At 71.2% G+C, this 57,671-nt stretch carries 47 protein-coding genes (2 of these 47 only partly in view); 29 read left to right on the top strand and 18 right to left on the bottom strand.

Annotated elements, in window-relative coordinates; all coding sequences use genetic code 11:
* From HHX35_RS42625 to HHX35_RS16315, 3 genes are all read left to right on the top strand, one after another.
* Positions 1-1,111, top strand: partial view of a serine/threonine-protein kinase gene (locus tag HHX35_RS42625; protein WP_220505474.1) — the 3' portion only. Its footprint begins 1,172 nt before the window's first position; only the last 1,111 of its 2,283 coding nucleotides appear in the window; its start codon lies beyond the left edge, outside the window; its stop codon occupies positions 1,109-1,111.
* 11 nt (positions 1,112-1,122) lie between these two features.
* The gene (locus tag HHX35_RS16320; protein WP_182899637.1) at positions 1,123-3,048 is read left to right on the top strand and encodes a serine/threonine-protein kinase; all 1,926 of its coding nucleotides are present in this window, start codon (positions 1,123-1,125) and stop codon (positions 3,046-3,048) included.
* A gap of 64 nt (positions 3,049-3,112) precedes the next feature.
* Entirely contained in the window at positions 3,113-4,348 is a 1,236-nt protein-coding gene (locus tag HHX35_RS16315) for a serine/threonine-protein kinase (protein WP_182899636.1), read from the top strand.
* Positions 4,349-4,366: 18 nt separating this feature from the next.
* On the opposite strand, the gene HHX35_RS16310 is transcribed toward HHX35_RS16315, so the two are convergent.
* Positions 4,367-5,203, bottom strand: coding sequence for a hypothetical protein (locus HHX35_RS16310; RefSeq protein WP_182899635.1), 837 nt, complete (start codon positions 5,201-5,203; stop codon positions 4,367-4,369).
* A gap of 498 nt (positions 5,204-5,701) precedes the next feature.
* Here HHX35_RS16310 and HHX35_RS16305 point away from each other — a divergent pair, with 498 nt between their 5' ends.
* A complete protein-coding gene (locus tag HHX35_RS16305; protein ID WP_182899634.1) occupies positions 5,702-6,481 on the top strand; it encodes an electron transfer flavoprotein subunit beta/FixA family protein in 780 nt (259 codons plus the stop codon).
* A 10-nt stretch (positions 6,482-6,491) separates the two neighbouring features.
* Entirely contained in the window at positions 6,492-7,445 is a 954-nt protein-coding gene (locus tag HHX35_RS16300) for an electron transfer flavoprotein subunit alpha/FixB family protein (RefSeq protein WP_182899633.1), read from the top strand.
* A gap of 72 nt (positions 7,446-7,517) precedes the next feature.
* On the opposite strand, the gene HHX35_RS16295 is transcribed toward HHX35_RS16300, so the two are convergent.
* Both HHX35_RS16295 and HHX35_RS16290 read right to left on the bottom strand, forming a co-directional pair.
* Positions 7,518-8,732: an MFS transporter gene (locus tag HHX35_RS16295; RefSeq protein ID WP_182899632.1), complete on the bottom strand. Its 1,215-nt coding sequence runs from the start codon at positions 8,730-8,732 to the stop codon at positions 7,518-7,520.
* A 127-nt stretch (positions 8,733-8,859) separates the two neighbouring features.
* The gene (locus HHX35_RS16290; RefSeq protein WP_139578345.1) at positions 8,860-9,351 is read right to left on the bottom strand and encodes a TetR/AcrR family transcriptional regulator; all 492 of its coding nucleotides are present in this window, start codon (positions 9,349-9,351) and stop codon (positions 8,860-8,862) included.
* A gap of 102 nt (positions 9,352-9,453) precedes the next feature.
* Between HHX35_RS16290 and HHX35_RS16285 the strand changes: the two genes are divergently transcribed.
* Positions 9,454-10,608, top strand: a complete 1,155-nt coding sequence (locus HHX35_RS16285) for a cysteine desulfurase family protein (RefSeq protein ID WP_182899631.1) — start codon at positions 9,454-9,456, stop codon at positions 10,606-10,608.
* On the opposite strand, the gene HHX35_RS16280 is transcribed toward HHX35_RS16285, so the two are convergent.
* Together HHX35_RS16280 and HHX35_RS16275 are read right to left on the bottom strand one after the other, a co-directional pair.
* Positions 10,603-11,736 carry a mandelate racemase/muconate lactonizing enzyme family protein gene (locus HHX35_RS16280; protein WP_182899630.1) on the bottom strand — a complete coding sequence of 378 codons (1,134 nt, stop codon included), beginning with the start codon at positions 11,734-11,736 and terminating at the stop codon, positions 10,603-10,605. The genes HHX35_RS16285 and HHX35_RS16280 overlap by 6 nt on opposite strands.
* Positions 11,737-11,872: 136 nt before the next feature.
* The gene (locus HHX35_RS16275; RefSeq protein ID WP_205826168.1) at positions 11,873-12,073 is read right to left on the bottom strand and encodes a hypothetical protein; all 201 of its coding nucleotides are present in this window, start codon (positions 12,071-12,073) and stop codon (positions 11,873-11,875) included.
* Positions 12,074-12,145: 72 nt separating this feature from the next.
* Between HHX35_RS16275 and HHX35_RS16270 the strand changes: the two genes are divergently transcribed.
* The gene (locus HHX35_RS16270; protein WP_182899629.1) at positions 12,146-13,093 is read left to right on the top strand and encodes a LysR family transcriptional regulator; all 948 of its coding nucleotides are present in this window, start codon (positions 12,146-12,148) and stop codon (positions 13,091-13,093) included.
* On the opposite strand, the gene HHX35_RS16265 is transcribed toward HHX35_RS16270, so the two are convergent.
* The 3 genes from HHX35_RS16265 to HHX35_RS16255 all read right to left on the bottom strand — a co-directional run bounded on the left by HHX35_RS16265 (position 13,090) and on the right by HHX35_RS16255 (position 15,736).
* A complete protein-coding gene (locus HHX35_RS16265; protein WP_182899628.1) occupies positions 13,090-13,644 on the bottom strand; it encodes a hemerythrin domain-containing protein in 555 nt (184 codons plus the stop codon). The genes HHX35_RS16270 and HHX35_RS16265 overlap by 4 nt on opposite strands.
* Positions 13,641-14,561 (bottom strand): Rieske 2Fe-2S domain-containing protein, encoded by a 921-nt coding sequence (locus HHX35_RS16260; RefSeq protein ID WP_182899627.1) that lies wholly within the window; start codon positions 14,559-14,561, stop codon positions 13,641-13,643. The genes HHX35_RS16265 and HHX35_RS16260 overlap by 4 nt, the downstream gene beginning before the upstream one ends.
* Positions 14,562-14,695: 134 nt before the next feature.
* Complete coding sequence (locus HHX35_RS16255) at positions 14,696-15,736, bottom strand: DUF695 domain-containing protein (RefSeq protein WP_182899626.1); 1,041 nt, start codon at positions 15,734-15,736, stop codon at positions 14,696-14,698.
* A 76-nt stretch (positions 15,737-15,812) separates the two neighbouring features.
* On the opposite strand from HHX35_RS16255, the gene mnmA reads away from it, so the two are divergent.
* Entirely contained in the window at positions 15,813-16,898 is a 1,086-nt protein-coding gene (gene mnmA, locus HHX35_RS16250) for a tRNA 2-thiouridine(34) synthase MnmA (RefSeq protein WP_259405095.1), read from the top strand.
* A 2-nt stretch (positions 16,899-16,900) separates the two neighbouring features.
* On the opposite strand, the gene HHX35_RS16245 is transcribed toward mnmA, so the two are convergent.
* Complete coding sequence (locus tag HHX35_RS16245) at positions 16,901-17,530, bottom strand: MBL fold metallo-hydrolase (RefSeq protein WP_182899625.1); 630 nt, start codon at positions 17,528-17,530, stop codon at positions 16,901-16,903.
* Between the two features lie 19 nt (positions 17,531-17,549).
* On the opposite strand from HHX35_RS16245, the gene HHX35_RS16240 reads away from it, so the two are divergent.
* From HHX35_RS16240 to ligA, 3 genes are all read left to right on the top strand, one after another.
* Entirely contained in the window at positions 17,550-18,554 is a 1,005-nt protein-coding gene (locus tag HHX35_RS16240; protein ID WP_310739132.1) for a methionine synthase, read from the top strand.
* 121 nt (positions 18,555-18,675) lie between these two features.
* Positions 18,676-19,161, top strand: coding sequence for a hypothetical protein (locus tag HHX35_RS16235; protein ID WP_182899623.1), 486 nt, complete (start codon positions 18,676-18,678; stop codon positions 19,159-19,161).
* Positions 19,162-19,551: 390 nt separating this feature from the next.
* Positions 19,552-21,774 carry an NAD-dependent DNA ligase LigA gene (ligA, locus tag HHX35_RS16230; RefSeq protein WP_182899751.1) on the top strand — a complete coding sequence of 741 codons (2,223 nt, stop codon included), beginning with the start codon at positions 19,552-19,554 and terminating at the stop codon, positions 21,772-21,774.
* Between the two features lie 27 nt (positions 21,775-21,801).
* Here the strand turns inward: ligA and HHX35_RS16225 are convergent, their stop codons facing one another.
* The gene (locus HHX35_RS16225) at positions 21,802-23,139 is read right to left on the bottom strand and encodes a DUF234 domain-containing protein (protein ID WP_220505473.1); all 1,338 of its coding nucleotides are present in this window, start codon (positions 23,137-23,139) and stop codon (positions 21,802-21,804) included.
* A 261-nt stretch (positions 23,140-23,400) separates the two neighbouring features.
* On the opposite strand from HHX35_RS16225, the gene HHX35_RS16220 reads away from it, so the two are divergent.
* Complete coding sequence (locus HHX35_RS16220) at positions 23,401-24,288, top strand: PhzF family phenazine biosynthesis isomerase (protein ID WP_310739130.1); 888 nt, start codon at positions 23,401-23,403, stop codon at positions 24,286-24,288.
* Between the two features lie 177 nt (positions 24,289-24,465).
* Here HHX35_RS16220 and HHX35_RS16215 read toward each other — a convergent pair whose 3' ends face one another.
* A complete protein-coding gene (locus HHX35_RS16215; RefSeq protein WP_182899620.1) occupies positions 24,466-25,872 on the bottom strand; it encodes a glycoside hydrolase family 6 protein in 1,407 nt (468 codons plus the stop codon).
* A 361-nt stretch (positions 25,873-26,233) separates the two neighbouring features.
* Between HHX35_RS16215 and HHX35_RS16210 the strand changes: the two genes are divergently transcribed.
* The 7 genes from HHX35_RS16210 (at position 26,234) to HHX35_RS16180 (ending at position 35,801) form a co-directional block, all read left to right on the top strand.
* The gene (locus HHX35_RS16210; protein WP_182899750.1) at positions 26,234-28,303 is read left to right on the top strand and encodes a bifunctional diguanylate cyclase/phosphodiesterase; all 2,070 of its coding nucleotides are present in this window, start codon (positions 26,234-26,236) and stop codon (positions 28,301-28,303) included.
* 124 nt (positions 28,304-28,427) lie between these two features.
* Positions 28,428-28,727 (top strand): Asp-tRNA(Asn)/Glu-tRNA(Gln) amidotransferase subunit GatC, encoded by a 300-nt coding sequence (gene gatC / locus HHX35_RS16205; RefSeq protein WP_030506108.1) that lies wholly within the window; start codon positions 28,428-28,430, stop codon positions 28,725-28,727.
* The gene (gatA, locus tag HHX35_RS16200) at positions 28,724-30,214 is read left to right on the top strand and encodes an Asp-tRNA(Asn)/Glu-tRNA(Gln) amidotransferase subunit GatA (RefSeq protein ID WP_182899619.1); all 1,491 of its coding nucleotides are present in this window, start codon (positions 28,724-28,726) and stop codon (positions 30,212-30,214) included. Before gatC ends, gatA begins: the two co-directional genes overlap by 4 nt.
* Before the next feature lie 25 nt (positions 30,215-30,239).
* Positions 30,240-31,460: an AAA family ATPase gene (locus HHX35_RS16195; RefSeq protein WP_182899618.1), complete on the top strand. Its 1,221-nt coding sequence runs from the start codon at positions 30,240-30,242 to the stop codon at positions 31,458-31,460.
* On the top strand, positions 31,460-32,098 hold the full coding sequence (locus tag HHX35_RS16190) for a DUF4276 family protein (RefSeq protein WP_182899617.1): 639 nt from the start codon (positions 31,460-31,462) through the stop codon (positions 32,096-32,098). The genes HHX35_RS16195 and HHX35_RS16190 overlap by 1 nt, the downstream gene beginning before the upstream one ends.
* Complete coding sequence (gatB, locus tag HHX35_RS16185; protein WP_182899616.1) at positions 32,091-33,599, top strand: Asp-tRNA(Asn)/Glu-tRNA(Gln) amidotransferase subunit GatB; 1,509 nt, start codon at positions 32,091-32,093, stop codon at positions 33,597-33,599. The genes HHX35_RS16190 and gatB overlap by 8 nt, the downstream gene beginning before the upstream one ends.
* 237 nt (positions 33,600-33,836) lie before the next feature.
* A complete protein-coding gene (locus HHX35_RS16180; protein WP_182899615.1) occupies positions 33,837-35,801 on the top strand; it encodes a VanW family protein in 1,965 nt (654 codons plus the stop codon).
* 28 nt (positions 35,802-35,829) lie between these two features.
* Here the strand turns inward: HHX35_RS16180 and HHX35_RS16175 are convergent, their stop codons facing one another.
* The gene (locus tag HHX35_RS16175) at positions 35,830-37,017 is read right to left on the bottom strand and encodes a sorbosone dehydrogenase family protein (RefSeq protein WP_182899614.1); all 1,188 of its coding nucleotides are present in this window, start codon (positions 37,015-37,017) and stop codon (positions 35,830-35,832) included.
* Between the two features lie 65 nt (positions 37,018-37,082).
* Between HHX35_RS16175 and HHX35_RS16170 the strand changes: the two genes are divergently transcribed.
* From HHX35_RS16170 to ilvC, 5 genes are all read left to right on the top strand, one after another.
* Positions 37,083-38,003, top strand: coding sequence for a 2-hydroxyacid dehydrogenase (locus HHX35_RS16170; RefSeq protein ID WP_310739129.1), 921 nt, complete (start codon positions 37,083-37,085; stop codon positions 38,001-38,003).
* Positions 38,004-38,303: 300 nt separating this feature from the next.
* Positions 38,304-40,943: an EAL domain-containing protein gene (locus tag HHX35_RS16165; RefSeq protein ID WP_310739128.1), complete on the top strand. Its 2,640-nt coding sequence runs from the start codon at positions 38,304-38,306 to the stop codon at positions 40,941-40,943.
* A 217-nt stretch (positions 40,944-41,160) separates the two neighbouring features.
* The gene (locus tag HHX35_RS16160) at positions 41,161-42,981 is read left to right on the top strand and encodes an acetolactate synthase large subunit (protein WP_139578364.1); all 1,821 of its coding nucleotides are present in this window, start codon (positions 41,161-41,163) and stop codon (positions 42,979-42,981) included.
* 55 nt (positions 42,982-43,036) lie between these two features.
* The gene (gene ilvN / locus HHX35_RS16155) at positions 43,037-43,561 is read left to right on the top strand and encodes an acetolactate synthase small subunit (RefSeq protein WP_030506098.1); all 525 of its coding nucleotides are present in this window, start codon (positions 43,037-43,039) and stop codon (positions 43,559-43,561) included.
* Positions 43,562-43,618: 57 nt separating this feature from the next.
* Positions 43,619-44,611: a ketol-acid reductoisomerase gene (gene ilvC, locus HHX35_RS16150; protein ID WP_182899749.1), complete on the top strand. Its 993-nt coding sequence runs from the start codon at positions 43,619-43,621 to the stop codon at positions 44,609-44,611.
* Positions 44,612-44,728: 117 nt separating this feature from the next.
* Here ilvC and dacB read toward each other — a convergent pair whose 3' ends face one another.
* From dacB to HHX35_RS16130, 4 genes are all read right to left on the bottom strand, one after another.
* Positions 44,729-46,318, bottom strand: coding sequence for a D-alanyl-D-alanine carboxypeptidase/D-alanyl-D-alanine-endopeptidase (gene dacB, locus HHX35_RS16145; RefSeq protein WP_310739127.1), 1,590 nt, complete (start codon positions 46,316-46,318; stop codon positions 44,729-44,731).
* Positions 46,319-46,399: 81 nt separating this feature from the next.
* A complete protein-coding gene (locus tag HHX35_RS16140; protein ID WP_142562188.1) occupies positions 46,400-46,933 on the bottom strand; it encodes a DUF1707 and FHA domain-containing protein in 534 nt (177 codons plus the stop codon).
* Between the two features lie 127 nt (positions 46,934-47,060).
* The gene (locus HHX35_RS16135; RefSeq protein ID WP_310739126.1) at positions 47,061-47,978 is read right to left on the bottom strand and encodes a CAP domain-containing protein; all 918 of its coding nucleotides are present in this window, start codon (positions 47,976-47,978) and stop codon (positions 47,061-47,063) included.
* A gap of 171 nt (positions 47,979-48,149) precedes the next feature.
* Positions 48,150-48,788: a DinB family protein gene (locus HHX35_RS16130; protein ID WP_182899611.1), complete on the bottom strand. Its 639-nt coding sequence runs from the start codon at positions 48,786-48,788 to the stop codon at positions 48,150-48,152.
* Positions 48,789-48,876: 88 nt separating this feature from the next.
* Here HHX35_RS16130 and HHX35_RS16125 point away from each other — a divergent pair, with 88 nt between their 5' ends.
* Positions 48,877-49,926: a sigma-70 family RNA polymerase sigma factor gene (locus tag HHX35_RS16125; protein ID WP_220505472.1), complete on the top strand. Its 1,050-nt coding sequence runs from the start codon at positions 48,877-48,879 to the stop codon at positions 49,924-49,926.
* On the opposite strand, the gene HHX35_RS16120 is transcribed toward HHX35_RS16125, so the two are convergent.
* On the bottom strand, positions 49,846-51,285 hold the full coding sequence (locus HHX35_RS16120; RefSeq protein WP_182899609.1) for an MFS transporter: 1,440 nt from the start codon (positions 51,283-51,285) through the stop codon (positions 49,846-49,848). The genes HHX35_RS16125 and HHX35_RS16120 overlap by 81 nt on opposite strands.
* Before the next feature lie 139 nt (positions 51,286-51,424).
* Positions 51,425-52,342 carry a hypothetical protein gene (locus HHX35_RS16115; RefSeq protein ID WP_182899608.1) on the bottom strand — a complete coding sequence of 306 codons (918 nt, stop codon included), beginning with the start codon at positions 52,340-52,342 and terminating at the stop codon, positions 51,425-51,427.
* Positions 52,343-52,703: 361 nt separating this feature from the next.
* Between HHX35_RS16115 and serA the strand changes: the two genes are divergently transcribed.
* From serA to HHX35_RS16095, 4 genes are all read left to right on the top strand, one after another.
* The gene (serA, locus tag HHX35_RS16110) at positions 52,704-54,293 is read left to right on the top strand and encodes a phosphoglycerate dehydrogenase (RefSeq protein ID WP_182899607.1); all 1,590 of its coding nucleotides are present in this window, start codon (positions 52,704-52,706) and stop codon (positions 54,291-54,293) included.
* A gap of 517 nt (positions 54,294-54,810) precedes the next feature.
* Entirely contained in the window at positions 54,811-56,019 is a 1,209-nt protein-coding gene (locus tag HHX35_RS16105) for an ROK family transcriptional regulator (protein ID WP_220505471.1), read from the top strand.
* Between the two features lie 76 nt (positions 56,020-56,095).
* Positions 56,096-57,142, top strand: coding sequence for a 3-isopropylmalate dehydrogenase (locus HHX35_RS16100; protein WP_139578371.1), 1,047 nt, complete (start codon positions 56,096-56,098; stop codon positions 57,140-57,142).
* 143 nt (positions 57,143-57,285) lie between these two features.
* On the top strand, positions 57,286-57,671 hold the 5' end (the start) of the coding sequence (locus tag HHX35_RS16095) for a branched-chain amino acid aminotransferase (RefSeq protein ID WP_182899606.1). The gene runs 706 nt beyond the window's last position; the window shows 386 of its 1,092 coding nt (coding positions 1-386); it begins with the start codon at positions 57,286-57,288; the stop codon falls past the right edge of the window.

Here is a 57,671-nt window from a genome sequence, read left to right as displayed (position 1 = left end):
GGAGGGCGACATCCCCACCCGGATGGCTCCGCCCCGCACCCCGCCGACCGGTCCGACCGGCCCGTCCGGTCCGACCAGCCCGTCCGGTCCGTCCGCGTTCCCGGGCTCGCCCGTGTCGGGCCCGGCTCCCGCGACCGGTGCGCCGTCCGCCCCGCCGCGAGGCGGGGCGGACGAGTGGCCCACGCCGATGCTGCGCCCGGAGGGCGACATCCCCACCCGGCGGGTGACCTCCGAGGAGGTGCGCCAGGCCGTCAGCGGCGATCCCACGGGACCACGCGCGGCGTCCCCCGGGTTCACGCAACCCGGGTCCTCGCAGCACGGGTCCTACGAGCAGGGAGACGTGGCGGCGCGCGACCACGCGCTCTTCGGGCACGCGCCCGATATCTACGAGCGGACTCCGCACATCCACCAGCCGAACCCCACGCCGTTCATGCCGACGGTGCGGGTGCCGCCGCCGACCGCGCCGCCCATGCCGTTCCCGTCCGGGGGGCTGTTCCAGCGCTCCAAGGCGTACGGCGTGGCGAGCGCGCTGCTGCTCGTCGTGATGACGTCGCTCGCGGTCATGGCGCCGCTGCTGGTGTGCCTGGTGGCCGTGCCGGCCGCGGTGCTGCTGCGGGCCGCGGACCTGGCCCAGCCGCACCTCAACTCCCGGCGTCCCGCGGGCGCCGCGGCGGCCGACGTGCTGCGGGTGCTGAGCCGTCCGGCGGAGCTCGTGAAGTCGATCGGCGTCACGATCGCGCTCGTGCCGTACGCGCTGATCCTGGGGCTGCCGGTGACGCTGCTGCTCACCGTCCTCCTCGGCGGCACGTCCGCGCTCCGGCTCGCGGCGCTGAGCTGGGGGATCGCGACGGCGTTGTGGACGATCTGCGCGGGGCCCGGAGTCGTGGGCCCGGGCAGGCAGATGCGGCGGACGCTGGCCTCGCTGGTGCCCGGCGAGGGAGCGGCGAAGGGGCTCGCCTGGGGGATCGGCGCCTTCGCGGTGCTGACGGCGGCGCTCGCGCTCTCCAGTCTCCTGGGTAAACAGACAGCAGGGCACTTCTGGGGCCCAATCGACGTTGTGTCATTACTGGAACGACTGGAAGACCTGCGTAACCAGGCGGGGAACGGGTGACGGGGGACGACATGTCGGCTACTGAGGCTCCGGAGAGGATCGGGCCCTACCGGCTGCTGCGGCAGCTCGGCGAGGGCGGCATGGGGGTGGTCCACCTCGGCTTGGACGCGGAGGGGCGCGAGGTCGCGGTCAAGGTCCTGCACCCGCACGTCGCCACCGACCTCAAGGCACGCGACCGGCTCACCCGCGAGGTCGAGACCATGCGGCGGGTGCGCAGCAGGCGCGTCGCCGAGGTCGTCGACGCCGACCTGACCGGCGCCGCGCCCTACATCGTGACGCGGTACGCCCCCGGGCGGACCTTAGAGCAGACGGTGCTGGAGGACGGGCCGCTCACCGACGACGGGGTGATCCGGCTCGCGGTGGGCATGTGCGAGGCCCTGGTCGCCATCCACGCGGCCGACGTCATCCACCGCGACCTCAAGCCGGCCAACGTGATGCTCGTGGGCGGCGAGCCGCTCGTGATCGACTTCGGCATCGCCCACCTGGTCAACGCCACCCGGCTGACCCAGACGGGGATGTTCGTCGGCACCCCCGGCTACCTCGCCCCGGAGATCATCCGGGACACCGAGATCACCCAGGCCGCCGACGTGCACGCGCTGGCGGCCACGGTCTTCTTCGCGGCCACCGGGAAGGCGCCGTTCGGCTCGGGCACGTTCGAGTCGGTCTGTTACAACATCCTCGAAGGCAAGGCGCAGGTGGACCTCGCGCCGGGCTGGCTGCGGGGCTGGCTCCGCGCCGCCCTGGCGCCCGAGGCCACGTCGCGTCCCACGGCCGCGTCGCTGCTCCGGCTCACCCGCTCGCTCGATCCCTCGGTCACCGTGCTCCAGGAGACCGCTCACGAGCCGCCGCGCGACGGCGGGACGCGGATCCTGGACGGCACGCGCGTGCTCGACGAGCCGGCACGGGGGAACACGGGCGGCCCGGTGAACGGGGGCGGCCCGGCGAACGGCGCCAACGGGAGCCGGACCAGCATGCTGCCGGCCGGCGACGACAGCTACTCCGACCTGCTGCCGCCGGTGAACTACGTGGAGCCGGAGCGTCCCCGCCGCGAGCCCCGGGCGCCCAGGCAGCGCCGCCCCGTGTCCGCGCCGCCTCCGGCGCATCCGCAGGCCCCGCCCTACGGGCAGGCGGGCCCGCCTCCGCCGCCGTACCAGACGCCGCCGTACCAGCCGTACACCGACCAGCGGGTGGCGGGCTACCCGGAGCCCCGGGTCGCGCCGCCTCCTGCTCCCGCCGCGCCGTACGAGCCCGAGCCGAGGCGGGCCCCCTACCGGGCCCCGCATCCGGTGCTCGCGGCCCTGCTGCTGGCCACGCTCGTGGCGCTGGCCTGCCTGCTGCCGGTCGTGGTGAGCCTGTTCGCCGTCGTGGCGGCGCTGTGCCTGCGGGTGGGGCAGTACCTGCTCGGCGACCTCGCCGACCGCCGGGCCGCGCGGGGCAGCAGCGGGGCCGACCCGCTCCTCGCGGTTCTCGGCACGCCGTGGGCGCTGATCAAGGCCGGGCTGGCGACGGTGGTGCACGTGCCGCTGGCCGTGATGTTCGCGATGTGCGTGTGGGGCGGGTTCCGCTACCTCGGCGGGGTCAGGCCCGATCCGGCCGCGGCGTACGCCGCGGGCGCCTTCGTGGCCGGGCTGTTCCTCCTCCCCGGTGGGAAGGCCCCCCGCAAGGCGGTGTCCCGGACGCTGAGCACGGTGATCCGGAGCCCCGGAGCGGGAATGATCGTGACGATCGCGGTCGGCACGGTCGCGCTGTTCGCGATCATGACGGCGCTGTCCGCGGACGCCTCGTGGATCCCCTGGCGGCCGCCGTCGGTGGCGGTGGACCACATCGTCGCGGATCTCAAACAGAAGGGTCAGGACACGGTCGTCAACCTGATCGGCGGCGTGATCGGGGACATCATGGACAGGATCGGCCTGGGCTTCCTGACCTTCTGGACCTGACGCCCCGGTCCCTCGGTGAACCGGGAGGCCCCGAGCAGGCCCCGAGCGAAGCGGGAGACACAGTTTGGGAACGCCGGAACAGCTTGGTCCCTACCGTCTGGTCTCCGCTCTCGGCTCCGGAGGGTTCGGTGAGGTCCACCTCGCGCTCGATCCCGACGGGCGCACGGTGGCGGTGAAGGTCCTGCATCCCCACGTCGCCTCCGACGGGTTCGCCATCACCCGCCTCGCCCGTGAGGTGGAGACCATGCGCCGGGTTCGCGGGGCCCACGTCGCCGAGGTGCTGGACGCCTCCCTGTCGGGGGAGCGGCCCTACATCGTCACGCGGTACGTCCAGGGCAGACCGCTCAGCACGGTCGTGGCCAACGACGGGCCGGTCACGGGGGCCGACCTGCTGCGGCTCGCCCTGGGGCTGGCGGCGGCGCTGGAGTCCGTCCACGCGGCCGAGGTGGTCCACCGCGACCTCAAGCCGGCCAACGTGATCGTCTCCGAGCGCGAGCCGTACGTGATCGACTTCGGCATCGCCTGCGCGCTGGAGTCGGCCTCGGTCACCGCCTCGGGCGCGGTCGTCGGCACGCCCGGCTACCTGGCTCCCGAGGTGCTGGAAGGCCGGGAGGCCGGGCCGGAGGCCGACGTGTTCGCCTGGGGGGCGACGCTGGCCTTCGCCGCGTCGGGGCGGCAGCCGTACGGGACCGGGCCGGCCGCGGCGATCGCCTACCGGGTCGTCCACCGCGAGCCCGACCTGTCGGGCGTGCCGTCCTGGCTCGCCCCGATCGTGGAGCGGTGCCTGAGCGCGGATCCGGCGGACCGCCCGGCGACGGCCGAGCTGGCCGGGCTCCTCAAGGAGGCCGCGCCGGTGCTGGACGGGATCGAGCCGTCGCGGCCCGCGCTGTCGGAGGCGCCCACCCAGCAGTGGCGGCCCGGCGATCGGCGGCGGAGCCGGCCCTCGCGCGGGATGCGGCGGGGAGAGGTGGACGACCCGCGCGCCGCGCACCGGGAGAAGCTGCACCGCCGCTGGGTGATCGGCTCCGCGGTGGTCGTCGGCCTGTTCGCCGCCGCGGCGCGCGCCGACCTGCCCGAGGTGTCGCTTCTCCTGCTGGTGCTCTACGGCATCGCCCTGCTCGTGGACGCGGGGTTCGGGCTGCTGGGAAAGTCGAGGCGGCGGCTCGTGGTGGACCTCGCGGGCGGCGTCGGGGCCGTCGCGGTGTGGGCGCTGCTCAGCACGCTGTTCAGCACGGTGACGCTCCTCATGGCCGTCGGAACCGTCCTGTTCCTGCTCGTCATGCTCGTGTTCGCGAGCTGAATCCCGCCGGGAGGCGATTCAGGAGAACCAGTCGGCGCCGAGTTCCTGAATGGTCCTGCTGCCCTGGGGCACCAGCAGCGCCTCGCTCAGCACCTGGTTGACGTGCTTGGGGTTGTTGACCATGCCGAACAGGAAGAACGAGCCGCCGTCCGCGGTGCGGAAGCCGAAGATCGAGCCGTGGCCGTCGAACGCGACGTACGCCCCCTTGTTCACGGCGGGGAACGCCTTGCGGCTGTAGCTGTCCTTGGCCAGGCGGTAGCCGGAGGCGCCCTCCTTCTTCTCGTTGTTCCAGAAGTTCTGGTACTCGTGGGCCACGGCGCCCGCCGCGAGGGCGTCCATGTCGGTGACGTAGCCGTCGGCGTCGAGCCGCGGCTTCGGCATCCGCCGGCCCCAGTGGATCGGAGTCGCGACGGCCAGCCTGAACGGCTGCCCGTGGGGGCGGACGAACGCGAGCACGTGCGGGCGGGCATGGCCCTCGGTGTCCTTGTAGGTCGCCTGCGCGATGAACCACTCGCCGATCGGCCGCTGCCGTTCCGGCCGGGGCAGGTAGATCGTCGGGGTGCCGGTCATCTTGATCGGCTTGTGCCCCGGCTTCGACCCGAAGATCTCATGGTTGCGTTCGATCACGCCCTCGTGCAGCGCCGCCTCGACGAACAGCGCGTCGAGCCGGTCGTTCTGATTCCACCACTTGCGCTTTCGCAGCGTCGCGTTGTATTTGCCCACCCACTCCCGCATGGCCTGCCTCGCCTGGGGGATGGTCGGCCCCATCTCGGCGGCGGAGGGAGTGGGAGCGGCGCTCACGGCCGGCCGTGGTGACGTGACCGGGCTCGGCGCGTCGCCGCGGCGGGCGGCCATATCCGTGACAACACCACAGCCGGACAGGCTCATGACAAGAGCCACGATCAGCCACGTCCCACGCACCGGTGAAGTCCCCCAAGATCCGCCGTAAAAATGCCAACATATCGGGACATCGGGGCACGGTGAGCGCCGTGCGGCCCGGCCTGATTACGATCATGGAGTGGTCGCCGTGGGCGACGGCCATGGTTCCGAGTCCCGGCCACAGGGACCTCCCCGACGCTTCCGGAACATAGTTCGGTAGGGTGGCGGTGGGCGTGACCGGGTTCTGGGTAATTCCTCAACCGAAGGACGCGGCCGTAAAAACCTGGAGGTTTGCACCTAAGCTACCGATGGGTAACATACGCCTGGGGGGACCAGGGTCAGTTCGACACCCGGGCCACCTGCACAGGCGCGCCCGCGAGCACCTGGCAGTCTTGCATCACGTGCGCGTACCCCGCGCCACGTACCGAGAACCGCGGCGTCAGCCGTACGGAAAGGGGAGGTCGGCCACCGGCCATGAACATCGTCGTCTGCGTGAAGCAGGTCCCCGACACGGCGACCGAGCGCAAGCTGAGGTCCGATGACAAGACGCTCGACCGTGACGCCGCCGACGGCGTCGTGAACGAGCTCGACGAGTACGCGGTCGAGGAGGCGCTGCGGCTCAAGGAGGCCCATGGAGGCGAGGTCACCGTCCTCAGCATGGGCCCCGCCAAGGCGACCGAGACCATCCGCAAGGCCCTGGCGATGGGCGCCGACAAGGCGGTGCACCTGCACGACGACGCGCTGCACGGCTCGGACGCGCTCGGCACCTCCTACGCCGTCTCCCAGGCCCTGAAGAAGATCGGTTTCGACCTGGTGATCCTGGGTTCGGAGTCGACCGACGCCCGCACGGGCATGCTCGCCGCGATGCTGGCCGAGCGGCTCGGCGCCCCGCAGCTCACGCTCGCCGGCAAGGTCGAGGTCGAGGGCACGGCCATCCGGGTCGAGCGGATCACCGACTACGGCTACGACAAGGTCGAGGCGTCGCTGCCCGCCGTCGTGTCGGTGGTCGAGAAGATCAACGAGCCGCGCTACCCGTCGTTCAAGGGCATCATGGCCGCCAAGAAGAAGCCGGTCGAGACGCTCGGCGTCGCCGACGCGGAGATCGCGGCCGACCAGGTGGGCCTGGCGAACGCCTGGAGCGAGGTCGTGGACTTCGCCGCCGCCCCGCCCCGTGCCGCGGGCACCGTGATCAAGGACGAGGGCGACGGCGGCGCCAAGGCCGCCGAGTTCCTCGCGTCGAAGAAGTTCGTCTGAGGGGCTTGGGATGAGTGAGATTCTGGTTCTCGTCGAGCACGTCGACGGTGACGTCAAGAAGGTCACCCTCGAACTGCTGACCCTGGCCCGGTCGCTGGGCACGCCGGCCGCCGTATGGGCCGGCCCCGGCTACTCCGACGCCGCGAAGGCCAGGCTCGCCGAGTACGGCGCCGAGAAGATCTACGTGGCGGCGGCCGACGAGATCGGTGACTACGTGGTGGCGCCCAAGGCCGAGGTGCTGGCGCATCTGGTGGCCGAGCGGTCTCCGGCCGCGGTCTTCGTCGCCGCGACCGGCGAGGGCAAGGAGATCGCCGGCCGTCTCGCGATCAAGACGGACTCCGGTGTGATCTCGGACGCGGTGGGCGTCGGCGAGGGCTTCGTCGCCGAGCAGTCCATCTTCGGCGGCGGCGTCAACGTCCACAGCCGCGTGACCAAGGGCACGCCGATCATCACGGTCCGCCCGAACAGCACTGCCCCCGTCGCCGCCGCCGCGGCCGGCGCCGAGGAGAAGGTGGAGGTCGCGCTGTCGGACGCCGCCCGTGCGGCCAAGATCGTCGAGCGGGTCGTCCAGGAGAAGGGCGCGCGTCCGGAGCTGACCGAGGCCGCGATCGTGGTCTCCGGCGGCCGGGGCGTGGGCTCGGGCGAGAACTTCTCGATCATCGAGAAGCTCGCCGACACGCTCGGCGCGGCCGTGGGCGCCTCGCGGGCCGCGACCGACGCCGGCTGGTATCCGCACCAGTTCCAGGTCGGGCAGACGGGCAAGACCGTGTCCCCGCAGCTCTACATCGCGGCCGGCATCTCCGGCGCCATCCAGCACCGGGCCGGCATGCAGACCTCCAAGACCATCGTCGTGATCAACAAGGACGCCGAGGCGCCCCTGTTCGAGATCGCCGACTTCGGCGTCGTGGGCGACCTGTTCCAGGTCGTCCCGCAGCTCACCGAGGAGATCGAGAAGCGCAAGTGACGCGCTCGGCCCGTGTCGCGTGTTCACGCGGCACGGGCCGAGAGCTTTTCTCGACAGGCTGGCGGGCGGGCGTCAGGCCGCCGTGCGGAGGGGGGCCTCCTCGTCCCCCGACCGGACCGGCAGCGGGATGATCTCCGTACGGGACGCGGGCAGCAGCCGGGCGGCCACGGCGATGACGACGCCGAGCACGACCGCCACGCCCATCGCGACCCGCAGCGAGGCCGCGGCGGACAGGAAACCGATGACCACGGGCCCGAGCAGCAGGCCCGCGTAGCCCATCGCGCTCGCCTGTGCGATCGCCGGGCCGGGCTCGCGTGTCGCGGTCCCCGCCAGCGACAGCGCCATCGGGGAGATCGTCGCCACCGACAGCCCGATGAAGAACAGCCCGGCGACGGCGGCAACGGTCACCGGCGCGGCGATGACCACGAGGAACGCGAGCGCGGTGGCACCGCCGGAGAACATGATCAGCCCGCGGGCGCCGTAGCGGCCGCGCAGCCGGTCGCCGGCCAGCCGGGCGAGCAGCATGCCCGCCTCGAACACCGGGTAGCCGAGCGCGGCGACCGCCTCGGAGGCGTGCAGCGTGCCGATCAGGTACAGGCCGTTCCAGTCGGCGACGACGCCCTCCACCATGAACGCGGCGAAGGTGACCGCGCCGAGCAGGTAGACGACCCCAGGCAGCCTGCGCCGGGCACGAGCGGACGCCTGGCCCGCCTCGTCCGCCTCGGGCGTGGGGTCGGGCAGGTGCAGACGGCTGAGGGCCAGCGCCGCGGGCACCGACACCAGGGCGACGACCAGGATGTGGGCGGTGAGGGACAGGCCCAGGGCGATGGCCCCGGTGCCGAGCAGGCCCGCCGAGATCGCGCCGACGCACCATCCCGCGTGCATGCCGCTCATGATCGGCCGGCCGTACGCGCGCTCGACGGCCGAGCCCTGGGCGTTCATGCCGACGTCGACCGCGCCGAACGCCATGCCGAACAGCGCGGCGGCCACGGCCAGCACCGGGAGGGACGGCGCGAACGCGACGAGGACCAGTGACACCGCGCACAGGGGAGCGGCCGCGCGCAGGACGCCACGGCTGCCGATCCTGGCCAGGACGACGCGCATGAGCTGCATGGTGAGCAGCGCGCCGATCCCCCAGCTGAGCAGGGTGAGCCCGACCGACGACTCCGGCAGGCGGAGCCGGTCGGCCAGGGCCGGGAGGCGCACGGTGAAGGTTCCACACATCAGGCCGGCCAGGACGAAGGTGAGGACTGCCCCGTGACGGGCCTTCCTCAAAGCGCGGGTCATCACAGCTTCCTTTCCAGGTGAGTCGAGTGGGTTTCCGGGCCCGGATTTACGGGCAGACACCAGCAGGTCGCCCTTTCACGGCAGAGCCGGAAGGAAGGGCGACCACCAGGTGTGGGTCAGGGGTGCGCTACAACAGGGCGAGCAGCCTGGCGCGGATCGCGGCGTAGTCGATGATCGCCGCACAGTGGGTGGCGACCTCCCAGACGCCCTCACAGGCCAGCCGTACGACCTGGGAGGTCAGGGGGTCGGGCTCGTCGTCCAGGCCCTGCCGCATCCAGCGGTCCATCGCCCCGCGCAGCGGCGCGAGCAGTTCGGGGTCGCCGGCCGCGCCCGTGACCACGGCCCATCGTCGCAGCCGGCCGGTCTCCACGGCCTCGAACGTCGCGGCGACGTACGCCCGGGTGTAGGTGCTCTCCGACTGCGCCTCGATGAGCGCGTCGAAATCGGCGATCAGGCGCTCGATCATGCCTTTGACGAGCGCTTCCTTGCTCGCGAAGTGATAGAGGAGACCGCCCTTGCTGACACCGGCGCGCTCGGCCACCGCCGCCAGGGTCAGGGCCTGGGCACCCTGATCCTGCAGCAGGCCCTCGGCCGCGTCCAGCAGTTCGTCCTTCCTCATGCCCCCTACTGTACCGTCTGGACGGTTAAGTTGCGACACGTGCCGGTGTTCTCTGCTCGCCCGGATACGCTTGGTGGGCTGAATACGTGTCAGGGAGGGGTCGTGGGAGCTGCATATCTGGACCATGCCTCGACCACACCGATGCTGCCCGAGGCGATCGAGGCGATGACCGCCCAGCTCGGGCAGGTCGGCAACCCCTCGTCCCTGCACGCGGCGGGCCGCCGCGCCCGCCGGGTCGTCGAGGAGTCGCGCGAGACGATCGCCTGCGCGCTCGGCGCCCGCCCGAGCGAGGTCGTGTTCACCGCCGGCGGCACCGAGGCCGACAACCTCGCCATCAAGGGCCTGTTCTGGGCGAGGAAGCGGCCCAGGATCCTGATCAGCTCGGTCGAGCACCACGCCGCCCTCGACCCCGCCCATTGGCTCGGCGACAACCACGGCGCCCGGGTCGAGCTGCTGGACGTGGACGAGCGGGGCCGGGTGCATCCGGAGACGCTGCGCGAGGCCATCGCCCGCGACCCGGACGACGTGGCGCTGGTGAGCGTCATGTGGGCCAACAACGAGGTGGGCACCGTGCAGCCGGTGCGCGTGCTGGCCGCCATCGCGCACGAATACGGCATCCCCTTCCACACCGACGCGGTGCAGGCGGTCGGCCAGCTCCCGGTCTCGTTCGCCGAGTCCGGCGTGGACGCCATGACCGTCTCCGGCCACAAGGTCGGCGGTCCCGTGGGCGTCGGGGCGCTGCTGCTGGCCCGAGGCGTCGATCCGGTGCCCGTCCTGCACGGCGGCGGACAGGAACGCGACATCCGCTCCGGCACCCTCGACGCGCCGGCCATCGCCGGGTTCGCGGCGGCGGTCGAGACGGCCGTCGCGCGGCAGCCCGCCACGGCCGAGCGGCTGTCGGCGTTGCGCGACGACCTGATCGAGCGCGTACGGCTGGCCGTGCCCGACGTCGTGCTGAACGGCGACCCGGTGAACCGGCTGCCCGGCAACGCCCACTTCTCGTTCCCCGGCTGTGAGGGGGACGCCCTGCTCATGCTCCTCGACGCCAAGGGCGTGGAGTGCTCCACAGGCTCGGCCTGCTCGGCCGGGGTCGCCCAGCCGTCCCACGTGCTGCTCGCCATGGGCCAGGACGGCGCGCGCGCCCGCGGCTCGCTGCGTTTCTCCCTCGGCCACACCTCCGTGGAGGAGGACGTCGACCGGGTCGTGGAGGTCATCGGGCACGTCGTCGAGCGCGCCCGCCGTGCCGGTCTGTCATAACCTGCCGTGTTCATCCCCTGATGTCCGTGCCTCCGTGGCTTCCCGGGCTTCTGCGGCGACCAGGCCGGAGATGCCCAGGCCCGGCGCGTCGGGCAGCACGACCGCAGCGCCTTGGTACCGCATGCCGCCGACGACGGCGGGGCGCTGGAGCCACCACACCGCGTCGAGGTCGCTCACCATCGTGGTCCCGTAGGCGGCTACCAGGCTGGCCGCGGCGCCGGTGCCGATCTCGGTCTCCAGCATGGAGCCGAGGATGGTGCCCATGCCCTGGGCTCGTGCCAGTTCGAGGAGGGTACGGGCGGCGCTGAGCCCACCGCTCTTCGCCAGCTTGACGTTGATCAGGTCCGCCGCGCGTCGGCGGATCACCTCCACCAGGTCGTGCACGTCGAAGACGGACTCGTCCGCCATGATCGGGGTCTCGACGCGGTCGCTCACCCAGGCCAGGCCCTCCATATCCCGGTGGTTCACAGGCTGTTCGACGAACTCCACCCCCATGCCGGCGTCCTCCAGCGAGCGGATGACCCGTACCGCCTCGCGGGGAGTCCACCCCTGGTTGGCGTCGAGACGGATCCTCACCTCGGGACCGACCGCCTGGCGGACCGCCGTCACGCGGTTGACGTCCGTGGCCGCGTCCGTGCCGACCTTGACTTTCAGCACGTCGAAGCCCTCCGCGGCCCGGCTCTTCGCCGCCGTGGCCAGGCTGTCCACCGTGCCGGCTGCAAGGCTCACGTCGGTGGGCACCACCAGCCGGGAGCCGCCGAGCAGCCGGACCAGCGGGACCCCGAGGCGGACCGCGGCGAGATCGTGGAGTGCGATGTCCACCGCGGCCTTGGCCGGCTCGTTGCCGATCACGGCGCGGCTGACTCTGCGACAGTTCTCCACCAGGTCATCGGCATTGCGGCCGATGAGAAGCGGGGCGAAGGCCTCGGTGACGCAGGCCTCGCTGGAGGCCAGTGAGGATCCCGTGACAGTCCACACCTCCGGCGCCTCACCGAAGCCGGAGCGCCCGTCGCGGTCCACGATCTCGACGACGACGGTCGAGACGTGGGTCAGGTGCGCCAGGGCAGTGACGAACGGCGTGTGGAGGGGAGCCACCAGACGGTGGACGTGGACAGCGGCGATGGTCATCGATCAGCCTCGTTGCACTCAGGAGGTTCTATCGGACGCGCGGCAGGGCGGATCATCGAGGCCCTCGCTCCGTTCGTGGAGCGCGAAATCTGGAACAGCGCGCATGAGGCGACTCGCGGGGCGTTCCTCCTGCTGGTTAGTAGGCAGCGGTTGCGGGCCTTGGCTCTGCGGGCCGTCGTGCGTACACCTCGATCTCGAACTTCGTGCGGGAATCGGAGAGTCCGCACACGAGCATCGTCGCGGCCGGGCGGATGTCGCCGAAGCAGCGGCGCAGGGTCGGCCAGCACGGCTGGAAGTCCTCGGTGGATCCACTCACGATCATGCGTCGCTCTGTCATGCGGCGAAAGGTAGGCAACCAGCAGCGATATGTCCAACACCTCCCATGGAATCATCTGATATCTCTAAAGGTATGGACCGTCCTGAGCTCAGCTTCCAGCAGCTTCACGCCTTCGCGGTCCTCTCCGAGGAACTCCACTTCGGGCGCACAGCGGAGCGGCTGGGCATCGCGCAACCACCGCTCAGCCAGCAGATCCGCCGGCTGGAAGCGAAGGTCGGGCACCCGCTGTTCACCCGAGGGCCCGGTGCGGTCGCCCTCACCGAGGCAGGACGCCAACTCCTGCCCGCCGCTCGGCGCGCACTCGACGAGATCGCCGTCGGCCTGGACGCGGCTCGACGCACTGGCAGCGGTGAGGCCGGTCGTATCCGGATCGGCTTCTCCGCATCGCTCGCGCTGACCGTCCTGCCAGGCTTGTTGCGCGCCTACCACGATCGGTTTCCCCAGGTGGAGATGGAGATCCGCGAGATGACCACAGCGCCGCAGGTGACCGCTCTGCACGAGCATGTGATCGACATCGGGCTCCTGCGCGAGCCGCCGGACGAGCCGGCGCTGGCGACCGAGACGATCTTGTCCGAGGAGTTCATCGCGGTCGTGCCAGCCGCCCACCCTCTTGCGGCCCAGCGAGTCCTCCCGATCAAAGCACTCGCGGACGAACCGTTCGTGCTGCTGCCCCGCAGTGCCGGACCAATGTTCTATGACCGGATCCTCGACTTGTGCCGCAGTGCGGGTTTCGAACCCCGCCTTGGCCAGCAGGCGGTCGAATGGCAGACGGTCTGCGCGCTCGTCGAGGCAGGACTGGGAGTGTCACTCGCCCCGGCGAGCATCCGCCGGATCCGCCTCAAAGGTGTCGCCTACCGCCGGATCGAACCGAACAACGCACGCACCACCGTCACAGTGACCTGGCGTCGCGACGATCAGAACCCCCTGGTCACACGATTCCTGGAGGCCGCTCGCGGCGAACCCTGGCGGGCCCGGGCGCGAGGTATGACCCACGATGTCCCGCCGCCATCGCGCGCCTAGCGGGCCGTACGGCGCAGCAGCGCCCGCTGCAGGCGAAGGACCGCTCGTGTGCGCCGCGACGAGCGCAGCGACTCCAGGCGGGCCTGGAGCCGGTCGCCCACCTCGACCAGCTGTTCCTCGTCCGCGAAGCGCTCGATCTCGGGGAACATCTGCCGTTCCTCGTCCAGGTGGGCGTGCGACTCCAGCGCGTCGTGCATCACGCTCAGCTCCCGGTCGAACCGCTCGGTCCGCGGGTCGGCGCGCACCAGCGCCGCGAGCTGGTCGCTGAGCTGGCGGTGCTCCGACCAAGCCGCCGCGATGCCCGCGGTGACGTCCCGCATCGCCGGGTAGAAGACCTCCTCCTCGATCAGCTCGTGCATCCGCAGCTCGTCGAACAGCTCGTCGGCGAGCGCGCGCCGCCGTCCGGGCTCCGAACGCGGCGTCTCCAGCAGGCACCGCATGAGCCCCCGCAGCACCTCGTGGTGCTCCACGAGCACCCGCGTCGCCCTCTTGCGCTCCTGCGGGGCCGGCGCCTCCCGCACCTTGGTGAGCACCTGTGGCCTTCTCCTCATGGCTGGACCTCCTGCTGGTGGACCAGCGTGCTGCCGGGAGGCGCGGTGGCCACGGCCGGCATCCGGCGCACCTCGATCCATCCGTCGCGTACGCGGGTCTGGAAGCACGGCGCGGGCGCGACGGCCGGGCCGTCCAGGCTCTCTCCGCTGTGCAGCTCGAACCGGGAGCCGTGCCAGGGGCAGGTGATGGAACCGTCGCGGAGCCAGCCCTGCGACAGCGGAGCGCCCAGGTGCGGACAGGTGTCCTCCAGGGCGTGGATGCGGCCGTCCGTGCGGATCAGGACGACCTCCACGCCGCCCGCCCGCACCCGGTGCGGGCTGTTGTCGGTCAAGTCGCGCTCGGCCAGTACGCGGGTGAAATGACGTGGTTCGAGCTGACTGTCCGTCTGGTCGACCCCGATCCGGTGGCGAAAAACGAGCGTGCCGCCCAGGAAGCCGCTGACCGCGATCACGGGATAGCCGAGCAGGGCGGCGAGCCGGCCGCGCCCATGATGGCCTTTGCCCCGCTGCCACCACGACCAGCCGTACAGGCCGAGGGCGAGCGTGTTGAGCGTGCCGTGCACCAGCCCGACGCGCCGGGCGTTGTCATGTGTGTACTGCCAGTCGTGCAGGCCGGTCGCCGCCGCGGCCAGCGCTCCGGCGATGCCGAGCCCCACGGCCCTGCGCGCCGCCTCCTTCTGTCCGGTGAGGTCCAGGACCAGCGCCGTCGTCCAGGAGCCGATCGGCACGTCGGTGAGCAGCGGATGAAAGGGATGGCCCAGCCAGACTCCGTGCAGGAAGCCGCGGGCGCGGCCCCTGGTGATCCCGAGGAGGTTCTCGGCGAAGGCGAGGCCCTGTTCGAGCCGATGACCCGGCCGGTCGAGGCGGCCGTCGCCTTCGATCGCGTTCAGCAACCGGTCCAGTGTGCGCTGAGCCATGACCGACCCCAATCCCATCGCCGGATCGGCCCCGCAGCCTGCGGGAACGGGCGGAACGCGGGCGCTCGCCCGCGCGTCGCGTCTATCGCGACGTGCCCGTGCTCAAATGTGATGAAACGCGCTGAATATCCGGTTCAAGTCAGGAAGGGGGCCACCGCGCTCCATGAGGGGTCCTCGGCCACGTCGACGCGGGCCCGCCCCTCCTTCCACTCGGCCGCGAGCTCCTCGACCACGGGCGGCACGGCCGCCGCGGGGTCGGCGTAGACGTGCAGCACCCGGCTGCGGTCGGCGCTCAGGTGGGCCGTCAGCACGGCCGAGCCGAGCGCGGCCAGCCGTTTGTTCAGCCGCTCCTCGAAGTCGCGCAGCGCGTCCAGGGAGGCTCCCGCGGGCAGTCCGTCGCCGTCGGCCTCCCGGTAGGGCAGCGTGACGGCGATGTGCTGGTCGAACAGCGGGAAATCGACCGGCCGGAGGGGATAGCGGGCGGCGGCCGTCAGCCGGCCGCCGGTGGCGGTGTGGCCTTCGAGGAGTGCCCACTGCTCCTCCCTGAAGCCCTCCGCCACGTCGGCGACGACGGCGGGCAGATGGATCGCGGGGAGGGCGTCGATCGGCTCGAACTCCGCGGCCACGATCTCGCCCACCCAGCGGGCCACCTCGTCCTCGCCCAGCAGCCAGTCGAGCGCGAGGAAGGCCGCCTCCGTCCGCGTGTCGTCGTCGACGTCGGGGAAGATCGGGTGGAAGGCGGTGACGTCCACGCGCGGCGTGCCGGGCGGCACGCGCAGCGCCACCACCAGCCGGTCGAGCCCGAACTCCCGCCCGCCGACGTCGACCGCCAGATCCGCGGCCTGCGGGTTCGCCTGCCGCGACGGATGGAACTCCCACATGGCGTCCGCCGGCGGCGCGGCCAGGGCCCACCGGTGGGCGAACGGGCGCAGCTCCGGGTCGTTCGACGCGCTGACGACCAGGGCGTTCACGGCCATGCGGCCGGGAGCGATCTCCCAGACGAGGGACGGATGAAGGGCGGTGACGGCGGGGCCGATCATCTCGAACAGGGTCTCGGGGTCCTCCGCCTCGACGTGCGCGTCGATCTGGGGACGTGCCTGGTCCCACCAGGTCCAGAATGCCGCGATGGCCTCGGCGGGGTCGGCGGACTCGCTATTGCGCCCGAACAGTCGCATGACCCCGCATCCTCCCAGCCCGCCCGGCCCGATGCCAACGCGGGCGCGCCCCCGCGGGCGGTAACCTCGAACTGTTATGGGTCCCACACGAAAGCTCCGCGTCCTCGCCGCCATGTCCGGCGGGGTCGACTCCGCGGTGGCCGCCGCCCGGATCGCCGAGGCGGGGCACGACGTGACAGGCGTCCATCTGGCGCTGTCGTCCAACCCGCAGTCCTACCGCACCGGCGCGCGCGGGTGCTGCACGCTGGAGGACGCCCGCGACGCGCGCCGGGCGGCCGACGTCATCGGCATCCCCTTCTACGTGTGGGACATGGCGGAACGGTTCCACCGTGACGTGGTCGAGGACTTCGTCAGCGAGTACGCCGCCGGGCGCACCCCCAACCCCTGCCTGCGCTGCAACGAGAAGATCAAGTTCGAGGCGGTGCTCGACCGGGCGCTCGCGCTCGGCTTCGACGCCGTCGCCACCGGCCACCACGCGCGGCTGGAGGACGGCGTGCTGCGGCGCAGCGTCGACGAGGCCAAGGACCAGTCGTACGTGCTGGGCGTGCTCACCCGCGAGCAGCTCCGGCACGCGATCTTCCCGCTGGGCGGCTCGACCAAGGCGCAGGTGCGCGAGGAGGCGGCGCGGCGCGGGCTGACCGTCGCCGACAAGCCCGACAGCCACGACATCTGCTTCATCGCCGACGGCGACACCCGGGCGTTCCTCGCCGATCGGCTCGGCGCGTCGCAGGGGCCGATCGTCGACGCGCTCACCGGCCAGGTGGTCGGCAGCCACCAGGGGGCGTACGGCTTCACCGTCGGGCAGCGCAAGGGCCTGCACATCGACCGGCCTGCCGCCGACGGCAGGCCGCGCTACGTGCTGTCGATCGAGCCGGTGTCCAACACGGTCACGGTCGGTCCCCGCACCTCACTTGAGGTCCGCAGCATCGTGGGCGAGCGGCCGGTGTGGAACGGCCCGCTGGCGGAGCCGTACGAGCCGATCACCTGCACGGTCCAGTTGCGTGCCCACGGCGAGGTGTACGGCTGCCGCGCCCAGGTGTCCGGCGGCGAGCTGCACATCGAGCTCGACCGCCCGGCGACCGGCGTCGCGGCGGGCCAGGGCGCCGTCCTGTACGACGGCGACGCCGTCATCGGCTCCGCCACGATCGCCTCGGCCGTCTGAGGTCAGACCTCGACGGACTCGCCGACGGGGATCCGGCGGAAGTCGGCCTTCTGCGCCTCGGCCTCGCTGCCGAGCCAGTTGTCGACCAGCTTCAGGCCGATCTCGTTGTACAGCCCGTCGTGCGTGGAGTACGCCCGCGCCGGGCGGACGTCCCGCAGGTAGAGGATGGTGTCCGACGCCTTCAGCCACGGGCCGCCGGTCGGCACGAGCAGAGTGGGCACCTCGGCGCCCGGCGGCGTGAGCGCGTCGCCCGGGTAGAACACCTCGTCGTCCACGAGGAAGCCGACGTTCTGCACGGGCGGGACGTCGGGCAGGTTGCGGGCGTGCCACTCGCCGACCGTCCGCACGCCGAAACCGGCGGTGATGAAGGCGTCCCCGTGGTGGACGACCTGGACCTTCGCCGGGATCCGGCCGAGCTGGTCGGCGACGGCCTGGCAGGTGAAGACCTCCAGGTCCGGACTCGCGTTCTTGAGCAGATTCGCGTCCACGTGGTCGAAGTGCTCATGGGTGATGAGCACGGCGTCCGCGTCGTCCAGGAGTCCTTCACCGCTGAACGAGCCGGGGTCGATGACGAGCGTCTGCCCGTCCTTCTCCAGCCGCCAGCACGCGTGTCCGAGTTTGGTGAGTTTCATAGTCCCTAAGCTAGTGACCGTGAGCGACTATCCGTGGTCCGAGGCCACGGCCACCGGGGTGGGGTCCTACCCGGGCGAGGACCATCTGGAGGCGGTCAGGACGGCCTTCGGCGAACTGCCCATGCCCTACCTGCCAGAGCTGCCGGGCCGGGGCGTGGGCGCCGACATGATCGGCCGTACGGCGTCACTGCTGGTCGAGCTGCCCGTGGAGGTGCAGCCGTCCGGCTGGCGGCTCGCCGACCGGCCGGGACGGGACTTCAAGCGGGCCAGGGACCACCTGACCCGCGACCTCGACGGCCTGGAGGAGGCTTCCCAGGGCTACGAGGGGCCGTTCAAGATCCAGGCGTGCGGGCCGTGGACGCTCGCGGGAGCGATCGAGCTCAGGCACGGCGACAAGGTGCTCTCCGACGCGGGAGCCGTACGCGACCTGACCGAGTCGCTGGCCGAGGGGCTCGCGCAGCACGTGGCGGAGGTTCGTCGCCGGATTCCCGGAGCCGACCTCGTCGTCCAGATCGACGAGCCGGGGCTGCCCGGGGTGCTGGCGGGCACGGTGCCGACCGCGTCCGGCTTCGGGCGGCTGCCCGCCGTCGAGTCCCCGATCGCGGCAGAGCGGTTGAGGACCGTGCTCTCCGCGCTCGCACCCGCCTTCCCGGTCGTCCACTGCTGCGCGCCCGGCCTGCCGTACGAGGTGATCCGTACGGCGGGCGCGCGGGGCGTGTCGCTGGACGCGGCGCTGCTGCGCCGCCGTGACGAGGACGAGCTGGGCGAGACGATCGAGAAGGGACTCGCGCTGTTCCTCGGTGTCGTGCCGGGCACCGACACCCGGCTGCCGGACGTCGGCGTGGTGGCCAAGCCGGCGGTCGAGCTGTGGCGGCGCCTCGGCTTCCCGCCCGCCCGGCTCGCCGAGCAGGTCGTGCTCACCCCCGCCTGCGGCCTGGCCGGGGCCTCGCCCGCGTACGCCAAGGCGGCGCTGGCCCGGTGCCGGGAGGCGGCCCGGGTGCTGCGCGAGGACCCCGGCGAGTGAGACCGCCGGGAGTGGGGCCGCGAGCGATCCAAGCGGCCTCCCAGCTCATCCCCAAGTGATTCACAAGCCTTGTCACGTATCTCTTGACGTGCTGGAAGTTCAGACGTTCAGGAGAAAGACCATGCGAAGCGCTGCGCGCCTTCTGCTCCCTCTCGCCGCTGCCGGGCTGTCCGCCGCTCTGGCCGCGGGTCTCGTCGCGGCGCCCGCGGCGGCCTCGGCCTCGTCGGCGGCATCGCCCGCGTCCGTGGCCTCGGCCTCGGCCGCGTCGGCGGCGGAGACCTGGGAGTGGGGACCGACGGCGTCCTCCGACACCAAGGGCTGGGCGAACGGGTACGTCCGGTCGGGCTCGTCGGGCCTGCGCATCGTCGGCGACCTCTATGACGCGGGCGGGGCCAGGACCTGCTCGTGGGTGAAGATCAAGTGGCTGACCGACCGCGGGAAGTACCGCACGGCGACCTACCGCAACTGCTCCCAGTCCACCCCGAGGACGTTCACGGTGAAGGCCGGGTACATGCTGCTGGCCAAGGCGATGGTCTGCCGGGGCAGCGCGACCCGGATCACCGGCAAGTGCTCTCGCTGGGAACGCGTCTGGACCCAGGGAGGATGACCCTCGGGCCGGTCTCTCTCCATCCACGGCGACCGGCCCGAGTACACCCGGACAAAAAGGAATGAAAGTGGGCTGCAAGCGGTCTACCGTAATTCTCGATCGCTCCTGAGACGAGGGGCCGCGCGGTCTGGAGCGGCCCTCTCGCCGAGCGGTCCGGCGGGAGCCGCCCACGTCCTCGGCGCGGCTCCCGCCCCCGTCCTTCGCGAACTGTCGGTCGCCGGAGATACGGTTGCCCTGGGTGTCTGACGAGGGGAGACGGGCGACGTGACCGACAGGGCTGACGAGACTGACGGGCTCGACGGCACCGGGCTCGACGGCGCCGAGCTCGATGGCGCCGAGCTCGTGGATGAGGCGAACGGGCACGCGGAGGCCGCGCGCGAGGTCGAGAGCGTGACGGGCGCCGCCGAGACCACCGGGAGCGCCACCGGGAGTGCCACCGATAGAGCACAGAGCGCGCCGGCCGAGGCCCGGGAGCGGCACGCCGAGCTCACGGAGCTGCTCGAGGACGCCAACTGGCGTTACTACGTGCTCGACTCGCCCACGGTGAGCGACGCCGAGTACGACGGCTGGATGCGGGAGATCCGTGCGCTGGAGGAGCAGTATCCCGACCTGAGGACGCCCGACTCGCCCACGCAGAAGGTCGGCGCGCCCATTTCTGCGGAGTTTCCCGAGGTCACCCACCTGCAGCGCATGGAGAGCCTCGACAACGCGTTCAGCCAGGAGGACCTGGCCGCCTGGCAGGCGCGGGCGCAGCGGCTGATCGAGACCGACCCCGGACCCTATCTGTGCGAGCTCAAGATCGACGGGCTCGCCGTCGCGCTCGTCTACGAGAAGGGCCGCCTGGTGCGGGGGGCCACCCGCGGCAACGGCCGTACGGGTGAGGACGTCACGCCCAACGTCCGGACCCTGCGCGACGTGCCGCAGCGTCTCACCGGGGATGACGTGCCCGACCTGATCGAGGTGCGTGGCGAGGTCTTCCTGCCGGTGAAGGGCTTCGAGCAGCTGAACGAGCAGCTCATGGACGCGGGCAAGTCGCCGTTCGCGAACCCGCGCAACTCGGCGGCCGGCTCCCTGCGGATGAAGGACCCGCGCATCACCGCGCAGCGCCCGCTTCGGATGATCGTTCATGGGGTCGGCAAGTGGGAGGGGACCACACCGCCTGCCACCCAGTCGGAGATGTACGAGCGGCTCGCGTCCTTCGGCCTGCCGGTGAGCGACCGCTACAAGGTCGTGGAGTCGCTCGACGAGGTGCGCGAGTTCGTCGAGTACTACAACGACCACCGCCACGATCCGGAGTACGAGATCGACGGCGTGGTGGTGAAAGTCGACCGGGTCCCCATCCAGCGGCAGCTCGGGTCCACCAGCCGGGCGCCGCGCTGGGCGATCGCGTACAAGTACCCGCCGCAGGAGGTCAACACCCGCCTGCTCGACATCCAGGTCGGAGTGGGCAGGACGGGCCGGGTCACGCCGTTCGGCGTGATGAGTCCGGTGGTGGTGGCGGGGTCCACCGTGGAGCGCGCGACGCTGCACAACGCCTCGGAGGTCGCGCGCAAGGGCGTGCTCATCGGCGACACCGTGGTGCTGCGCAAGGCGGGCGACGTCATTCCCGAGATCGTCGGTCCGGTGGTCGACCTGCGGCAGGGCGACGAGCGGGAGTTCGTCATGCCCACGCACTGCCCGGAATGCGGCACCGAACTGGCCTACGAGCGGGAGGGCGACGCCGACCTCCGCTGCCCGAACGCCCGCTCCTGCCCCGCGCAACTGCGTGAGCGGATCTACTTCGCGGCGGGGCGCAACGCGTTCGACATCGACGGGCTGGGCTACGTCGCGGCGACCGCGCTGACCCAGCCGCTGCCGCCGCAGGAGCCGCCGGTCCGCACGGAGGCCGACCTGTTCGACCTGACCATCGAGAAGCTGCTGCCGATCAGGTCGGTGGTCCGCGACCCCGAAAACGGCCTGCCGAAGACCGATCCGGAGACCGGCGAGCCGAAGGTCGTCTCGTTCTTCGCCAACATCTCGGGTGAGCCGAGCAAGAACGCCGAGCTGATCCTCCAGCAGTTGAAGGAGAAGAAGGACCAGCCGCTGTGGCGGGTGCTCGTGGCCCTGACGATCCGGCACATCGGGCCGCCCACGGCCCGCGCGCTCGCCGCGGAGTTCCGCTCGATCGACGCCATCGCCAAGGCGTCCGAGGAGGAGCTGGCGGCGGTGGAGGGTATCGGCCCGAGGGTCGCCGCGACCATCAAGGAGTGGTTCGCGGTCGACTGGCATCAGGAGATCATCGATAAGTGGCGGGCCGCCGGGGTCCGGATGGCCGACGAGTCGCCCGCCGACGAGGGGCCGCGCCCGCTGGAGGGGCTCACCTTCGTCGTCACCGGGACGCTGGACGACTTCAGCCGCGACGAGGCCGGTGAGGCCATCGGTGCCAGGGGCGGCAAGGTCACCTCGTCGGTGTCAAAGAAGACGAGTTTCCTGGTGGTGGGGGACAACCCCGGTTCGAAGTACGACAAGGCGGTCAAGGCCGGCGTCCCGATTCTCAACGAGGAAGGCTTCCACGTCCTCCTCGACAAGGGCCCCGACGCCGCCCGCGCCGTCGCCGTGACCCCCGAGGAATGACCACGCACCCAGAGCGGCCCGGCTCACCTACGCCTGCCAGGCGGCCAGCAGGTCTTCGGGGCCCCAGTGCGCCGCGAGCGGCAGGCCGTCGTCGACACCGGATCGGGAAACGGCCACCAGCGGAGTCGTGGGGTCGGCGCCGGGGACGGTGAGCATGTCGCGCACCAGGCTGTCGTACTCATGCCGCCCGAAGGACCCGTTCTCCAGCCACTTGATCGAGCCGAGGAAGTGAACGTGCCGCGCGACCGGCTGACGGTCCGCCCCGACCAGGTCGATCTCGGGATTGTTCTGGCGGTTCCACCATCCGCCGACGGCCTCGGTCCCTGGCCATCGGTCGTCGGGCAACAGCCGCAGCAGTGCCTCACGGACGACGGGCTCGACGGCGCGGCCACGCCAGGAGGTCCAGGAGCGTTCGATGGAGGCCAGGACACGTTCGCCCCGGCCGCGCTCGACCAGCGGAATGCCGCGGTCGATGAAGGCGAGCCAGAATCGCAAATACGGATCGGCGATGCGATAGCGCTTGTTCTTCGTGTCCGGTTTGATCGACAGCGGGGTGTCCGCGGCCAGCACCCGCTTGCCGATGAGGGTGGACAGCAGCGGGGAAAGCGTCCCGGAGGCCAGGGGAGTGGCGCCACCCGCCTCGGTGGCGATGGCGGAGAACGTACGCTCCCCGCTTCCCACCGCCGACAGGACCGCACGCGAGTGGGAGGTCTCGGGAAACTCCCCGAGCAACGACAACTCGCCGGCCATCAGCAGCGCGGACAGCGGATTGGTCAACGACTCCCGCAGGTAGTCGACCCGGTTCATGCCTGGCTGCCAGGCCTGGACCACCTCGGGAAAACCACCGGTGATCAGAAAGGCGTCGATGGCGCCGGCGGCGTCCAACCCGGTCATGACGGCCACATCCGCGGGGTGGAGTGGCTGGACGGTCATCTTCGCGGCGCGACCGAAGAAGGGGCGGCCATAGGACTGCAGCGCCTCCATCACCGACAGGTCACTGCCGACCAGGATGAGCAGCACCGGCTTCGTGGACAGGTGCCGATCCCAAACCGTCTGCAACGCCCCTTCGAACTCGCGGTCCTGTTCCACCAGCCACGGCACCTCATCGATGACCGCGATGCTCGGCCTCTGGTCGGGCACAGCCACGGCCAGGGCGCGCAGTGCCTGGTTCCAGTCCCCGGCCTGCATCCCGGCGATCATCTCGGCACCCGGCAGTGCGGACTGAGCGAGCATGCCGACGAAGTCGGCGCGCTCGGCCACGGGATTTCGTCCCCTGGTGGCCTGGAAGACCACGTACGGCATGCCGGTGCGGTCGCAGAACTCCTGAACCAGCCGCGATTTCCCCACCCGGCGTCGGCCGGTCATGATCACCGCGCGCCCGCGAGTCCCGCCTTGCCCTTCCGCTACCTGCCGCAACTGCCGATCGAGTAGCTCAAGATCTGCGGCTCTCCCCTTGAACTCCATAAGTCGCCTCGGCCTTGCGTAGAACCAATCTAACGTAGATGCGATCTTACATTGCTGGAGGAGCCGGGAGGGGAAGCGCGGGCCGCCGCCAACCCCTGAACGCTCATGGGAGTGGCCTCGCGCCCGGGGAACAGGGACATCTGCTCTGCTGTTCCATCGAACGTGCCGACTTCTGCTGATGCGATATTCGAAGCCCTGCACTACGCGGCCTTCACCACCGATCCCGCCGGCGGCAACATGGCCGGGGTGGTGCTCGACGCCGCCGGGCTGGATCAGGCGGCCATGCTCGCCATCGCCGCCGAGGTGGGCCATTCGGAGACAGCCTTCCTGAGCGAGGCTCCGGCGCGGCTCGCCGAGACGGGCCGGACGTTCACCGTCCGATATTTCAGCCCGAAGATGGAGGTGCCGTTCTGCGGGCACGCCACGGTGGCATCGGCGGTCGCGCTCGCCAAACGGATCGGCCCGGGTGGCCTGGTCTTCGAGACGCAGGCCGGATCCGTACCGGTCGAGGTGGCGGCGGATGACGGTGGTGTGCTGTGGGCGACCCTGACCAGCGTGGAGCCGTACGTCGAGCCGGTCGACGAGCTCGATGTGGCGCAGGCGCTCGACGCGCTGAAGTGGCGGATCGACGAGCTCGATCCCGCACTGCCCCCGCGGATCGCCTTCGCGGGATCGCGCCACCTGGTCCTGGCCGCTGCCACCCGTGAGCGCCTCGCCGATCTGGACTACGACTTCTCCGGGCTGGCGCAGTACATGACCGATCGGGATCTCATCACCCTGCAACTGGTGTGGCGGGAGTCGGCGGACACCTTCCAGGTGCGTGATCCGTTCCCCGTGGGCGGAATCGTGGAGGACCCGGCCACCGGGGCCGCCGCAGCCGCTTTCGGGGCGTATCTGCGGGACCTCGGCGAGGCCGGTCCCGCTGCGAGGCTGACCCTGCACCAGGGTGTTGACATGGGGCGGCCCGGTCTGCTGCGGGTGGAGCTGCGGGACGGGGATCCCAGGGTCCGGGTTTCCGGCGCGGCGGTGCCTGTTCCGGCCGGCGGCTGATCCGGCTCGCGTTGACCCAACCCGCCCGCGCGGACTGCGCGATTCAGGCAAACGGGGCGACCATGAGCCTGGCGCCCGGAGCCGTGGGTCCGGCCTCGCCCGCCTGACACGCCACACGAGAAAGGCGTGCCGTACGGATGGGGAACCGTACGGCACGCCTGGACTATGCGGTAGGGGTCAGGAGGTGGTGCAGACCAGGGGGGACGGGGTGGAGGGGGTCCCGCTGGAGCTGCCGAGGAAGCCGAACGTGGTGCTCGCGCCGGGGGCGAGGTTGCCGTTCCAGTTCAGGTTCGTGGCCGTGACGCTGCTGCTGCCGGTGAGGTTGGCGTTCCACGCCTGGGTGATGGACTGCCCGCCGGGCATCGTCCACTTCACGGTCCAGTTGGTGATCGCCGAGGTGCCCGCGCTGGTCACGGTGACCTCACCCTGGAAGCCGCCGCCCCACGCGTTGACGACCTTGTAGACCGCCGTGCAGCCGCGGTCTCCGGTGAACGTCGGGGACGCGGAGGGCGACGGCGAGGCCGACGGCGAGGCGGAGGGGGACGCCGACGGCGAAGCCGAGGGGGACGGCGACGGCGACGGCGAGGGCGACCGGGACGGGGACGGGGACGGAGACGGCGAGGGGGTGTACGGGGCGGCTATCGCCAGGTCGTAGGCCCGCTGCGGCACGAACTGACCCGCGGGGGCGATGCAGCCGTCGGACTCGCCCGGAGGCTTGACCCACAGGTACGCGGCGATCGCCGAGTCGCCGGTGTTCGTGGTGCTCCAGGTGCCGGTGGCACGGCCGCTCGGGTCGCACCACTCGGTGCCGACCGGGCCGTTGCCGTTGCGGCTGGTGTCGATCACGGCCTTCAGCCAGGACACGCCGGTGGCCGCGATCACGCTCTTGGCGTAGGAGACCGCGCCGGAGGTGTACCGGTAGTTGGAGACGTTAAGCGAGATGCCGTCCGCGCTGTTGGCGACGTCGGCGCCGCGCAGCCGGTTGGCCATGTCGGAGGCGCCCACCCACGCGTCGTTGCCCGCGTCGAAGAAGACCTTGACGTTCGGGGAGGTGGCCTTGAACTTCTTGCCGGCGTACGCCATGGAGGCCTGGACCTCGGCCTGCTGCGAGGAGTTCATGCAGTTCGGCATGATCGCCAGGGCGTCGGGCTCCAGGACGATGTAGGCGGGCCGCCCGCCGAGGCCCGCCGCCACCTGGTCGATCCAGGCGCGGTAGGAGGCGTGGTCGGGAGCACCGCCCGCGCTCGCGCCACCGCAGTCGCGGTTCGGCATCTCGTACACGACCATGATCGGGATCTTGCCGGCCGACGCGGCGGCGCCCACGTACGCGTCGACCTGGCTGCGCACGGTCGAGGGGTTGTAGCTGGCGAACCAGCGGCCCTGCGGGACGGCGGCGATGCGGTCCCTGATCACGGCGGCTTTGCTGTCACCGGGGTTGGCGGCCACCCACTTGGCCGCGTTGGTCGTCGGGTCGACGTAGAAGGCGGAGTCGGCGGCCTGCGCGGCGGAGGAGGTGAGCACGGACGCTCCCACCGCGGCGGTGGCGACCGCTGCGAGCACAGCCGCCGTCAATCTGCGAGACATGGAAATACTCCGTCCGGTAATGTGGGAGCGCTCCCACAGGTCTCTCGGATGGTAGGGAGCCGATGGCAGTCCAAGAAGGGGCGCTGGGGGTTTGTCTGGACGGCCAACCTAATAGGCGCAGGCGGGCGGGGGATCGGACCTGTGGAGCAGTTGAAACTTTCACCGCAACTCCGGTCAGACCGTGATATCTCCAGAAATCATGGTGACGGAGTGTGCCCAAGCGGTTTCGCGAAGTGGCCCAGAGGCCGTACCCTCCCATAGTGACCTCTTGGGGGGTTTCTTACCGATGACGCTTTCACGCGGTCTTATGCCGCTTGCCGGGGTACCACGCGTCCTCCTGCCCGCCGTCGACCTGGGCGAGATGTCCACGCCCGTCGACACCCGGGACACCGGACCTCGCCCCGGCTCGCCCCTGTGGGCCTACCTCACGGCGGTCACCGCCGTCGGCGTCGCCGCGCTGGTGATCGCGCAGGTACGGCTCGGCTTCGGCGAGCTGGGCGAGGTGGCCCGCACTCCGCTGTTCTGGATGCTGACCGTCCTGGTGGTGCTGGGCGAGCTGCGCCCGGTCATGTTCAGCTCCTCGACGCTGGTCGGGGGCACGCCGACCTCCACGATGTTCACTTTCGCCGTGCTGATGTACCAGGGCCTGCCGACGGCGGTGCTGATGCAGGCGGTCGCCGTGGTGGTCAGCGGCCTGGTGCATCGCAGGGCCTGGCACCGGGTGCTGTTCAACCTCGCCCAGGTGACCCTGGCCTGCACGGCGGCCGCGGCGGCCTTCGCCGCGTTCGGCGCGCATCCGGCGCCTCGCGTGCCCTGGACGCCCGACGGCGAGGACATCCCCGCCATCGCGCTGGCCGCGGCGGCGTACTTCGCCGTCCGCGCGATCCTTGTCTGCCAGGCGGTGGCGCTGCACGAGCGCCGGCCGCTGACCCGGGTGATGAAGGCGTCGATCGGCCCGCAGTCCCTCGTCTACGGGGCGCTGCTCGGACTCGCACCGCTCGTCGTGGTCGTGATGGCGCACTCCACGGCCCTGGTGCCCCTGTTCGTCGCGCCGCTGACCGCGGTCTACTTCACCGCGACGCTCTCGCTGCGCCGCGACCACCAGGCCACCCATGACGGGCTCACCGGCCTGCCGAACCGCAAGATGCTCATTCTGCGCACCGAGGAGGCCCTGGCCGAGGCGCGCGACCACGAGCGGGTGGGGCTGCTCCTGCTCGACCTCGACCGCTTCAAGGAGGTCAACGACACGCTCGGCCACCCGGTCGGCGACCGGTTGCTGCAGATCGTGGCCCACCGGCTCACGCACAGCGTGCGGCCCGGCGACGTGGTGGCCCGCCTCGGCGGGGACGAGTTCGCGGTGCTGCTGCCGTCGATCAGGGACGCCCAGGCGGCCAAGGAGGTCGCCTCGCGGCTGCGCGTCGCGCTGACCGAGCCGGTACGCCTCGAGGGCATGACCTTCGACCTCGACGCGTCGATCGGCATCGCGCTCTATCCCGACCACGCGCCGGACTTCGAGCTGCTCATGCAACGCTCCGACGTGGCGATGTATCTGGCCAAGGAGGGCCGCACCGGCGTCGAGTTCTACCTGTCGGGCAAGGACCGCAACTCGCCGGAACGGCTGAGCCTGCTCGGCGACCTGCGCCGGGCGATCGACGCCGACGAGCTGGAGCTTCACTATCAGCCCAAGGTGAGCCTGGAGGACGGCAGGGTCGAGAGCATCGAGGCGCTGCTGCGCTGGTGGCACCCGGTGCGCGGGCCGATCTCGCCCGCCGAGTTCATCCCGCTCGCCGAGCAGTCATACCTGATGCGCGATCTCACCCAGCACGTCATCGGCCACGCGCTGCGGCAGGCGGCCCGCTGGTGGCACGCGGGCGTCGGCGTGCCGGTCTCGGTCAACGTGTCGGCCCGCGACCTGCTGGATTCGAGCCTGCCCGAGCAACTGGAGTCCGGGCTGGAGAAGCTGGACCTGCCTCCCGAGGCCATCCGTCTGGAGGTCACCGAGCGCATCCTCATGACCGACCAGGCATACAGCGCCGACACGATCCGCACCCTGGCCGGTCTCGGCATCCAGCTGGCCCTGGACGATTTCGGCACCGGCTACTCCTCGCTGGTCCGGCTCCAGCGGCTCCCGGTCTCCGAGGTCAAGATCGACGCGTCGTTCGTACGGCGGCTCGGGGAGTCGCCGGACGACGAGCGGATCGTCCGCTCGATCATCGACCTCGTGCGGTCCCTCGGGCTGAGGTCGGTCGCCGAGGGGGTCGAGTCGCCCGAGGTCGCGACGCTGCTGCGCGAGATGGGCTGCCATGCGGGCCAGGGATGGTGGCTGGCCAAGCCCATGCCCGCGAGCGAGGCGACCACCTGGTTGCGCGGCCGGCTCGGCGCGGCCTTCCTGGACCGCGAGAGCGGCGGCACCCGTCTCGCGCCGCACTGACCCGTCACAAATGGCGGCGGCGCATTAAGACCATGTGACGCGGTGTCGTCGGGTCGGCCCCGCTCGGCGGCGAGCCCTAGGATGGGTAGGTCCAATCTCCATCATGAAACGGGTTCGACGACTCATGTCCGCCATAACCCGCGATGAGGTCGCTCACCTCGCCCGGCTGTCCCGGCTGGCACTGGCCGACGACGAGCTCGACCACTTCGCCGCCCAGCTCGACCAGATCGTCGGCGCCGTCGCCCGCGTCGCGGAGGTGGCCGCCGACGACATTCCGCCGTCCTCGCACGCGCTTCCGCTGACCAACGTGTTCCGGCCCGACGACGTACGGCCCGGCCTCACGCCCGAAGGCGCCCTGTCCGGCGCGCCCGCCGTGGAGGACGACCGCTTCCGCGTGCCGCGGATCCTCGGGGAGGAAGAATGAGCTTGATTCGCAAGACCGCCGCCGAACTCGGCGCGCTGGTCGCCTCCCGAGAGGTCACCGCCGTCGAGGTCGCCCAGGCCCACCTCGACCGGATCGCCGAGGTCGACGGCCAGGTCAACGCCTTCCTGCACGTGGACACGGAGTCCGCGCTGGCGCAGGCCCGCGCGATCGACGAGCGCATCGCCGCCGGCGAGACGCTCGGCCCGCTCGCCGGGGTGCCGATCGCGCACAAGGACGTGTTCACCACGACCGGCATGCCGACGACCGCCGGCTCGAAGATCCTCGAAGGCTGGCGCCCGCCGTACGACGCGACCGTGACCCGCCGCCTGCGCGAGGCCGGCCTGGTGATCCTCGGCAAGACCAACCTGGACGAGTTCGCCATGGGGTCGTCCACGGAGAACTCGGCGTACGGACCGACGCACAACCCCTGGGACCTGACCCGGATTCCCGGCGGTTCTTCCGGCGGTTCGTCGGCCGCGGTGTCCGCCTACGAGGCGCCGCTGTCCACCGGCACCGACACCGGCGGCTCGATCCGCCAGCCCGCCGCGGTGACGGGCATCGTCGGCATGAAGCCGACCTACGGCGGCTCGTCCCGCTACGGGCTGATCGCGTTCGCGTCCTCGCTCGACACGCCCGGTCCTTTCGCCCGCAACGTGCTCGACGCGGCCCTGCTGCACGAGGCGTTCTCCGGTCACGACCCGCTCGACTCGACCTCGATCGACGCGCCGGTCCCGCAGGTCGTCGAGGCCGCGCGGCACGCCGACGTGGCGGGCATGCGGGTCGGCGTGGTCAAGGAGTTCGGCGGGGAGGGCTACCAGCCCGGCGTCCTCGCCCGGTTCAACGAGGCCGTCGAACTGCTGGAGTCGCTCGGGGCCAAGGTCGTCGAGGTCTCCTGCCCGACCTTCTCCTACGCGCTGCCCGCGTACTACCTGATCGCGCCGTCGGAGTGCTCGTCCAACCTGGCCCGCTTCGACGCCATGCGGTACGGCCTGCGCGTCGGCGACGACGGCACCCGCAGCGCCGAGGAGGTCATGGCCCTGACCCGGGCGGCCGGCTTCGGCCCTGAGGTCAAGCGGCGCATCATGCTCGGCACGTACGCCCTGTCGTCCGGCTACTACGACGCCTACTACGGGCAGGCCCAGAAGGTCCGCACGCTGATCATGCGTGACTTCGAGGCGGCCTTCCAGCAGGTGGACGTGCTGGTCTCGCCGACCACGCCGACCACCGCGTTCCCGATCGGGGAGCGGGCCGACGACCCGATGGCGATGTACCTCGCCGACCTGTGCACGATCCCGACCAACCTGGCCGGCAACGCGGCGATCTCGGTGCCGTGCGGCCTCGCCGACGAGGACGGCCTGCCGGTCGGACTGCAGGTCATGGCCCCGGTCCTGGCCGACGACCGCTGCTATCGGGTCGGCGCCGCCGTGGAGAAGGCCTTCGAGAGCCGGTGGGGCGGTCCGCTGCTGTCCCGCGCGCCCGCGCTCTAGTCGCCGAGGGGAGGGGAACGGCGGCATGATCACCCGCATCGAGATCGACGGCTTCAAGTCGTTCGAGAACTTCGCGCTGGATCTGCCTCCGTTCCTCGTGCTCATCGGCACCAACGCCAGCGGCAAGTCGAACCTCCTCGATGCGCTGACGTTCGTCGCGACCGCCGGGACCCGCGGAGTGGACGCGGCGGTGTCGGAGGTGCGCGGCGACGCGCGAGGACTTTTCCGAAAGCGTGGCGACGGCACCCGCGTCGACCGGATGCGTTTCGCTCTGGAACTCCTTCTCCCGGCGCAGCGCTCTTCGCCGAGCAGTCGCTGGCGTTGGGAGGTGCTGTTCGCATGGGCAGTACCCGAAGGCGAGCTCGAAGGGATCACGATCGAGACGCAGCGGCTCGTCTCGTTGTCGCCGCCGGACCGTGTCATTCCCCTCATGGAGGGCGAGTGGGTCGTGCCGGAGGGAAGGTCCGCGCTGGAGTACTTCTCCGGATCTCACAAGCCGGACTGGGAGATCGTACGGCGGATCGAGCACGAACTCGCCGAGGTCAGGTCCCTGCATCTGGAAGCGGGCTCCCTGCGTGGGGCGAGTGAGCTCGGCGGACCCCGTCGTCTGGACTCCACCGGTCGAAATCTTCCGAACTACCTGAGATTTCTGGCGCGTGAGACGGCGTCGGAGAACAGGCCGCTCGGCGTGGTCGGCGAAATCAAGATGCACCTCGTCGGACTGGTCAGGGAGATCAGCGACTTCGAGATCGTCGAGGACGAGCGCCGCAGGGACGTCAGGCTCGAGTTCGCCTCGCCCTACGATCGGGGGCTGGACGCTGAGTTCGCCTCCGATGGCACGCTGCGCATGCTGGCGATCCTGGCCGCGTTGCATGACGGTGGAACCGCGGTCATTGAGGAGCCGGAGAACGGCGTCTTCCCGGAGAGACTCCGGCAGCTGCTCGGTCTCGCCCGGGAGCTCGTCACGGACGACGGCGAAGCCGTGATGTCCGGCCTGGACCGGCCCCTGCAACGGCAGGCCCTGTTCACCAGTCACTCGCCGGTGGTACTTGACGCGGTACCGCGGGAGAACATCGCGTTCCTCGACATGACCACCGTTCTGGAGGGCGGGATCGCCAGCCGAGTGAGCCGGGTGCGGCGGCTGCGGGAGGACGCCGGGCCAGTGCGGGTGGACGGCGAGCGGTGGTCGCGCGTCACGGATTCCGAACTCGACAAGTTCCGGGCCGGAGTGGAGGAGCCGGTCTGATGCGGAGCCTGAGCTGCGTCCTGATCAGAGAAGGGCCGTCGGACGACTGGTTCCTGCCGATCCTGCTGCGCAGGGCCCTGGAGGAACTCGTGGTCGAGTTCTTCCCGGCCTGCCGGGAGGTTCAGGAGGTGCGGCCCCTTCCCGAGGCGGGCAACCAGCATCCGGAGACGGTGATCAAGACCTTGAAGGCGGAGCGGGGCACCTTCGACGTGGTTCTTTACCATCATGACGGCGCCCCACCGGCCAAGTCGGAACTCGTCCTGGGACGTATCCGGCAGGCTTACAGTGCAAGTGATCTCGGCGAGCCTCTGGTCGCAGTCGTGCCGATGAGGGAGACGGAGGCATGGCTGCTCGCCGATGGGGCGGCCCTCGTGAAAGCGCTCAATCTGCGTCGGCTCAGCCGGGAACCCGTGTCGGGATCCGAGGTCGAGTCATGCCCCGATCCCAAGGTGGCCATCGATGCGCTGCTGAGGGACGAGGCGGGGCTGAACCCGAAGAAGAAAGGCGCGCTCCGGAACTTCTATCTCTCGGTAGCGGAGAACGCCGGCATCGCTGAACTGCGGAAGGTGCCCGCCTTCCAGCAATGGTGGAATGACATGATCGAAGCATTGGAAGGACTGGGTTACCAGCATGGCTGATACCGCGACGCTCATGCCGTACGACGAGGCGCTGGAGCGCTTCGAGCCGGTGCTGGGGCTGGAGACGCACGTCGAGCTGGGCACCGCATCGAAGATGTTCTGCGGCTGCCCGACGGCCTTCGGCGCCCCGCCGAACACGCAGGTCTGCCCGGTGTGCCTGGCGCTGCCCGGCTCGCTGCCGGTGGCCAACGAGAAGGCGATCGAGTCGACGATCCGGATCGGCCTCGCGCTGAACTGCACCATCGCGACGTGGTGCAGGATGGCCCGGAAGAACTACTTCTATCCGGACATGCCGAAGAACTACCAGATCAGCCAGTACGACGAGCCGCTGTGCACGGACGGCTACCTGGACGTCGAGGTGGACGGGAAGACCGTCCGCGTGGAGATCGAGCGGGTGCACCTGGAGGAGGACACCGGCAAGTCCACTCACGTCGGAGGCGCGACCGGGCGGATCCACGGCGCCGACTACTCGATCGTCGACTACAACCGGGCCGGCATCCCGCTCGTCGAGATCGTGACCAAGCCGATCGCGGGCACCGACCGGCTCGCCCCGGAGGTCGCCCGCGCGTACGTCACCGAGCTGCGCGAGGTGATGCGCTCGCTCGGCGTGTCCGACGTGCGGATGGAGCAGGGCTCGCTGCGCTGCGACGTGAACGTCTCGCTGATGCCGCGCGGCTCGGCCGAGTGGGGCACCCGTACGGAGACCAAGAACGTCAACTCGCTGCGCAGCGTCGAGCGGGCGGTCCGCGGGGAGATCGAGCGTCAGGCGGCCATCCTCGCCGAGGGCGGCCGGATCGTGCAGGAGACCCGCCACTTCCACGAGGACACCGGACAGACGACCTCCGGGCGGTCGAAGGAGGAGGCGCAGGACTACCGCTACTTCCCCGAGCCCGACCTGCTGCCGATCGCGCCCGACCCGGCCTGGGTCGAGTCGCTGAAGGCGGCGCTGCCCGAGCTTCCTTCGGCGCGGCGCAAGCGGCTCCAGGAGGAGTGGGGCGTGTCCGACCTGGACATGGCCGCGATGCACAACGCCGACGCGATCGACCTGGTCGAGGCGACGGTGGCCGCGGGTGCTCCCGCCGCCGACGCGCGCAAGTGGTGGATGGGCGAGCTGGCCCGGCGGGCCAACGAGTCGGCCACGGTGCTCGCCGACCTGCCCATCACCCCGGCGCAGGTCGCCCGGGTGACCGAGCTGGTCGCCTCCGGCGCGCTGAACGACAAACTGGCCCGCCAGGTGCTGGAGGGCGTGCTCGCCGGTGAGGGCGGCCCGGACGAGGTCGTGGAGAAGCGTGGTCTCCAGGTGGTCAGCGACGAGGGCGAGCTTTCGGCGATCATCGACCAGGTGCTGGCGGACAACGCCGACGCCGCGGAGAAGGTGCGCGGCGGGAAGATCGCTGCCGTGGGCGCGCTGGTCGGCGGCGTCATGAAGGCCAGCCGGGGCAAGGCGGACGCGGGCCGGGCCCGTGAGCTGATCCTGGAGAAGCTCGGGGTCCAGGGCTGAAGGGGAGTCCTGACCGACGCCGCCTCGCCGTGGGAATCGGCTGAGGCGCCGTCAAGGGCCACTCGCAGCAGGGCGTGAGAACGGCCGGCCACGGTTCCGCGTGGCCGGCCGTCGGCCTGTGCGGGCCCGGATCCCCTCCCGCGTGAGCGCGGAAGGTGTTGCTTCGGGACATATCCAGCAGAGGGTGTTTTAGGGTTAACTGATCGTTGTTGACCTTGAGCTGGAGGAGACCGGGGCGTGCGCAACGCCGGAGCGTCCGTCGACCCGCCCACGGATCCGTCCGGGGCGGAGTCCGCTCCTCCGCGTAAACACCCGGTGCGCGGCGTCAGCTCGCTGCCCCGCGGGGTCTCGGCCCTCCCCCGGGGGGTGTCGGCCGACATCTTCGCCGAACCTCTCGCTCCCGCCGCTCCGGCCGCCAAACCGTCCGGTAACGGAAACCTCCCGCCGCCGGCTCCGCCGGTCGAGCCGTGGCGGGTCCCGGAGCGCCCGGTGCGCGAGGAACCCGCCGTCGTCCCGCCGCCGGACCTCGAACTGCTGGACCCCGTTCCCCAGAGCCGTGCGCTCCGTCGTGCGCTGATCGGCCTTGCGGCGTTGCTCCTGGCGCTCTATCTCGTGCCGGCCATCTCCATGGCGGGGAAGGTCCTTCCCGGCACCACGGTGCTCGGTGTGGACATCGGCGGACAGGGCAGGACCGAGGCCGTCGCCACGTTGCGCGAACGGCTGTACGCCCAGGCCAGGACGCCGATGATCGTACGGCAGGGCGCGCGGCGGCTGACCGTGGACCCGCAGCAGGCCGGTCTGATGCTCGACGCCGAGGCCACGGTCCGCGCCGCGCCGGCGGGCTTCCCCAGCCCGCCGGAGGTGTGGAGCGCGCTGACCGGCAGCCAAGAGGTGAAGCCCGTCGTGTCGGTGGACCGCCGCAGACTCGACGAGGCGGTGGCCAGGATCGTCGCCGCGCCACTGGAGCGCCCGGGGCGCGAGGGCGACGTCACGTTCGACGGGGTCACCCCGGTCCCGACGTATCCACGGGTGGGCCGCGTCATCGACAGGAGAGCGACGGCCGACCAGATCGTCAGGGGGTATCTCCACCCGGAGGCCGTCATCGTGGTGCCCACGATGCGGGATCTGCCGCACATCACCCGTGCCGAGGTGCGGCGCGCCCTGCGCTGGGCCAGACGTGCGGTGGCCGCGCCGCTCACGCTGACCAACGGCTCCCTCGCCGTCAGCCTGTCGCCGGCCACGCTGGCGCGGCACCTGACGTTCGCGCCCGAAGGAGCGGTCCTGCGGCCGCGTTTCGACGCCGAGGCGGCGGTCGCCGGCGTCGAGCCCGCGCTGGTCGGCTCCGCGCGGGTGGCCCGCGACGCCAATTTCACGATCAAGGACGGCCGGCCGGTCCTGGTGCCCGGCAGACCGGGCGACCGGGTGGACACCGACCGCCTCGCCGCCGACGTGCTGACCGCCCTCGACGGGGGCGGCCGTACGGTGGCCGTGTCGGTCGTGAACGGGCCGCCGCGGATCACCGACGACGCGGCGCAGCGGATGGGGGTCCGGGAGGAGGTCGGCCGTTTCACCACCTCCTACGCCTGCTGCCCCCAGAGCGCGGGCAACATCCGCACGGCCGCCGCGCTCCTCGACGGCCGCCTGGTGGAACCCGGGGAGACGTTCTCGTTCAACGAGGTCGTCGGCCCGCGCACCGCGGCCGCGGGCTTCGACGGCATCGGCCCCACCATGATCCACGGCCGGGCCGGCACCGAGGCGGCCGGGACGGCCCAGGTCGCGACCACCCTGATGAACGCCGTGATCCGTGCCGGGCTTCGGGTCGCCGAGCACACGCCGCCCGAGGTCCACGCCTCTCACCTGCCGGTCGGCACCGAGGCCGCCGTGTCCTTCCCCGGCCCCGACCTGCGCTGGAGGAACGACTCGCCGTACGGCGTGCTCGTCCAGGCGTCCGCCACCGGCACCTCGCTGACCGTGACGCTGTGGAGCACCAAGCGATACGACGTGGACCTGCAGGGGCCTGCCGTCGGGCAGCAGGTCTGGCTGCCCGCCGTTACCGGTCACGGGTCCGGCTGCGTGGCGACACAGGGGCAGCCCGGTTTCACCGCAGCGGTGACGCGGGTGCTGCGGCAGGACGGCGAGGTGGTCTCCCGGCAGACCTTCCGCACCTCATACCGCGCCCAGGCCGAGGTCGTCTGCCGGTGATCAAGAGGCGCTGATCAGGAGGCGCTGATCAGGAGGGCCGCACCACCAGGATCCGGTCGTCGCCGTCCCTGGGGGATCCGCGCCCGTCCCGGTTGCTGGTGCTCACCCACAGCGTGCCGTCGGGCGCCGCGGCCACCGCGCGCAGCCTGCCGTACTCGCCCGTGTACAGCGCGGCGGGACGGCCGACGCGGCCCGAGGCGTCCACCGGCACGCGCCAGAGGCGCTCGCCGCGCAGCGCCGCGGCCCACAGCGCCCCCCGGGCGTACGCGAGGCCGGACGGCGACGCCTCGGCGGTTGACCAGGTGAGCAGCGGGTCGGTGTATCCGGGCCGGCCGCCCACCCCCTCGACCTCCGGCCAGCCGTAGTTGCGGCCCTTCTCGATGAGGTTGATCTCGTCGTAGGTGTTCTGGCCGAACTCGGTGGCGTACATGTGCCCCCGGTCGTCCCAGGCCAGGCCCTGCACGTTGCGGTGCCCATAAGTCCACACCAGGGTGCCGAAGGGGTTGCCCGGGGCGGGCCGGCCGTCCGCCGTCATGCGCAGGATCTTGCCGCCCAGCGAGCTCCTGTCCTGGGCCATGCCGCGTTCGCCGGTCTCCCCGGTCGAGGCGTACAGGTAGCCGTCCGGGCCGAAGGCGAGGCGGCCCCCGTTGTGGATGGCCCCCTTCGGGATGCCGCTGACGATCACCCGGCGGTCGGAGAGCCGCCCGTCGTAGCGGTAGCGGACGATCCGGTTGTCGTTCCGGGCGGTGAAGTAGACGAAGACGAAGTGGTCGGCGGCGTAGCGGGGCGAGACGGCCACGCCCAGCAGGCCGCCCTCGCCGCTCGCGGACACCCCCTCGATCACGCCGGCCTCGTGGACCTGGCCGCGCGGTGTGACCCGCAGCAGCCGTGCCGACTCGCGCTCGGTCACCAGCGCGTCGCCGCCGGGCAGGAACGCGATCGCCCAGGGCACCGTCAGACCGGTGACCAGTGTGCGCGGCGCGGCCGGAGTGACATTCGTCTCACCGCCGCCCGTGGCGGCACCCGGAGTCGTGCCCCCAGTCACACCCGCAGTGCCACCCGCAGTGCCACCCCCAGTGGCGCCCGTGACGTCGCTCGCGGCGGGCAGCGGCGGGGGAGTCCTGCCCCCGCCCTCCTCACCCGGCGCGCACGCCACAGTCGCCGTCAGAAGGGCCGCCCCCAGAAGCGCCGCGCCCACACCGTGCCTGTTCGCCATCCCCGATGACCTCCTCACGTACCCATACTCGCTGGCGGGGGCGATGGTTCCCTAGGTTGTTCCTCGTGAAGATCTGGGTCGCATCACAGGACATCGCCGACGCACTCACGGAGCTTCCCGAAGGGCTCCCCGCCCTCGACTGCGCCGTGTACGACGGGAGGACGCCACCGCCCGGCCCGCCCGAGGAAGTGGAGATCTGGGTGCCTCCGCTGGTCCCGGTGCCGGACATCCCCGGCCTTCTGGGCCGCATGACCAGCCTCCGCCTGCTGCAGACCGTCACGGCGGGGGTCGAGCCCTACCTGCCACACGTGCCGCCGAAGGCGGTCCTGTGCAACGCGCGGGGCGTCCACGACGCCGGCACGGCCGAGTGGGCGGTGGGCGCCATGATCGCGATGCTGCGGGAGTTCCCCGGCTTCGCGGCCGCCCAGGCCAGACGCGAGTGGACCTACCACCACACCGGCGTCCTCGCCGACTCCACCGTGCTGATCGTCGGGTACGGCTCGATCGGCGAGGCGCTCGAACGGCGTCTGGCCGGATTCGAGGTGGACATCGTCCGGGTGGCGCGCACGGCCAGGGACAACGTCCACGGCCAGGACGAACTGCCCGCGCTGCTGCCCGCCGCGGACGTGGTCGTGCTGCTGGTGCCCGCCACGACGGGAACGACCGGTCTCGTGGACGCCGAGTTCCTCGCCCGGATGAAGGACGGCGCGCTGCTGGTGAACGCCGCGCGCGGGTCGGTCGTGGACGCCGACGCGCTGCTGGCCGAGTTGAGGACGGGCAGGCTGCGGGCCGCGCTCGACGTCACCCCCGTCGAACCGCTGCCGTCCGATCACCCGCTCTGGACCGCGCCGGGGGTCTTCATCACCCCGCACATCGCCGGCAGCACGCCCGCGTCCGTACGGCGTACGCGGAGGCTGGTGCGGGAACAGGTGATCCGTCATCTGACGGGCCGTCCACTCGATAACATGATCACCGGGCATTACTGACCGCTCCATTAAGGATTCCGGAACGTGGCTGCCTCGTGACCTGGGGTGCGTACGGTGGAGCTCAGCGTGCGCGGCTGGTTATCAGATCGGTGACGACTCGCTTGTTGTCCCCCTCTCGATCAGCGGCTGTGCGCACACTGGCCATGTGACAGGGAGAGTAAAGCCGAGTCGAGAACGGGAGGGGCAGTGATGACACACCCCACCGAACCCGGCGACGGTTATGCGACTCCGGCCTCCGCCGAAACCCCGGAGGACACGACGGCCGGCGGCGAAGCGGCGACAGGTGCAGAGGCGACGCGCGTGAAAGTCAGGCGTGACCCCCGGGTCCCACTCACCACCGCGGCCGGGCTCGGCGCGGTGGCGGTCGTCGTGGCCCTGGTCACCGGAGGCTCGGCGCCGGTCGTGACCGCGATCGCGGGGGTCGTCACCGGCCTGCTCGCGGCGATCTCGCTGATCATGGCCGCCTCCCGCGTCGTCCCTGCCCACCGGCGCCAGCCAGGCGCCTGGCGGTGGATGGCCGCAGGGTCGCTGACCTGGCTCCTCGGCGTCGGCGTACGTCCCGTGGCCGACGGCACGCCGTTCGTGCTCACGTTCGCCGACCTGCTCATGCTCGTCGGGTCGGTGCTGCTCGCGATCGGCTGCGGCATGTCGGTGAAACCACCCGCGTTCACGCGCGGGGTGATACGCCAGGCGGCCGACGCCTACCTGGGCGCGGCGTCGGTCTTCGCCGTGGCCTGGGTCGCCGTGCTCGGCCCGGCGTTCAGGAAGGCGGAGGACACCGGAGCGTTCTTCGTCGCGCTCGCGCTGCCCGTGGTCTGCCTGCTCGCGACCTGCGCCGTGACACCGGCCGTGGCGGCCTCCCGGTCGGGCAACCGGGTGGTCGGGCTCACCGGCGTAGGGGTGCTCACCGCGATAACGGTGGCCGAGATGGCCACGGCCCTCGCCCGTCTCGACGGCGACACACCGCCGCTCGCGGCAGGGCTCGTCGTCCCGGCCATGCTGCTGGTCCTCGCCGTCGCCCCGTGGGTGCAGGAGGACCGGCCGGCCAGGCCGCTGCCCGCCGCACTGACGGCCGCCACCCCGCTCGTGCTGGTCGCCGCCGCCACGCTGGTCGCCACCCTGTACGCGATCGGGAACAGCCGTGACGCCGCCCTGGCGGTCGTGGCCGCCTCGGTCGTCCTCGTCCTGCTCGGCCGGCTGTTCGTGCTCCTGGTCGAGACCGCGGGCATGCGCCGCCTCGTCGACGTCGGCGAGCAGCAGCTGCGCAGGCTGGCCGAGAACACCGGCGACGTCGTGCTCGTGTGCGACCCCGGCGGTGTCATCCAGGAGGTGGGCCCCGGCCTCGAGACGACGTACGGCTACTGCCCCGAGGACCTCGCCTTCCGGCCGATCTTCGACTACATCCACCCCGAGGACCTGCCGGCCGTACAGGCCCTGCTCGACCGCATGACGGACGAGGACGACGACGGGCCCGAGCAGGGGGGCGGCACCCGCATCTCCTGCCGGTTCCGCGCCTCCGACGGCACCTGGCGTCCCACGGAGTCCGTCGCCGCCCGGCACGTACGCGACGACGACCTCGTCCTGGTCACGATCCGCGACCTCAGCGACCAGGTGGCCCTGCGCAACCAGGTCACCCACCTGACCTTCCACGACGGGGTCACCGGGCTGCCCAACCGGGCCTACTTCGAGGAACGCGCCCGGGACGTGCTCACCCGCCGCGGCGCCGGCGGGACCGCGGTGATCTTCCTGGACCTCGACGGCTTCACCTCCGTCAACGACTCCGTGGGCCACGCCAGCGGCGACCACCTGCTCGGCCAGGCCGCCCGCCGCCTGCGCTCGGCCGTACGGGCCGACGACACGCTCGCCCGATGGGGCGGGGACGAGTTCGCGGTGCTGCTGGAGGGTGGGGCGTCCGGCGGCGCCGACGCCCAGACCGCCATCGACCTGGCCGAGCGGCTCGTCCGCGCGGTCTCGAACGAGCCGTTCCGGGTCGCGGACCGGGACATCGCGCTGACGGCCAGCGTCGGTGTGGCGTTCGCCGAGGAGGACCTGCCGCCCGGAGACCTGCTGCGCAACGCCGACGTGGCGATGTCGCGGGCCAAGGAGCTCGGCGGGCGCCGGGTGGAGGTCTTCGCCACCCACATGCACGCCGACGTCCTGCGCCGCCTGGAGATCGCCTCCGACCTGCAGCGGGCGCTGCTGGAGAACCAGTTCGCGATCGAGTATCAGCCCGTGGTCGACCTGGCCACGTCGCGGGTGACCGCGGTCGAGGCGCTGGTGCGCTGGTGGCGGGGCAGCACGTTCGTGCCGCCGGAGCAGTTCCTCGGGCCCGCCGAGGACACCGGGATCATCGTGCCGCTCAGCGAGTGGATTCTGCGCGAGGCGTGCCGCGAGGTGGCGGCCTGGCGCGCGTCGTCCTGGGACATCGGGCTGGCGCTGAACCTGTCCGCACGGCAGATCATGGCGCCGCGCTTCGTGGAGACCGTGGCGGAGGCGCTGAGCGAGAGCGGACTGCCCGCCAGCGCGCTGACCCTCGAGGTCATCGAGGAGATGCTGGTCGAGGACGCCGGGGAGATGATCAGCAGGCTGTCGGAGCTGAGGACTCTCGGCGTACGGCTGGCCATCGACGACTTCGGCACCGGCTACGCGTCGCTCGCGTTCCTGCGCCAGCTGCCGGTCGACATGATCAAGATCGACCCGTCGTTCGTCTCCGGGCTCGGCCGCGACGACACGCTGACCCTGCTGACGAAGACGATCGTGCAACTCGGCAACGACCTCGGCCTGATCGTCGTCGCCGAGGGCATCGAGCGTCCCGAGCAACTCGACCTGCTGCGCAAGATGGGCTGCACGCGCGGCCAGGGCTATCTGGTGGCCCGCCCCATGACCGCACGCGGCGTCGACTCCCTGATGCCCACCACCACCCTCCAGAACACCGCCTAGCCGGTTTCCGGGACGCTGGAGGGGCGCCGGTGACATAACCTGGGAGTCCGTTGCGGGTGTCTTGGATGGCGAGACGGGCGTCCCAGATGATTTGACGTGGAGGCGCTCCATCGGACATCGTGTAGCCATGCATAGCGGTGGGATTCTCGTAGTACTTCGCAGGCGCGCAGCCTGACGAAGCCCTCGGTCCTGCGCGCGCCCCAGCTCCGCCCAGCGGATGGGGCATTTTTTATGCCAGGAGTCACGCCAAGCAGCCAAGCCAGAAGCAAGCTCAGCCACAAGGAACGAGCCGATGACCGAGAAAATGACAGGTGCCCAGGCCCTCGTGCGGGCGCTGGAGCAGGTCGGGGTCGACACGGTGTTCGGGATCCCCGGCGGGGCCATTCTCCCCGCCTACGATCCCCTCTACGACTCGACCAAGGTCCGGCACGTGCTTGTACGGCACGAGCAGGGTGCCGGCCACGCGGCCGAGGGGTACGCGCAGGCGACCGGCAGGGTCGGGGTGTGCATGGCCACCAGCGGCCCGGGAGCGACCAACCTGGTCACCCCGATCGCCGACGCCTACATGGACTCGGTGCCGATCGTGGCGATCACCGGGCAGGTGGCCTCGCCGCTGATCGGGACCGACGCCTTCCAGGAGGCCGACATCTCCGGCATCACGATGCCGATCACCAAGCACAACTTCCTGGTCACCAACGCCGAGGACATCCCGCGGACCATCGCCGAGGCGTTCCACGTCGCCGCCACCGGGCGCCCGGGGCCGGTCCTGGTGGACATCTCCAAGGACGCCCTGCAGGCCACCACCACCTTCTCCTGGCCCCCTGTCATGCAGCTGCCCGGCTACCGTCCGGTGACCCGGCCGCATTCCAAGCAGATTCGCGAGGCCGCCCGGCTGATGACCGAGGCCAAGCGGCCGGTGTTCTACGTCGGCGGCGGCGTGCACAAGGCGCAGGCCGCGGCCGAGCTGCTGGAGCTGGCCGAGCTGACCGGCATCCCGGTGGTCACCACGCTGATGGCGCGGGGCACCTTCCCCGACAGCCACCCCCAGCACATGGGCATGCCCGGCATGCACGGCAGCGTCTCGGCCGTCGGCGCGCTGCAGCGCTCGGACCTGTTGATCGCGCTCGGCACCCGCTTCGACGATCGGGTGACCGGGGAGCTGTCCAGCTTCGCGCCGAACGCGAAGGTGATCCACGCCGACATCGACCCGGCGGAGATCTCCAAGAACCGGCATGCCGATGTGCCGATCGTGGGCGACTGCCGTGAGGTGATCGGGGATCTGATCACGGCGGTGCGATCCGAGCAGGCCGACGGCCGCAAGGGCGACTACACCGAGTGGTGGAGGACCCTCAACGGCTACAAGGAGACCTACCCGCTGGGGTATGAGGAGTTCGCCGACGGGTCGCTGGCCCCGCAGTACGTGATCGAGCGGCTGAGCGCGCTGGTGGGGCCGGAGGCGATCTACACCGCGGGTGTGGGCCAGCACCAGATGTGGGCCGCGCAGTTCGTCAAGTACGAGCACCCGGGGACGTTCATCAACTCCGGTGGTGCGGGCACGATGGGCTTTTCCGTCCCGGCCGCGATGGGCGCGAAGATGGGCTGCCCGGACAAGGTCGTGTGGGCGATCGACGGCGACGGGTGTTTCCAGATGACCAACCAGGAGCTGGCGACCTGCGCGATCGAGGGTGTGCCGATCAAGGTGGCGGTCATCAACAACGGCAACCTCGGCATGGTCCGCCAGTGGCAGACCCTGTTCTACGACGAGCGGTACTCCAACACCGATCTGCAGCGGGTCAAGCGGATTCCCGACTTCGTGAAGCTGGCCGAGGCGTACGGTTGTGTCGGCCTGCGGTGTGAGCGTCCGGAAGACGTGGACGAGACGATCCGCAAGGCCATGGAGATCAACGACGTGCCGGTGGTGGTCGACTTCGTCGTGCACCAGGACGCGATGGTCTGGCCGATGGTCGCCGCAGGCACCAGCAACGACGACATCAAGTACGCCCGCGACATGGCGCCGAACTGGGAGGGTGGAGAATGAGCCCGGCCACGGCCCGACGCGACAACGACCAGCAGCGCGAGGAGATGGAGCAGGCATGAGCCGCCACACGCTGTCCGTCCTGGTGGAGAACAAGCCGGGCGTGCTGGCCCGGGTCGCCGCCCTGTTCAGCCGCCGTGGGTTCAACATCGACTCGCTGGCGGTCGGGCCCACGGAGCACGACGACATCTCGCGGATGACCATCGTCGTCAACGTGGAGGACCTCCCGCTGGAGCAGGTCACCAAGCAGCTCAACAAGCTGGTCAACGTCATCAAGATCGTCGAGCTCGACAACAGCCAGTCGGTGCAGCGCGAGCTGATGTTGATCAAGGTGCGGACCGACTCCGAGAGCCGGTCGCACGTCCTCGAACTCGTGAACCTCTTCCGGGCGCGTTGCGTGGACGTGGCCCCGGACGCGGTCACGATCGAGGTCACCGGGACGACCGACAAGCTGGAGGCGTTCGTCCGGGTCCTTGAGCCTTACGGCATCAAGGAGCTCGTGCAGTCGGGCATGGTGGCCATCGGCCGCGGCGCCCGTTCCATCACCGACCGCTCGCTTCGCGCCCTCGACCGCAGCGCATAGCTCCTATGGCAGGCACGTCGCGACGGACAACCCGTGAAAGGCAAGTAAGTGACTGAGATCTTCTACGACGACGACGCCGACCTGTCGATCATCCAGGGCCGCCACGTCGCGGTGCTGGGTTACGGCAGCCAGGGTCACGCGCACGCGCTGAGCCTGCGCGACTCGGGCGTGGACGTCCGGGTCGGCCTGCCCGAGGGCTCCAAGAGCCGGGAGAAGGCCGAGGCCGACGGGCTGCGCGTGCTGTCGCCGGGCGAGGCCGTCGAAGAGGCCGACCTCACGATGATCCTCGCGCCGGACCACATCCAGCGGCACCTGTACGCCGAGCACGTCGCGCCGAACCTCGTCGAGGGCGACGCGCTGTTCTTCGGCCACGGCCTCAACATCCGCTATGGCCTCATCGACGCCCCGGCGGGCGTCGACGTCGCGATGGTGGCGCCGAAGGGCCCGGGTCACCTGGTCCGCCGCCAGTACTCCGCGGGCCGCGGCGTGCCCTGCCTGGTCGCCGTCGAGCGCGACGCCACCGGCAACGCCTGGCCGCTCGTGCTGTCGTACGCCAAGGGCATCGGCGGCACCCGGGCCGGCGCGCTGAAGACGACCTTCACCGAGGAGACCGAGACCGACCTGTTCGGCGAGCAGGCCGTGCTGTGCGGCGGCGTCTCCGAGCTGATCAAGGCCGGGTTCGAGACGCTGATCGAGGCCGGCTACCAGCCGGAGGTCGCCTACTTCGAGTGCCTCCACGAGATGAAGCTGATCGTGGACCTGATGTACGAGGGCGGCATCTCCAAGATGTACTGGTCGGTGTCCGACACCGCCGAGTACGGCGGCTACACCCGCGGCCCGCGCGTGGTCAACGAGGAGACCAAGAAGGAGATGCGCCGCATCCTGGACGAGATCCAGGACGGCCGCTTCGCCCGCGAGCTGGTCGAGGAGTTCGACTCCGGCCAGACCAACTTCAAGCGCTACCGCGAGGAGCTGGCGGGCCACTCCATCGAGCAGACCGGCGGCAAGCTCCGCCCGATGATGAGCTGGCTCAAGGGCGAGCAGGCCTGAGGCTCGCGAACGCTCGCGTGACCGCGGCGCCGCGCCCCGCCGACGAGGTGGGGAGCGGCGCCGCGTCGCGTTTCACGGACCCCGTTGTCGCCGGTCGGCCACCGGGGTCCGGACGATTCAGCACCGGGCGGGCTTGAGCCAGGAGCACTCGAGGTCACCGGCCGACCGCCGCGAGGACGACGGGGCGGTCTCCTGCGGCGACGACCTGGGAGTCACGCTGCGCGCGGCCGCCGCCTCGTCCACCGCGGCCTTCCTGCTGAATTGGGCCAGCCTGACGGCGATCCGGTCCTCCAGGTCCCGCGGCGGGCCGGACAGGTAGCCGTTGCTGATGACCGAGAAGACCAGCGGCTCACCGTCAGCGCTGGTCACGTAGCCCGACAGCGCGGTCACGCCGGTCAGCGATCCGGTCTTGGCGTGCACGTTTCCGGCCGCCGCCGTGCCGCCCATCCTGCTGCGCAGCGTGCCGCCGACCATCCGCTCCGCCTGTCCCGCGATCGGCAGGGCGGCGTACCAGGTGGGGAACCAGGGCTTGCCGCGCACCGCCGCGAGCAGGGCCGTGATTCCGGCGGGCGTCAGGGCGTCCACCCTGGACAGGCCGGAGCCGTCCCGCAGCCGCAGCGTCTTGACGCCGTTCGCCTGTGCGAACGCGGTCGTCACGGCGAGTCCGGCCGCCCACGTCCCCGCTCCGGAGACCTTGCGTCCCATCGTCTTGGTGAGGATCTCCGCGTGCATGTTGTTGCTCAGCTTCAGGAACGGCACGAGCAGGTCGCCGAGGGTCATCGACCGGCGTGAGGCGACCGTGGCCGCCTTGGCCGGGGCGGTCCCGCGCACGGTCGGCCCGAGCACCTTCACGCCGTGCCGGGTCAGCCCCTCCCGGAACAGGGAGGCCGCGTAGAGAGCGGGGTCCCACACCGCGACCCACTCGTCGTACGGCTCGGAGACCGTGCCGCTGACCACGACGGTGTCGGTGCCGTGCTGCCGCTCGACGAGCACGTCGGTCTCGTCGCCGGTGACGGCCCTGTTCACGATCTTCACGTAGCCGGTCGCCGGCGTGGTGGACACCGTGGCGGCCTTGCCGGGGCCGTCTCCGGGCGCGACCGAGACGATCACCGAGCCCGCGTCGTAGTCCGTGTCGGGCGCCGCGGTCAGCGCGGAGATCTGACCGGCGTAGTAGTACGGCTCGTCGTCCCAGGCCCAGTCGGTGCCGAGCCGTACGTCGTCGAACCAGGTGTCGTCGGCGATCAGCCGTCCCGTGACGACCTTGACCCCGGCCGCCGCGACCTTGGCGGCGAGCGCGTCGTAGTCGGCGGCGAGCATGGTGGGGTCGCCCGTGCCCCGCAGCGTGAGGTCCCCGACGACCGTGCGGCCCACCGTGGACGCGGCGAGCACGTCGGTCGTGAACCGGAAGTCCGTGCCGAGCGTGTCGAGGGCGGCGGCCGAGGTGAGCAGCTTGGTGTTGGAGGCGGGGGTGAACAGCTTGTCCGCGTCGAGGGAGTAGAGGTCCTCGCCGGTGGCCGCGGCGCGCACGGCGACGCCCGCCCGCGCGGGATCCAGCCGGGAGTCGGCGAGGATCTGGTCGAGGTCGCGGGTCAGGTCCGCGACGCCGGGGGCCGGGTCCCGCGCCCCGGCGGGGACGCCGGAGCCCGCGATCCCGGTGGCCAGGACGGCACCGGCCAGCATGATCGTGATACGTCGTGACAACCGCACAGTCCGCTCCCGGGTGAGTGGCTTTCCGCGATCGTCGGTGAGCGGCGCCGGGGCGGCAATACGGAAATGTACGTATAGCGATCAGGCCGGCATCGAGACCAGGAACACGCAGTCGCCGAAGGCCACCTCGTCGCCGGCCCGCACGGACGCGGGGCCGACCAGGCGCCAGCCGTTCAACCGGGTGCCGTTCATCGAGCCGAGGTCGACGAGCAGCCAGGAGTCGTGCTCCCGCCGCAGCTCGGCGTGCACCCGCGAGACGGTCAGGTCGGCGAGGACGAGATCGCAGGAGGAGCCGCGGCCGACCAGGTAGCGGGCCCGGCCGTCGGCGGGCAGGGCGAGCCGGGGCAGCCGGGGACGCCGCCAGGCGGACTCGATCCGGTTGCTCAGCTCCGACACGGAGGCGACGGCGTCGGTGATCCTTCTGCGCCAGCGCCCGCGGTGCGGGAGGTCTGCGACCAGCTCGTCCAGCTCGTTGCGGTTGCGAGCACGAAGCGCCAGGTCCACCCGGCCGACGAAGGTCTCCATGGACAGGCGTCCTTCGGCGGCCCGGTCGCGGAGCTCGCTGAGCGCGCGCTCGCGGTCCCCGTCCGAGGCGCGAACCGGGGGAGAGCTCATGATTGGAGTATCCGCCGCAGTAGTCCGAGGTGTCCAGAAGACCGCCGTATTCGCCGCCGATCCCGGTGTGGGAGCGGGGCCGCCGGGCGTGGCGTCCCCGCTCCCGCGCCGGGATCGGCGCACGTTTCTACTGCCGGCCGAAGTCCTGGGTCCAGTACGGGCCGCCGGCGGCGACGTACCCGACCCCGATGTCGGTGTAGTTGCAGTTGAGGATGTTCTGCCGGTGTCCGGGGCTGTTCATCCAGCCCTGGACCACCGCCTGGGCGGTGCCGTAGCCCTTGGCGATGTTCTCCGCCGCCGCACGCCAGGTGTATCCGGTGGCCGTGATGCGGTCGGAGAAGGAACGGCCGTCCTTCGAGGTGTGGTCGAAGTAGTTCTTGGCGGACATGTCGGCCGAGTGGGCGTACGCGGCGGAGCGCAGGCGCGCGTCGTGCTTCAGCGGGCCGCAGCCCGCCTTCGCCCGCTCGACGTTGGTGAGGCGCACGACCTCGTTCTCGATGGCGGTGCCCACGGCCGAGCCGCTCGTGGGAGAGGCGCTGGGAGCGGTGGAGGCGGGGGCGCTCGCGGAGGGACTCGCGGCCGTGCTCGGGACAGTGCTCGGGACCGCGGAGGGGCTGGTGGTGGGGACGGCGGTGGGGCTTGGGGAAGAGGTGGCCGTGGGAATGGGGGTGGGGACGTCACAGTCGAGGCGCACCGGCCTCGACCGCGACACGTGGCCGCGGTAGTCGGTGACGACGCTGTAGTACGCACCGTCCGCGCAGGTCAGCGCGACGACGACGCGCGCGTTCGTGACCACCTTGGAGCCGCTCTTGACCACGCGGTCGGGGCCCGGCCTGTTGTTCACGATCCGGACCCGGAAACGGGCGTTGTCGATGCAACCGGCCCGCGAGCCCGCAGCGCGGATCTTGCCGTCCACGCTGACGTAGGGCTTCGCGGCGGCGACCCGGCAGCCCGCGTGCTGGGCCTCGGCCTGAGCGGGGCCGGCCGCCATGCCGACGGCCGCGACGCTCCCGAGGCACAGGACCGCTCCGAGCGCTCTGTTCACGATCATTCCTCCAGTGGGGGTTAGACGCTGGGGAAGTCGTCATTATGGTCGGCTACAGACCGACATGTGGTGATAAATCGGTCCAATCCCTAAAGTATCTACCTTCTCTTAAACTTCCTTTATCCTGCATCTGGCCGCAGATGTCCGATAATCAGCAGGTCAGCGGCATGATCAGCGAGTGGATCGCCTTGAGGGGCGCTTAAGGTCGCGGTCGGCCTCCCGCGCCACGCGTTCCAGCTCCTCGCGGTAGCTCTCCCACCACGACAGATCGCCGGCCGTCACGACGTCGTCGCCGTCCCGGTAGCCGGTGCCGCCGTCGATCGACTCGCGCACGATGTCGGCGTGGCCGGCGTGCCGGTGGGTCTCGGCGATCATGTGGACGAGCACGCGGTGCAGGGTCGCCTGCCGGTGCTCCTCGGGCCACCACACGATGTGGGCGGCCGACTCTAGCGGCAGCGCCGCGATCGTGGCGTCCGCGTGTCCCCAGGCGCGCCGGTACACCCCGGTGACGTACTCCCTGGACTCCTCGGCGGTGGCCCACATGTCCGTGTTCCTGGCGAAGGCGGCGGGCCCGAGATCGGGACGGAACCAGGGCACGGGCTCGTCGAAGTGACGGCCGAACACGAACCCCAGATACAGCAGCTCGACGCCGGCCAGATGCTTGACCAGCCCCAGCAGGTTGGTGCCCGTCGGCGTCAACGGGCGGCGGACGTCGTATTCCGAGAGCCCGTCCAGCTTCCACAGCAGGGCGTCGCGTGCATCCTGCAGATAGCGGCGCAGGTCGGCCTTCAGTTCCGCCTCGGTGATCATGGCGTGTCTCCTGTTCGGGAGGAACGGTCGGGAGCCGGTCGTGCTCCCCGGTAGGGAAGACTCCCGATGTGAGGCAGAATCGTCGCTCGTGGGCGAGGTTTTTTCCCCGACGGCAGCGGACGGCGACCTGGCGCGGGCGCGAGACGGGGACGAGGCCGCGTTCACCAGGCTGGTCCGGCCGCTGCGCCCGGAGCTGCACGCCCACTGCTACCGCATGCTCGCCTCGGTCCACGACGCCGACGACGCCCTCCAGGACGCCCTGCTGCGGGCCTGGCGGGGCCTCGCCCGCTTCGAGGGCCGTTCCTCGCTGCGCTCGTGGCTGTACGCCGTGACCACCCACGCCTGCCTCGACCTCGCGGAGAGTCGGGGCAGGCGGGCGCTGCCCATGGACCTGGGCCCGTCGAGCGAGCGCGCGGTCGTGGACGGGCAGGTTCCGCTCGGCGACGTCGCCTGGCTGGGCCCCTATCCCGACGCCGGCCTCACGGACGGCCCGGCGGGGCGCTACGAGCGGCGCGAGGCCGTGGAGCTCGCCTTCGTCGCCGCTTTGCAGCACCTGCCCGGCAACCAGCGTGCGGCGCTGCTCCTCTTCGAGGTGCTCGGCTTCTCCGCCGCCGAGATCGCCGCGATGATGAAGACCTCGGCCGCCTCCGTGAACTCGGCTCTGGCGCGGGCCCGCAGGATCCTCGCGGAGAGGGCGCCCTCCCTCGACCGGCAGCGGGCGACGCGCGTCATCGGCGACCTCCGGGTGCGGGAGATCGCCGTCGGATTCGCGTCCGCCCTCGAACGCGGGGACGCCGACGCCCTGATCGCGCTGCTCACCGACGACGTCACCTGGTCGATGCCCCCGCTGCCGCACTGGTATCGCGGCATCGCGGCGGTCGCCGACTTCGCCGTGCGAGTGCCGCTCACCCGCTGCCCGAGCTGGCGGTATGTCCTGACCGGCGCGAACGGCCAGCCGGCCGTGGCCTTCTACGTCGGCGAGGGCGCCGCCCGCCCGCACACCGCCTGGTCGATCACCGTGCTGACCCTGCGGGACGAGCGCATCTGCGAGATCACCTCATTCCTCGGCGCGGAGCACTTCGCCGGGTTCGGGCTGCCCGCCGCCCTGCCCGTCGCTCCCGGGGGCGGCGGCCGCTGAGGCCGTGCTCCCGGCCCCGCCGGTGACGGCGGCGAGGCGGTCGGCGGTCAGCTTGTATTTGAGGGTCATCAGCACGCCCGCGAACGTGATCAGGGCGGGCACCACGGTCACGCCGATCATCACGGCGACGTGGGCGCTGTTCGGCTGGGTCACCGGATGCTCGGGATCGGAGGAGACGAAGCCTCCCGCGCTCAGCACCCATCCGTACGCGGTCGCCCCGAGCGCCGCCACCGCGTTCTCCACCGCGGTCCACAGGCCCGTGAAGATTCCGCCCCTGCGCTCACCGCTCACCGCTCCGTCGTACGCGATGACGTCGGCGAGCATGGAGAACTGCAGCAGTTGCAGGCCCGCGTAGCCGACGCCGACGATCATCACGCACAGGTGCGCGTACAGCTCGCCGAGCGCGGGCGTCGCGAGGATCAGCAGCGCGCCGGCCGTGAACAGCGCGCCGGAAAGGATCATCGCGCCGCGCTTGTCGAGCTTGCGGGCCAGCCACACCCACAACGGCATCGTGACCAGCATCGGCCCCACGAGCGCCGCGAAGAGCGTGGTGGTGGCGGAGGTGTCGTCGAGCGCGTAGGCGGCGAAGTAGGGCGCACCGGCGAGCATCACGCCGGCCCCGAGCGTCTGCGCGGAGCTGAGCCCGAGCAGCCACAGGAACTGCTTGCTCGTGCGGGCGGCGGCAAGCTGCTCCCGCAGCGTCCCCTCGGACCTCTGCGGCCCGGTGAAGGGCGCGCGGGCGGTGCCGAAGAACGAGCCCAGCATCGCGACGAGCAGGATCACGCCGAAGGCGACGCCCATGGTGCGGTATCCGTCGGCCGTCTCACCGGCGATCATCGGGGCGAGGATGCCGCTCATCGCGATCCCGATCGCGATGAGGACCATGCGCCACTGAAGCAGCGAGGTCCGCTCGTGGTAGTCCGTGGTCATCTCCGCGGGCATCGCCTTGTACGGCACCTCGTAGAGGGCGTATCCGGTCGCGGCGGCCAGGAAGGTGACCCCCACGTACAGGGCGGCGGGTACGCCGGTGAGCGGCGGCCCGGCGAACATGAGGCCGAACGACACCGGCAGCACGAGGGCCCCGGCGAGCAGCCAGGGCCGGCGTGGTCCCCAGCGTGAGACCGTGCGGTCCGACCAGCGGCCGACCAGAGTGTTGGCGACCAGGTCCCAGGCCTTGGGCAGGAAGAGCACGACGCCCGCGAACGCGGCCGGCACCGCGAGCACGTTCGTCATGTAGAAGAGCAGCAGCAGCCCGGGGATCGTGGAGAAGTTGGCCGTGCAGAACGAGCCGACGGCGTACCCGAGGCGAACCCCGAGGGAGACCTTCGACGGGGAGGGCGTCGCCGCCGTGGAGACCATGGCGACATTCAAGCCGAGCAAGCGACCGTTCGGAAGGACTCTCCGGCAACGGTTCGGCGGCTGCCCGGTGTCTTGTCGATCTCCGTCTCGCCGATCTCCGCCGGACGGTGCCGGCGGAGATCGGCGACGGGGTTCCGGCTCAGTCGCGCACGTCGGGGCAGACGACGTGCGCGCCGATCTCGATCAGGCGGCGTTCGGTGTGCGCGTCGGCGACCCGCGCCATGAGCACCGGGGCCTCGCTGGCCGCCAGCTGCGGCAGCCGGGCGCGCACCCGCCGGTGCAGTTCCTTCACGATGTCGTCGGCGGCGAGGATGTGCACCTTGACGTGCAGCATGATCCCCCACAACCCGGCCGCCGTGCGCGCCTCGGAGATCCAGACGTGGTGGACGTAGGGATACTCCGGCAGCAGTTCGGCGACCGCCACCCGCAGCGCCGGCAGGATCGGATGGCGCGTCCTGCGGTAGCCGGGGTCCACGACCTGCATGGCCCCCGACAGGTGCTGGCGGGGGGCGGGGATCCACTGCGACGGAAGTGGGGAGGGCACCGCCGCGACCGGGGCGGGCACGGGCGGAGCGGGCACGGGCGGGGCGGGCGCGGGCGGCGGGGGAGCCTGCCGCGTCGCCTGCGCGCGGGTCACGGTCGCCATCGCGCCCGTGGCGTACGCGGTCGGGGCGGCCGAGCTCAGGGCCGACAGGGCGGGAGCGGGACCGGTGCGGGTCTCCTCCAGGTAGCGCCGGAGGTCGTCGATCGGCACGGCGGCGGCAGCGGGGCCGGCCGCGTCGATCACGATCTCGCGTACGCCTGTGACGCGCTGGATGTCGAGCATGGTGTCGACGTCGCACGCCGACAGCGAGTGGCTGCCACGGTGCCGGGCGTAGGTCGCCGGTCCCGTGTAGCCCAGCAGAACGCGTTCGCCGTTCTGCGTCGTGCCGAGCACCACGGAGCGGTCGGGGCGGACCGCCACCAGGATGCCCCACTCCGCGAGAGCCGCCAGGAGTTGCCGGGGGCTGCCATGCCGCGCGAGAACGTCGCCCAGGGAGGGGTTCCCGATGCTCATAGCCTGAACGATAGGGACTGGACCATGGCGAATCAGGCTAATCCCCAGATTAGGTGCGATCAATACCGAGATGGGTGGCAGTCCGTATGGATCAGGCGTAGACGGGGTACATCGATCGGCTGTGCCCGTATGTGAGCGAGTCTCACGAACCCCGCCGGTCCCACCGGAACCTTCCGGACGACCGGGCCACGGGGCGGCGCCGAAGCCGCGCCGATCGAGAATCCGAGACCGGGTCGTCGTGCCGCCGCGACACCGCCGAGACCTTGGGTGTCTCGTATGCCGGGCGCTCGTGAGAGCTTTCACAAGGCCCGGATAGACTCACGTCGTCCGCGCTGTCGCACTTCACGAAGGACTCAACCCAGTGAACAAGCCCGTCGTACTTGTCGCAGAAGAGCTCTCAGAAGCGGGTCTCGCCGTGCTCGGCGCGGATTTCGAGGTCCGGCACACCGACGGCGCCGACCGGTCGCAGCTGCTGCCCGCCCTCGCCGACGTGGACGCCCTGATCGTACGCAGCGCCACCCAGGTGGACGCGGAGGCCATCGCGGCTGCGCACAAGCTGCGCGTCGTCGCCCGCGCCGGTGTGGGCCTGGACAACGTCGACGTCGAGGCCGCGACCAAGGCCGGCGTCATGGTCGTGAACGCCCCGACCTCCAACATCACCAGCGCCGCCGAGCACACGGTCGCGCTGATCCTCGCCAGCGCCCGCAACGTCGCCCAGGCGCACTCCGCGCTCAAGGACGGCGAGTGGAAGCGCTCGAAGTACACCGGCGTCGAGCTCGACGAGAAGGTCATCGGCATCCTCGGCCTCGGCAAGATCGGCCAGCTTGTCGCGCAGCGCCTGCAGCCGTTCGGCGTCGAGATCATCGCGTACGACCCCTACCTGCAGCCGGCCCGCGCGGCGGCGATGGGCGTGCGGCTGGCGTCGCTGGAGGAGGTGCTCCAGCAGGCCGACTTCATCACCGTGCATCTGCCGAAGTCGAAGGAGACCGTCGGCCTCATCGGCGACCGCGAGCTGCACATGGTTAAGCCGAGCGTCCGGCTGATCAACGTCGCCCGTGGCGGGATCATCGACGAGAACGCCCTCTACTCCGCCCTCAAGGAGGGCCGCGTCGCGGGCGCGGGCATCGACGTGTTCGCCAAGGAGCCCTGCACCGACAGCCCGCTGTTCGAGTTCGACCAGGTCGTGGTGACCCCGCACCTCGGCGCCTCCACCCATGAGGCCCAGGAGAAGGCCGGCACGCAGGTCGCCCGCAGCGTCAAGCTGGCGCTCGCCGGCGAGTTCGTGCCCGACGCGGTGAACGTCCAGGGCGGCGCGGTCGCCGAGGACGTCAAGCCGGGCCTGCCGCTCACCGAGAAGCTGGGCCGCATCTTCACCGCGCTCGCGGGCGAGGTGGCCACCCGCCTGGACGTCGAGGTCCGCGGCGAGATCTCCGCCCAGGACGTCCGGGTCCTGGAGCTGGCCGCGCTCAAGGGCGTCTTCACCGGCGTCGTCGAGGACGCGGTGACCTACGTCAACGCGCCGCTGCTGGCCAAGGACCGCGGTGTCGTGGTCGAGCTGGTCACCAGCGCGGAGAGCCCCGACTGGCGCAACGTCATCACGGTGCGCGGCGTGCTCGCCGACGGCCGCACGGTCTCGGTCTCCGGCACCCTGTCCGGCCCCCGGCAGATCACCAAGATCGTCGAGGTCAACGGCTTCGCGATGGAGATCGAGCCGACCGAGCACCTGGCGTTCTTCACCTACGCCGACCGCCCGGGCATCGTCGGCATCGTCGGCCGCCTGCTCGGCGAGCACGGCGTGAACATCGCCTCCATGCAGGTCTCCCGGGACGTGAAGGGCGGCAAGGCGCTCATCGCGCTGACGGTCGACACGGCGATCCCGTCCGAGGTCGTCGAGCAGATCGCGGGGGAGATCGGCGCCGACAGCGGCCGTACGGTCGACCTGGAGGACTGAGCCCCGGCATCGGCTCATCGGACGGCCCGGCGCCCCGCGCGCCGGGCCGTCCGCGTTTTTCCGCCCGGTGTCGTCCACCCCGCGGTTTCCCGTCCCGTGGACCCTGTCTCACGAAGTGAGATACTAGGTCGTCCTACGAGATTGTGGGGTACTCTTGCGATGACGAGGCGCCCCGCACTTCCACCTGCCGCGACGGGGCCTGATCAGGGCAGGCCGGCCCGTCGCGGAGCGCCGCGCCGCCGGCCTTCGGCTCGCCAGTGACGCGTGACCCGCGTTCCATCGGCGGCCGACGTTCCGGATCCGCGACAGGCGGATCCGCGCTCAGCATTCCTCCGTCGAAGAGAGAATCGCCATGTACGAGATGTATCCCTGGGGCCGTTCCGAGGACGCTGAGGACGAGGCGGCCGCGGCCCTGCAGATCGCGCTCGACCGTCGCGACAACGGAGGCGTACCGCAGCGCTGACCTGGCCGGGATCGGCGGGACCGGCCACCCTCCGGATGTGCCAATCTTGAGTGCGTGGTGAGCATCGGCGGTGGGGCCGCGAACACGACCAGCCTGCTCCGGCTGATCAACCAGCGTGCGGTGTTCACCGAGATCTTCCGCCTCGGCAAGGCCTCGCGCCCCGAGCTCGCACAGGTGACCGGACTGTCCAAGCCGACGACCTCGATGGCGCTGGCCGACCTGGAGCGTGCCAGGCTCGTCCGCCCGGTCGGACTGCGCACCGGCGGCACCGGTCGCGCCGCGCTGCTCTACGAGATCAGGCCGGAGGCGGGCTGGGTGCTCGCCGCCGACATCGGCCGTACCACCGTGCGGCTCGCCCTCGCCGATCTCGTGGGCGACGTCGTCGTCCGCAGGCAGGAGCCCTCGGCGGCGGGGTCGTACGACGGACTGCTGGAGCAACTGGTGCGGTTGGCGGCCGAGGTCGTCGCCGAGGCCGGCCTGGAGCCCGGTGACGTCACCGTCACCGTGTTCGGCACCCCGGGAATCCACGACAAGGAGGGCGGGGCGCTCCGGCTCGCGCCGGGCCTGCCCGGCTGGGAGCGTCCCGGCGCGGTGGACGCGCTGGCCGGTGTGACGGGCTCGCCCTACACGGTCGAGAACGACGTCGACCTCGCGGCGGTGGGGGAGGGGGCCTACGGCCTGGGCAAGGAGGTCTCCCACTTCGTCCTCGTGTCCATCGGGACGGGCGTCGGCATGGGCGTGGTCATCGACGGCGGTCTCTACCGGGGCGCCCGGGGAGCGGCCGGCGAGATCTCCTACCTGCCGGTGGGGGTGCCGGGGGGCGGGGACGTCCCGGGCTTCGACCGAAGGCGCGGCGAGTTCGAGTCGGTCGCCTCCGCCGACGGCATCGTCGCGGCGGCGGCGCGCCTCGGCATGACGGCGGCCTCGGCCGAGGAGGTCGTCGACGCCGCGCGCCGCGGCGACGCGGTCGCGCGCACGGTGGTGGCCGCCGAGGCGGGCCACGTCGCTCGCGCCCTCGCCGGGGTGATCGCCGTGCTCGATCCCGAACTGGTCGTGCTCGGCGGCGGCATCGGCGCACAGGCCGGCGACCTGCTCGCCGGTCCGGTGGCGGAGCGGCTGGAGACGCTGGTGGCTCTCACGCCGCCGCGGATCGAGGTGTCCACGCTCGGGCCGGACGCCGTGATCCTCGGGGCGCTGGCGGTCGGGCTGTCCACGGCGCGGGACCTCGTCTTCGAGCGCGCCGTCGCGGCGGGACCCGCCTGACAAGCAGGTACGCCCGGGTAAGGACCGAATGGTGAGATCGTGTTTCGATCTCCGAGACAACCGGTAAGGTACACGCATGGAGTCGAGCAACATCCGCCTGGCAGTGATCCCCGGTGACGGTATCGGCACCGAGGTCGTCGCCGAAGGCCTCAAGGTCCTCAACGCCGCGGGCGTCAAGTCCGAGACCACCGAGTACGATCTCGGTGCCAAGCGCTACCACGCGACCGGGCAGACGCTTCCCGACGAGGTGCTCGACGAGCTGCGCGGCTACGACGCGATCCTGCTCGGCGCCGTCGGCGACCCGAGCGTGCCGCCCGGCGTCCTGGAGCGCGAGCTGCTGCTGCGCCTGCGCTTCGAGCTCGACCACTACGTGAACCTCCGCCCGGTCAAGCTGTTCCCCGGCGTGACGACTCCGCTCGGACAGGCCCGCCCCGAGGACATCGACATGATCGTCGTCCGTGAGGGCACCGAGGGCCCCTACGCGGGCGCCGGTGGCGCGATGCGCCGCGGCACGCCGCAGGAGATCGCCACCCAGGAGTCCCTGAACACGGCCTACGGCGTCGAGCGCGTCGTGCGCTACGCCTTCGAGAAGGCCCTGGGCCGGCCGCGCCGCAAGCTGACGCTGGTCCACAAGACCAACGTGCTGACGTACGCCGGTGACCTGTGGGCGCGCACCGTCGACCGGCTCAGCCTGGAGTTCCCCGAGGTCGAGACCGACTACTGCCACGTCGACGCGGCCTCCATGTTCTTCATCACGCAGCCGCAGCGGTTCGACGTGATCGTCACCGACAACCTGTTCGGCGACATCCTGACCGACATCGGCGCGGCGGTCGCCGGCGGCATCGGCCTGGCGGCCAGCGGCAACGTCAACCCGGCCCGCACGGCGCCGTCCATGTTCGAGCCCGTCCACGGCAGCGCGCCCGACATCGCCGGCCAGGGCAAGGCCGACCCGACCGCCACGATCCTGTCGGTCGCCATGCTCCTCGACCATCTCGGCCACGCCGCGGCGGCGGCCCGCGTCGAGCAGGCCGTGGCCGACGACCTGATCGAGCGCCAGGGCGCGTGGACGGCGCGCTCCACCCGCGAGATCGGCGACGACATCGCCGCCCGAGTAGCCGGCTGATCCCGGCCGCTCATCCCGACATCACGCGCATGGCGGCCCGGTATGGGCCGCCATGCGCTTTTTCATACCCGTCAAATGCCCTAGTTTTCCCTTAGCCGACTCGTCGCACAATTACTACGACGACGTAGAGAGAAGGACCTCGCATGACCACCCACCTCAGGTTCGACGCGCAGCTCAACCCGCAGGCCCGTAGTGCGGCCGAGCGCGAGCAGGTGCTGGCGAGCCCCGGCTTCGGTCAGGTCTTCACCGACCACATGATCTCCATCGACTGGAGCGAGGGGGAGGGCTGGCACGACGCGAAGCTTCAGCCGTACGGTCCGCTCGTCCTGGACCCCGCCACGTCGGTGTTCCACTACGCCCAGGAGCTGTTCGAGGGGCTCAAGGCGTACCGGCAGCCGAACGGCTCGATCGTCACCTTCCGGCCGTACGCGAACGCGGCGCGGTTCAACCAGTCCGCGCTGCGGATGGCGATGCCGGAGCTTCCCGAGGAGACGTTCGTCGAGTCGCTCGAACTCCTCGTGCAGACCGA

It is taken from the genome of Microbispora sp. H10830 (genome assembly GCF_014161375.1).
Lineage (GTDB): Bacteria > Actinomycetota > Actinomycetes > Streptosporangiales > Streptosporangiaceae > Microbispora > Microbispora catharanthi.
The sequence above is the reverse complement of the archived record's forward strand: the minus strand, read 5'-3'. Positions and strand labels throughout refer to the sequence as shown.

Excerpts from the sequence above, each read along its gene's own strand:
- HHX35_RS16320 (WP_182899637.1), top strand. The coding sequence starts at position 1,123 with ATGTCGGCTACTGAGGCTCCGGAGAGGATCGGGCCCTACCGGCTGCTG.
- HHX35_RS16310 (WP_182899635.1), bottom strand. The coding sequence starts at position 5,203 with ATGGCCGCCCGCCGCGGCGACGCGCCGAGCCCGGTCACGTCACCACGG.
- HHX35_RS16305 (WP_182899634.1), top strand. The coding sequence starts at position 5,702 with ATGAACATCGTCGTCTGCGTGAAGCAGGTCCCCGACACGGCGACCGAG.
- HHX35_RS16300 (WP_182899633.1), top strand. The coding sequence starts at position 6,492 with ATGAGTGAGATTCTGGTTCTCGTCGAGCACGTCGACGGTGACGTCAAG.
- HHX35_RS16295 (WP_182899632.1), bottom strand. The coding sequence starts at position 8,732 with ATGACCCGCGCTTTGAGGAAGGCCCGTCACGGGGCAGTCCTCACCTTC.
- HHX35_RS16290 (WP_139578345.1), bottom strand. The coding sequence starts at position 9,351 with ATGAGGAAGGACGAACTGCTGGACGCGGCCGAGGGCCTGCTGCAGGAT.
- HHX35_RS16280 (WP_182899630.1), bottom strand. The coding sequence starts at position 11,736 with ATGACCATCGCCGCTGTCCACGTCCACCGTCTGGTGGCTCCCCTCCAC.
- HHX35_RS16275 (WP_205826168.1), bottom strand. The coding sequence starts at position 12,073 with ATGACAGAGCGACGCATGATCGTGAGTGGATCCACCGAGGACTTCCAG.
- HHX35_RS16270 (WP_182899629.1), top strand. The coding sequence starts at position 12,146 with ATGGACCGTCCTGAGCTCAGCTTCCAGCAGCTTCACGCCTTCGCGGTC.
- HHX35_RS16265 (WP_182899628.1), bottom strand. The coding sequence starts at position 13,644 with ATGAGGAGAAGGCCACAGGTGCTCACCAAGGTGCGGGAGGCGCCGGCC.
- HHX35_RS16260 (WP_182899627.1), bottom strand. The coding sequence starts at position 14,561 with ATGGCTCAGCGCACACTGGACCGGTTGCTGAACGCGATCGAAGGCGAC.
- HHX35_RS16255 (WP_182899626.1), bottom strand. The coding sequence starts at position 15,736 with ATGCGACTGTTCGGGCGCAATAGCGAGTCCGCCGACCCCGCCGAGGCC.
- mnmA (WP_259405095.1), top strand. The coding sequence starts at position 15,813 with ATGGGTCCCACACGAAAGCTCCGCGTCCTCGCCGCCATGTCCGGCGGG.
- HHX35_RS16245 (WP_182899625.1), bottom strand. The coding sequence starts at position 17,530 with ATGAAACTCACCAAACTCGGACACGCGTGCTGGCGGCTGGAGAAGGAC.
- HHX35_RS16235 (WP_182899623.1), top strand. The coding sequence starts at position 18,676 with ATGCGAAGCGCTGCGCGCCTTCTGCTCCCTCTCGCCGCTGCCGGGCTG.
- HHX35_RS16225 (WP_220505473.1), bottom strand. The coding sequence starts at position 23,139 with ATGACCGGCCGACGCCGGGTGGGGAAATCGCGGCTGGTTCAGGAGTTC.
- HHX35_RS16215 (WP_182899620.1), bottom strand. The coding sequence starts at position 25,872 with ATGTCTCGCAGATTGACGGCGGCTGTGCTCGCAGCGGTCGCCACCGCC.
- HHX35_RS16210 (WP_182899750.1), top strand. The coding sequence starts at position 26,234 with ATGTCCACGCCCGTCGACACCCGGGACACCGGACCTCGCCCCGGCTCG.
- gatC (WP_030506108.1), top strand. The coding sequence starts at position 28,428 with ATGTCCGCCATAACCCGCGATGAGGTCGCTCACCTCGCCCGGCTGTCC.
- gatA (WP_182899619.1), top strand. The coding sequence starts at position 28,724 with ATGAGCTTGATTCGCAAGACCGCCGCCGAACTCGGCGCGCTGGTCGCC.
- HHX35_RS16195 (WP_182899618.1), top strand. The coding sequence starts at position 30,240 with ATGATCACCCGCATCGAGATCGACGGCTTCAAGTCGTTCGAGAACTTC.
- HHX35_RS16190 (WP_182899617.1), top strand. The coding sequence starts at position 31,460 with ATGCGGAGCCTGAGCTGCGTCCTGATCAGAGAAGGGCCGTCGGACGAC.
- gatB (WP_182899616.1), top strand. The coding sequence starts at position 32,091 with ATGGCTGATACCGCGACGCTCATGCCGTACGACGAGGCGCTGGAGCGC.
- HHX35_RS16175 (WP_182899614.1), bottom strand. The coding sequence starts at position 37,017 with ATGGCGAACAGGCACGGTGTGGGCGCGGCGCTTCTGGGGGCGGCCCTT.
- HHX35_RS16160 (WP_139578364.1), top strand. The coding sequence starts at position 41,161 with ATGGGGCATTTTTTATGCCAGGAGTCACGCCAAGCAGCCAAGCCAGAA.
- ilvN (WP_030506098.1), top strand. The coding sequence starts at position 43,037 with ATGAGCCGCCACACGCTGTCCGTCCTGGTGGAGAACAAGCCGGGCGTG.
- HHX35_RS16140 (WP_142562188.1), bottom strand. The coding sequence starts at position 46,933 with ATGAGCTCTCCCCCGGTTCGCGCCTCGGACGGGGACCGCGAGCGCGCG.
- HHX35_RS16130 (WP_182899611.1), bottom strand. The coding sequence starts at position 48,788 with ATGATCACCGAGGCGGAACTGAAGGCCGACCTGCGCCGCTATCTGCAG.
- HHX35_RS16120 (WP_182899609.1), bottom strand. The coding sequence starts at position 51,285 with ATGGTCTCCACGGCGGCGACGCCCTCCCCGTCGAAGGTCTCCCTCGGG.
- HHX35_RS16115 (WP_182899608.1), bottom strand. The coding sequence starts at position 52,342 with ATGAGCATCGGGAACCCCTCCCTGGGCGACGTTCTCGCGCGGCATGGC.
- HHX35_RS16100 (WP_139578371.1), top strand. The coding sequence starts at position 56,096 with ATGGAGTCGAGCAACATCCGCCTGGCAGTGATCCCCGGTGACGGTATC.